This window comes from Mesorhizobium sp. M1050 (genome assembly GCF_040318715.1).
Classification (GTDB): Bacteria; Pseudomonadota; Alphaproteobacteria; order Rhizobiales; family Rhizobiaceae; genus Mesorhizobium.
In genome coordinates, this window is sequence record NZ_JAMYMV010000048.1 from 1 (window position 1) to 48,409 (window position 48,409).

Consider the following 48,409-nt stretch of genomic DNA (forward strand, 5'->3'; position numbering starts at 1 on the left):
GAGATTGGCAGCGTCGCCTACGGCGCTTTTTCCTGCAGCTTTGGTGATTGGCGAAGGCATTCGCGACGGCCGATCTCCCCCCTTGAGGGGGAGATGCCCGGCAGGGCAGAGGGGGGTGCTGTCCCACCGGCATAGGGACGAGTCTTGGGCTGCTCCGCCCGTGGATGAAGGCGCGGCATGAAAACCCCCATCGCCATCAAGCGCGGCACCGTGGCCGCGATCTTCATCGACCTGCAGGAAGAGCACCGGCAGGACAAGCGCTATCTCGTCGACGGTTACGCAACGGTCCTCGCCAACGTCCAGCGCCTGCAGGCGGCGGCGCGGCAAAACCATGTGCCGCTCTACCACTGGGCCTACATCGTCGACCTCGACAGCCAGGACCGGCCGTTCCATCCGGTCGGTGAGGACGGCAAGTCGGCCTTTTCCGACAAGAGCGATCCGCTGACCGAGATCTGCCATGAGGTGGCGCCGGCTGATGGCGAGGCGCTGCTGGTCAAGGCCGAGGCCAGCGCCTTCCGTTCGGGGCCGGCGGCGCGCGACATCAAGTCGGCCGGCATCGAATGGCTGGTCGTGTCGGGCGTCTGGACCGAGGCCTGCATCGACGCTTCGGTGAAGGACGCAGTGGCGAAAGGTTTTCACGTGCTGCTGGTCAAGGATGCCTGCGGCAGCGGCAGCGCGGCCATGCACCAGACCGGCATTCTCAACCTCGCCAACCGGCTCTATGGCGGCGCCGTCACCGACACCGATGGCGCCTGCCGGCTGCTGGCGGGCGAGACCGTCACCGCCTGGCAGGTCGAAGGCTCGGTGCCGCTGCGCTTCACCTTCGACAACGCGGCCGCGCTCTACGCAGACCTATGACTGCCGAAAGCATGACTCGGGGCAAATACGAAACCCGGCTCGACCCAGAGCTCTGGGCCTATATCGACGCGGTCAACGCCTGGTATCCACCCGAGATGCCCGGCCTGCCGATCGACAAGCAGCGCGCCGTCTATGACCGGATGAGCCGTGCCTTCCATCAGGGCCGCCCGCCCGGCGTCACGGCCAGCGACAGCCTGATCGCCGCGGCCGGCCGCGACATCCCGATCCGCCGCTACCGGCTCGCCGGCGCGGCCGCGAAGGCGATGGTGGTCTACTATCATGGCGGCGGCTTCATCCTCGGCGGGCTCGACAGCCATGACGACATCTGCGCCGAGCTCTGCGCCGGCACCGGTTTCGACGTGCTGTCGGTCGACTACCGGCTGGCGCCGGAGCATTTGCACCCCGCAGCCTTCGACGATGCCGTCACCGCCTTCGAATGGGCGGCCGCCGCCACCGACCTGCCGCTGGTGCTGTGCGGCGAAAGCGCCGGCGGCAATCTCGCGGCTGGCGTGGCTCAGGCGACCCGCCGGCACGCCAGTGCGGCCATCGGCCAGGTGCTGATCTATCCCGACCTCGGCGGCGACGAGACCGCCGGCTCCTATGTCGAGCACGCCGAAGCGCCGCTTCTGTCGCTGCACGACATCGCCTTCTATCGCGACGTCCGCTCCGCCAGGCGGCAATCACCCGGCGATCCGACCTTCCAGCCTTTGCGCGACACCGACTTCTCCGGCCTGCCGCCAACAGTGATCGTTACCGCCGAATGCGACCCGCTGTCGTCGGACGGCGAGACCTACCGCGACCGGATACTTGCCGCCGGCGGCAAGGCGTGGTGGCACGAGGCGCCGAAGCTGGTGCACAGCTTCCTGCGCGCCCGCACGACTGTGCCGGCCGCGGCGGAAGCGTTTGCGCGGATTGTTGCGGCGGTTGGTGCGCTGGGCCGGGGTGATCTCCCCCCTTGAGGGGGAGATGTCGCCGAAGGCGACAGAGGGGGTCGTCGCACGTAGAGCGCTAGCATCATCTTTTTGAAAGTACGAGGTCGCGTCCCGTCGTGCCGACCCCCTCTGGCCTGCCGGCCATCTCCCCCTCAAGGAGGGAGATTGGCGCCGCGCCGTTGGCGCATCTCTCCCAGCGCGGCTGCAAAGTATAAGCGCACTGCCGACTCCCCCTGCGGAGCACCGCACAATCACTGCGGAAAACCGAACACTCCCCAGCGTCACCCCGCTCTATCATTCCCTCAGGCAATGGCGTCCCGGCGATCGCATCCGTCCCCCGCGTCTGTCGATCGGCCGGGGCGCCCAACAACAGGGGAACGACGATGAAATTCATGCTGACCGACCGCAAATTGCACCCGCAGGCAAAACCCGTCGCCGACGACTTCAAGAGCGGCGGCATCAACCGCCGCGAATATCTGGCCTTGATGGCCGGCCTTGGTGTCAGCGCCGCCGGCGCACTGGCGCTGGGTGGGCTGGCCCCCACGCCTGCCCGCGCGGCGGAACCCAAGAAAGGCGGCGTCCTGCGCGTCGCCATGAACGTCAAGGGTTTCAAGGACCCGCGCACCTTCGACGGCGTCGAAATGTCCAACGTCGCCCGCCATTGCAACGAATATCTGGTGCGTTGGAACACCGACTTCTCCTTCGAGCCCTGGCTGCTCGAAAGCTGGGAGGTGAGCGACGACGCCAGGACGCTGACGCTGCATGTGCGCAAGGGCATCTCCTGGTCGAACGGCGACGCCTTCAACGCCGACGATGTCGTCCACAACCTCACCCGCTGGTGCGATGCCTCGGTGGCCGGCAATTCGGTCGCCGCGCGCATGGGCGCGCTGGTCAATGCCGACACCAAGAAGGTTGTCGACGGCGGCATCGCCAAGGTCGACGAGTTCACGATAAAACTCAATCTGCCCAAGCCCGACATCTCGCTGATCGCCGGCATGGCCGACTATCCCGCGCTGATCATGCACCGCTCCTATGAGGGCGACGGCGATCCGATGAAGGCGCTTGCCATCACCACCGGTCCCTGCGAGCTGGTCAGCTGGGATGACGAGACAGGCGCCGAGGTGAAGCGCAAGGATAAGCCCTGGTGGAAGGGCGAATTCCACCTCGACGGCATCAAATGGGTCGACTACGGCTCCGACCCCAACGCCATGATGTCGGCCTTCGAATCCGGCGAGATCGACACCGACCACGAGACCGCCTCCGATGCCGTCTCGCAGACCGAGCAGATGGGCCTCAAGAATTCCGAGATCGCCACCGGCTCGACCATCGTCGCCCGCTTCAATGTCGGCAACGCGCCCTATGACGACGTCAAGGTGCGCCGCGCCGCCCAGCTCGCCGTCGACAATTCCGCCGTGCTGGCGCTCGGTCTCGGCGGCCGTGGCAAGCCCGCCGACAACCATCATGTCGGCCCCATGCATCCCGAATATGCCGATATCGGCCCGGCCAAGCGCGACGTCGGCCAGTCGAAGAAGCTGCTCGCCGAGGCCGGCAAGGCCGACCACGAATTCGAGCTCATCTCCGTCGATGTCGAATGGCAAAAGAGCACCGGCGATGCCATCGGCGCGCAGATGCGCGAGGCGGGCCTCAAGATCAAGCGCACCGTTCTGCCGGCCGCGACCTTCTGGAACGACTGGAGCAAATACCCCTTCTCCTGCACCGAATGGCTCGGCCGCCCGCTCGGCGTCCAGGTGCTGGCGCTGGCGTATAAATCCGGCGCCGCCTGGAACGAAAGCGCATATGCCAACAAGGAGTTCGACGAACTGCTAGACAAGGCGCTGGCGACCCCGGACGCCAAGGCGCGCAAGGAGATCATGGCCAAGATCGAGCTGAATTTGCGCGACTCAGGCATCATCATCCAACCCTACTGGCGCTCGGTCTACCGGACGTACCGCAAGGGTGTGGAGGGTTGCGAACAGCACCAGGCGCTGGAACAACACTTTGAGAAGGTGTGGATTGAGAGTTGAGCCTTCGCCATTCTTGGGTTCCTCGCCCCCACGGAAGTGGGGGAGAGGTGGCCCGGCGAAGCCGGGACGGAGAGGGGGACGCCCTCCGCAATATCAAAGCCGCATGATGGGTAAGAGCCGAACGATAAATTCCATCGGGTGCTTTCAGGCGATAGACCTCCCAACGCCGCGCAGGCCCCTCTCCGTCCCGGCTTCGCCGGGCCACCTCTCCCCACATCGTGGGGCGAGGAACTAAGGCAGCGCCTACGGCCCGACCATCACAAGGCGGCGCAGCCCCTCCGGAAACGGCTTTCCGGCCGCAACGCCGGCGTTTCGGTTTGCAACGCTGGTGATTGGCGAAAGCAGCGATGACAGCGTCCTTCGCCCCGTTTACGGGGAGTTGAGGAGTGGTCCGCGTAGCGGACGAAAAGCCAACTGCTTGGCTTTTCGAACGACGAGTGGCGGCAGCCAAATGAGGGGCGGCGCCAGCGTTGGTCTTCCGTTCTCCCACCGCGGAGAAGGCAAGACGCGCCGACCCGTTCACCTCTCGGTCTTCACCAAAGTCCAGATCCAGCCGACGAAGGTCAGCACCAGGAACGGATAGCCGGCGGCGGGCAGCGGCGACGAGGTCGGCAGTAGGCGCGCGCCCCACAGGATCATGCAAGCCGAGACGACAAACAGCCCTGCGGCCACGAGCGCGGTGAGCCGCATCCACACGGCGAAAGTCTTCGGTGCGCTGACCATGACAAGTGCGGCCGCCCACAGCGAGATGCCGCCGACATAGGAGGGCACGCTGGCCTCAAGCCCTGCCGCATTGCCGGCCAGCAGCAGGCTCTCGCCGGCGAGAAAGGTCAGAAATCCGGCAGCTATGCAGTCATTGCCCAGCCGCTGGTATTTCATCGTCAGCAGCGCGGTCGCCACCACCAGTGCCACGCCGTCGACGGTCCACAGCGTCTCGCGCAGTTCGGCGCTGGCGACGAAGGTGCCGGCAAGCCCGAAAGCGCCACCGATCGCCAGGCCGGTCGCGGCAACGATGTCCAGCGGGTTGGAACGCATTTGAAATCTCCCCCAAGCCCTGCTGAGGATACTCCTGGGCGGAACGTTCTCAAAGGGGTAGCGCGAAGCGGAAAACGGCGGAGGTGTCGAGAAGCCCTCGGGCGATCCGGCCTTGTCACGCCCTCGCCTGCGGTCGAGAAGTGGCCGACGCGAATGCCGGTGAGACAGTTGCCTGAGCCCGCGTCGGCCACTGGCGAACCGAGGTCCGCCGCCCGATTTTTGTAGCGCCCCATCGCGGCACGAGCAACCAAGCCAAGGCCATCGGTACGTATTCGTACAAACGTGATCTCCGCGTGCCGATGCCAACAGCGCGGGGACCCTGGAACATTCAAAAAAGCGCTCGGTGCCCAGATAGCCTGGGCGCCGCCTCCTGGAGAGTAATCTACACCGCTCTGCGTCAACGCATCACCAGCGGGGCACATTGCCCCCGGCAACTCCACCGCTTTCGAAGCCTGCCATCGATCCACCGGATCGATGAATTGGCGCGCTTCGCGCGCCAATCGGCTTCTCAATCCCCCATCTTCAGCGCCTGAATAAACGCCTCCTGCGGGATATCGACCTTCCCAAACTGGCGCATCCGCTTCTTGCCTTCTTTCTGCTTGTCCAGCAGCTTGCGCTTGCGCGAGACGTCGCCGCCGTAGCACTTGGCGGTGACGTCCTTGCGCAGCGCCGAGATGGTTTCGCGGGCGATGACCTTGCCGCCGATCGCGGCCTGGATCGGGATCTTGAACAGATGGTTCGGGATCAGTTCCTTCAGCTTCTCGCACATCTGCCTTCCGCGCTTTTCCGCCGCCGTGCGGTGCACCAGCATCGACAGCGCATCGACGGGCTCCTCATTGACCAGGATCGACATCTTGACGAGGTCGCCCTCCTTGTAGTCGGTGAGGTGGTAGTCGAACGAAGCGTAGCCCTTGGAGATCGACTTCAACCGGTCGTAGAAATCGAAGACCACTTCGTTGAGCGGCAGATCGTAGATCAGCATGGCGCGCTTGCCGACATAGGACAGGTCGGCCTGGATGCCGCGCCGGTCCTGGCAGAGTTTCAATATGCCGCCGAGATAGTCGTCGGGCGTCAGGATGGTGGCGCGGATCCATGGCTCCTCGATGGCGGAGATCTTCACCACATCGGGCATGTCGGCCGGGTTGTGCAATTCCTTCATCGAACCGTCGTTGAGCAGCAGCCGGTAGACGACGCTGGGTGCCGTGGCGATCAGGTCGAGGTTGAACTCGCGTTCCAGCCGCTCCTGGATGATTTCCAGATGCAGCAGGCCAAGGAAGCCGCAGCGATAGCCGAAGCCGAGCGCGGCGCTGGTTTCCATTTCAAAGGAGAAGCTGGCGTCGTTGAGGCGCAGCTTGCCGACCGCGGCGCGCAGATCCTCGAAATCGGCGGCGTCGACCGGGAACAAGCCGCAGAACACCACCGGTTGCGCCGGCTTGAAGCCGGGCAGCGCCTTGGCGGTGGCGCGCTTGTCCTCGGTGATGGTGTCGCCGACGCGGGTGTCGGCCACTTCCTTGATCGAGCCGGTGAAGAAGCCGAACTCGCCGGGGCCAAGCTCGTCGACATTGATGCGGGCCGGGGTGAACACGCCGGTGCGCTCGACCAGGTATTTGGCGCCGGTCCCCATCATCCGGATGGTCTGGCCCTTCTTCAGCACGCCGTCGATGATGCGCACCAGCACGATGACGCCGAGATAGGCGTCGTACCAGCTATCGACCAGCATCGCCTTCAGCGGCGCTGAAGCATCGCCCTCGCGCGGCGGCGGCAGCTGGTGGACGATGGCCTCCAGCACATCGGGAATGCCAAGCCCGGTCTTGGCCGAGATCAGCACGGCGTTGGAAGCGTCGATGCCGATCACCTCCTCGACCTGCTCGCGGATGCGCTCGGGCTCGGCGGCCGGCAGGTCGACCTTGTTCAGCACCACGACGATCTCGTGGTTGTTGTCGATCGCCTGGTAGACATTGGCCAGAGTCTGAGCTTCGACGCCCTGCGAGGCGTCGACCACCAGCAGCGACCCCTCGCAGGCGGCGAGCGAGCGCGACACTTCATAGGCGAAGTCGACATGGCCGGGCGTGTCGATCAAATTGAGGATATAGTCCTCGCCATTGTTGGCGTGGTATTTCAGCCGCACCGTCTGCGCCTTGATGGTGATGCCGCGCTCGCGCTCGATGTCCATCGAGTCCAGCACCTGCTCCTTCATGTCGCGCAGCTCCAGCCCGCCGGTCAGCTGGATCAGCCGGTCGGCAAGCGTGGATTTGCCATGGTCGATATGGGCGACGATGGAGAAATTCCGGATGTGGTCGAGGGGCGTGCTCATGTCGCGCGCTTTAGCAGGGGCGGCTTGCTGCGGCAAGCGGCACAGCCAATGCCGGGCAAGTGCCGCCGGTGCTTGTCGCTCATTACGCGCTTTCGCGAAAATCAATAAACATTAACCAAGTCCGTTAGAGCATAATTGTGGACTGCCATGTTAGCCGGTGAGGATATTCCGATATAAGGATCAAGGCATGCGGGGGCTGGCAGGCAGGTTTATCAGGTCGCGGAGCGGCGCGTTCGCACCGATACTCGTTCTCGTCATGATTCCGCTGATCACCGCGATCGGTTTTTCGGTCGACTACACCTCGGCGGTCCAGACCAGGTCGACCGAACAGGCGGCACTCGATTCCGCGATCCTGTCGATCACCACGATGGATACCGCCTCGACGAAGGCGCAGCGCCAGGTGGCGATGCAGGCCTCCTACGTGGCCAATGGCGGACAGGGCACCGCGACGCTGAACACTTTCGACGTCAGCGCCAACGGCACCGCCACGGCGCAGGCCACGGCGAGTTACCCGATGCCGACCGTTTTCATGCAGATCGCCAGGATCCCGACGGTGGCGATCGGCGTCTCGTCGGCGGTGAACAAGACGCCCGCACTGGTCGCAGCTACATTCAACGTCGATCACGTTTCAGGCTACTGGAACAAGACCATGACCTTGTACGGACTGCCGTTCGGTTCGACCTCCAGCACCACACCGACGACCATGATGAAGGTCAACTATGTCTACAAAGGCTATAACTATTCCTATACGAGCGGGGGTAAGACTTATACCGCTGCCGACCCGAAAGGTTACGGCACGACAACTATTTCCACTGTGTCGGGAACAACCTCGACGCAGGTTCAGAGCCAAGTGTGCACGACAGTAGGGTCAAAAACCGATTTCACTCCCACTGCTGGAGTTTACAGAAGCACCGCGGTAGCAAAAAGCGGAAACACGAGCGGCTCCACCATCTATTTCAAGACAACGTGCGCGACCACGAATTCCGCCGGAAACACCAGTGGCGCAACAATCAATGTGAGCACCATGGACCAGCTCTATCTGCAGATGGATGTGCCGTCCGGACCGGTCAACCCGCTCAAGTCGAACAATGCAGACACGTCGAACCGGCTCTACCTCGGCGCCGGGTACAGTACTGCTGCACAAAGGGACCTGGACCCTTCCAAATACCTCCCTGTCGAGGTTAAAGGCAACACGGTCGTCGACATCTTCGGCGCTGTGCCCTGCAGCCAGACCAGCGATCAGGCATGGGAAGACGGCGGCAACAATCCTCCACTGCCTGATGTCACGAACGCCGACTTCTTCTACAGCGTGACCGGCAAGTGCGACTTCAACAAGCGGCCCTCCAACACGGTGCTGACGCAGTAAGCTGCGCTCTTGGCCTTCTCCCTGCGGTAGAAGGTGGATTGGCGCGCAGCGCCAAGACGGAAGAGGGGTGCTGGACGGAATACAACGGCCGGGTAATCTGGCGCCATGCCGCATCAACCTGTTCTGCCAGCCAAACGAAGCTTCGCCCATTCGCTCCGGCACAAAATGACGGAGGCAGAAGGCAGGCTGTGGCATGAACTGCGCGACCGCAGGCTCGACCGGATAAAATTTCGGCGCCAGGTTCCCGTCGGAAGGTACATTGCCGATTTCGTCTGCTTCGAAGCTGGCCTCATCATCGAGATCGATGGCAGCCAGCACGCGGGGTCGGATTCTGACCGTGTCCGCAAGGCAGACCTGGAGGCGAGGGGCTTTCGCATTCTGCGCTTTTGGAACGACGATGTTCTGAAAGACTTGAACGCCGTCTGCGACACCATCATCGCCTATGTACGAGATATGAGTCTCCAGCCGTGGCGATAGGGGCTCCGACTTCCCTTCTCCCCTTGTGGGAGAAGGTGTCGCCGAAGGCGACGGATGAGGGGTGTTCCAGGGAATGCCAACGCCTCATTCCCTGGAACACCCCTCATCCGTCTCGGCGCTGCGCGCCGATCCACCTTCTCCCACAAGGAGGGCTTTGCATGAAGGGTGTGCTTAACCTGATTGGCCTACTGAGCGTCTTTTGAAGGCGTCTAAGGCCTCGCCTTGTCGCCCTGGCGCGGCATCGACCGGCATCATTGGCCCGATCGGGTCGATTTTGGACGCACTCCTCCTCACGCCCGCCTCTCTTTGGGTGGATACAGGACACCGATCATAGTCCGCAGATTGTAGGCGCATGCCGCCAGCATGCACTGCGTGCGGTTGGTCGCAAGGTTGAAGAAGCGCATGCGCCGCATGCCGTAACGCTCCTTGAACACGGCGAAAGGCCGCTCAACCGCCGCCCGCACCTTGGAGATCAGCCGGTTGCGCAGCTTGTCGCGCGGCGGCAATTCAGGGTGATGCTTGTTGGGCCGCCGCATCAGGCGATCCTTGATCTTGGCCTCAGCGAGCCGGTCATGCCTGGCATGGGTGTAATAGGCCTGATCGCCATAGACCGCCTTCTCATCGCCGCAGATCAACCGGTCGGCCGGCTCGGTGTCGGTGACTGAAGCGTCGCTCACCTCGACGCGCCGGATCAAGGTGTGCCCCTGGTCGACGCCAATGTGCATCTTGTAGCCAAAAGTGCTCTTCTTGCCCTTCTTGCCCCAGCGCGCATCCTTGTCCGCCGACGGCTTGACCGGGCCGTGGTGGCCCTTCTTCGGCTGCTTGGGCGGCCGGCCGGGGGATTGCATGAACGAGGCATCGACCAGCGTGCCGCGCTTGACGATCAGGCCTTTCGTCTCCAGCTGCCGGTTGATCTCCTCAAACACCTTGTCGATCAGCCGCTCACGCGTCAGCTCGTCGCGAAAGCGCCATAGGGTCGAATGGTCGGGCGTACGGTCCGAGAGGCTGAAGCCAACGAAGCGGCGAAACGACAGCCGGTCACGGATCTGCGCCTCAAGCGCTGGATCGCTCAGCCCATGCCACACACCCAGCAGAAGGCAGCGCACCAGCAATATTGCCGGGTAGCTGGCGCTACCCGGGCCGCTGCTGCTGCGCGGGCCAAGCAGCTTGCTGATCGGCTCCCAGTCCAGCTCTTTCGCAATCAGGTCGAAGATCGTCTCATCCGACACCGCAAGACCGTCCGCCAGACTCAACTGACCCAGAACACGATCCACCATCGCGAATCTCCCTGCTCCAACCTCACAACAGAATCACTGATCGGCTTCTGTGCAAAGATCTCACAAGGGGAGAAGGGAAGAATTGAGCCTGATGATCACAAACCGGTGAGCGCTGTAACGAAGCGGCAGACAGCGGCGAAGTGGGGACATGAGCGGCGCATCCGGGCGCCGGCGCCACGGAGCAAGCCGAATGTCAGGGTCCAGCAAGTTCGTCACAGTGTCCAGCCTTTGCGCGCTTGCACTCGCAGTGTCGCTCGGTGCGGCCGCTGCCCTGCCGCTCACGGTGGTCGAGCTGTTCACCAGCCAGGGCTGTTCGTCCTGCCCGCCGGCCAACGCCAATCTGATCAGGGTCAAGGACCAGCCCGGCGTGCTGGCGCTGTCCTTCAACGTCACCTACTGGGACTATCTCGGCTGGAAGGACACGTTCGGCCGCCAGGAATTCACGCAGCGCCAGGTCAGCTACGAGCCGCCGCTCGGCCATGACGGCCCGTTCACGCCGCAAGTGGTGGTCAACGGCCATGCCGATGCCGTCGGCGCTGCACCCGGTGAGATCGAAAAGCTGATCGCAAGCACTGGCCGCATCGGCGGCCCGTCGCTGTCGATCGACCGCGGCAAGGTCAGCATCGGTGCCGGCACGGTGCCTGGCGGCAGGGCCGATGTCTGGCTGGTGCGCTATCTCAGGGGAGTCGTCCAGGTGCCGGTGGCGCGCGGCGAAAACACCGGCCGCACTTTGCCGCATGCCAATGTCGTGCATTCGCTCAAGAAAATCGGCGGCTGGACCGGCGCCGCCGCGGTGCTCGATCTGCCGCCGGCTTCGGACGGCCTGAGCACCGCCGTGCTCGTCCAGTCGCCAGGCGGCGGGCCGATTCTGGCCGCAGCAACCAACTAGATCACGCTTCAAAAGAGATTGCGCAAACGCCGCACGCGCGGCGCCGCATAGAACGGCCGCCAGGACAGCGCGCCCCACTATCAACCCCAAGGAGACCATCATGACCACTCTGTTCCGCCTGACGCTGCCTGCCCTCGCTTTCGCTCTGTGCTCGACGGCGCTGTTTGCCGGCGGCATCGCCCGTGCCGACGACGCGATCAATGCCATGAAGCCGGCCGCGGACGCCATGCAGCCTGCAACCGATGCGATGAAGCCCGCCGACCCGATGGCCACCAATTCGATGAAGCCGGCCGCCGATGCCATGAAGCCGACGGCTGACGCGATGAAACCGGCAACCGATGCCATGAAGCCGGCCAACTAGGCCGATTGCCGGCGGCGCACGCGAATGTGAGCCCCCGCCGCAACTCGTGCGTCGCGCCGCCGTCCCTGATCCAATAGACTGATCCCAATGGAAGGCATGAGGAGTGCAACCATGACCGACATCAAGACACCAAACCGTTCGCTTGGCTTTGTCAAAGGCGCGCTCGCCGCACTTGCGCTGGCCGCCGCGGGCGCCGCTTTCTGGCTGACGCCGGCGGTTTCTGCCGAGGACGCGGTGAAGATCCCGCCGCCGGCTTTGGACGAAAAGGCGGCGCCCGGCAGTGAAAAGGCAATCTTCGCCGGCGGCTGCTTCTGGGGCGTGCAGGGTGTCTTCCAGCACGTCAAGGGTGTGACCAAGGCCGTATCCGGCTACACCGGCGGCGACAAGGACAGCGCCGTCTACGAGACCGTCGGCACAGGCCGCACCAGCCACGCCGAATCCGTCGAAATCACCTACGATCCGTCCAAAGTGACCTATGGCCAGCTGCTGCAGGTCTATTTCTCGGTCGCCCACAACCCGACCCAGCTGAACTTCCAGGGACCGGACTCCGGCACGCAGTACCGTTCGACGATCTTTGCCGAAAACGATGCGCAAAAGAAGATCGCGCAGAGCTACATCGCCCAGCTCGACCAGGCCAAGGTCTTCCCGGAGCCGATCGTCACCACGCTGGAAACCGGCAAGACCTTCTATCCGGCCGAGAATTATCATCAGGATTTCCTGACGCTGAACCCGAACTATCCCTACATCGTCTACAACGACCTGCCAAAGGTGGCGAACCTGAAGGCGCTGTTCCCGGCGCTGTACAGCGAAAAGCCGGTGCTGGTGCTGTCGGCGAGCAATTGAGTTCTCTCGAAACGTCGGCGCTAAGCACCCCCCTCTGCCCTGCCGGCCATCTCCCCCTCAAGGGGGGAGATCGGCAGCTCCGCTGTCCCACTCGCCCTACTGCGTTGATAGTTGGCGAAAGCAACTAAGCGCGTAATCTCCCCCCTTGAGGGGGAGATGGCCGGCAGGCCAGAGAGGGGCGCCTCGCGCTGGCGTGCGCCGCTGGGCGATCAATCATACGTCAGATCCGTCGCCTTGCCCCCGAACACGCGGTAGGCATAGAACGAATAGAAGATGATGATCGGCAGCACGACCACGGTGCCGGCCAGGATGATGGCCAGGCTTTCCGGCGCCGAGGCCGCTTGCCAGATGGTCAGGCGATCCGGCACCACGAACGGATAGAACGACCAGGCCAGCCCGGCAAAGCCGAGCGCGAAGATCGCGGCCAGCGTCAGGAACGGCGTCAGCGAATGGCGGTCGTCGGGCTTCGGCAGGTGGAATGTCTGCCGCCACAGCCACAGAAACAGCAGCGCCGACAGGATCGGCAGCGGCGACAGATAGAGCATCGAGGGCCAGACGAACCATTTGTCGAAGATGCGCGGGCTGGCGAGGGGCGTTGCCAGCGAGATGGCGACCATGCCGAGCGCGGTCAGCACCAGCGTCGTGCGCAGCCAGCGCACCGCCTTCTTCTGCAGCTCGCCCTCGGTCTTGTAGATCACCCAGGCCGCGCCCATCGCCCCGTAGGCCGCGGCCAGGCAGAAAGCCACCAGCACGCCGAACGCCATGCCGCCGAAGCCGACATCGAGGCCGAGCACGTAGACGCCCAGCATATAGCCCTGCGCCAGCGAAGCGATAATGGAACCCAGGAAGAAAATACGGTTCCAGCGGTGCTTGTGCTCGGTCGGCACCTTGGCGCGGAAATCGAAGGCGACGCCGCGCAGGATCAGCCCGACCAGAAGCACGAACACAGGAATGTAGAGCGCGGTCAGGATGACGCCATGCGCCTGCGGGAAGGCGACCAGCAGCAGGCCGACGGCCAGCACCAGCCAGGTTTCGTTGGCGTCCCAGAACGGGCCGATGGCGGCGATCATCGTGTCCTGCTCGGCATCCTGCGCCGCGGCGAACAGGATGCCGATGCCGAGATCGAAACCGTCGAGAATGACGTAGATCAGGATGGCGAGGCCCATCAGGCCGGCGAAGATGAGGGGGAGCGCGGTTGGCCAGTCGAAGGTCATTGATCTCTCGTCCTTCTCATTACGGCTTCTGCCCTTCGCTATGGCTGCGGGCGTTCGTCATTCGAAAAGCCAAATCGTTGGCTTTTCGTCCGCTGCGCGGACCATTCCTCACTCCCCCGCGGCCGGCTGCGACATCGGCGCGTTGAGCACGCCCGGCAGCGGCGAGTTATCGCCATCCTTCGCCGCCTTCAGCGCCAGGTGCACCAGCACGCCGAGAAAAGCGATCAGCAACAGCACATAGAGGACAAGGTAGATGGCGAGCGTCAGCGCGACATGGCTGCCGGCCACCGGGCCGACCGCGTCGGCGGTTTTCAGCACGCCGGTCACCAGCCAGGGCTGGCGGCCGATCTCGGTGGTGTACCAGCCGGCCAGCGTCGCCAGCCAGCCCGACAGCGCCATCGGCACCATCAGCAAAGCGAGCGGCTTCGGCAGGCTGTGCCGACGCTTGAGGAAGAAGGCCGCCGACCACGAGACGAGGAGCATCAGGATGCCGGTTCCGACCATGATGCGAAAGCCCCAGAACACCGGAAACACAGGCGGATGGTTGCCGGGATAGTCGTTAAGGCCCGGCACCACGCCGCTAGTCGAGTGCCGCAGCACCAGGCTGGCGCCGTCGGGAATGGCGATCTCGAATTTGTTTTCGCGGGCCGCCTCGTCGGGGAGCGCAAAAAGGACCAGCGGCACGTTGGGACCGGTGTTCCAGTTGGCCTCCATGGCAGCGATCTTCTGCGGCTGGTGCTCCAGCGTGTTCAGCCCATGCTGGTCGCCGGCGAAGATCTGGATCGGGATCAGGATCGCTGCGGTGAAGACACCGGTTCGCAGCGCCTTCCACATCGATTCCGAGCGGTCGCCGTTGAGATAGCGCAGCGCCGACAGGCCCGATATCAGGAATGATACCGTCAGCCCGGAGGCGAGCAGCATATGGGTCAGCCGGTAGGGCATCGATGGATTGAAGAGGATCGCCCACCAGTCGACGGCATGCGCCACGCCGTCACGGATCTCGAAGCCGGCCGGTGTTTGCATCCAGGAATTGAGCGCGATGATCCAGAAGGCCGAGACGGTGGTGCCGCCCGCCACCAGCACCGTCGCCAGCGTGTGGATGCGGTTGGAGACGCGGCGGAAGCCGAACAGCATGATGCCGAGGAAGGCCGCTTCGAGAAAGAAAGCGGTGAGAATTTCGTACGCCAGCAGCGGTCCGGCGATGTTGCCGACCGTTTTCATATAGCCCGGCCAGTTGGTGCCGAACTGGAAGCTCATGGTGACGCCCGACACGACGCCCATGGCGAACGACAGCGCGAACACCTTCACCCACGTGAAATAGGCGCGCATCCAAGCGGAATCATTCGTCGCATTGTAGCGCAGCTTGAAGAACAGCAGCACCCAGCCAAGCGCAATGGTGATCGTCGGAAACAGGATGTGGAACGAGATATTCGCGCCGAATTGCATGCGCGACAGGACGAGCGGGTCCATGGTGGGCTCCGGCTGCTACGAATGCTTGGAAGAATAGGGCGCGAGCCGTGCCTGGTCAAAGCGGCGTCGCGTCGCGCAGGGCGGAAGGCCGCAGCGCCCCGATATGGCGTCGGCGTGCCCGGCCTCGACGCCCGCAATCGTTGTCGAGAACTGTCAGCAACGGCATTGACTTGCAGTTGCATGGGACGACATTCGGCCTATATCAGGGAACCTCTTTCAAGCAGCCGTTTTCAGCCATGTCTTCCATCCTGTCTATTTCCGGGGTCTCCAAGACCTACGCTACTGGTTTCACCGCGCTCAAGGAGGTCAATCTCGACATCCAGCGTGGCGAGATATTTGCGCTGCTTGGGCCCAACGGCGCCGGCAAGACAACCCTGATCTCGATCGTTTGCGGCATCGTCAACCGCTCGTCGGGCACCGTCACCGTCGACGGTCACGACATCAACAGGGATTATCGCGCCGCGCGCAGCCTGATAGGGCTGGTGCCGCAGGAGCTGACCATCGACGCCTTCGAGAGCGTCTGGGCGACGGTCAACTACAGCCGTGGCCTGTTCGGCAGGCCGGCCAACGCGGCCTTCGTAGAGAAGGTGCTGCGCGACCTGTCGCTGTGGGACAAGAAGGACGCCAAGGCGATCACCCTGTCGGGCGGCATGAAACGCCGGCTGATGATCGCCAAGGCGCTGTCGCATGAGCCGCGTGTCCTGTTCCTCGACGAGCCGACCGCCGGGGTCGATGTCGAGTTGCGCCAGGACATGTGGGCGATGGTGCGCCGGCTGCGCGAGGACGGCGTCACCATCATCCTAACCACGCATTACATCGAGGAAGCCGAGGCGATGGCCGACCGCGTCGGCGTCATCAACCGCGGCGAGATCATCCTCGTCGAGAACAAGGCCGAACTGATGCGCAAGCTCGGCCGCAAGCGGCTGGTGCTTGAACTGCGCAATCCGCTGCCCGCAATTCCGGAAGCGTTCTCGCACTACGCGCTGGAGCTGTCGGGCGATGGCGGGCAGCTGACCTACACCTACGACAACCAGGCCGAGCGGCCGGGCGTCGCCTCGCTCATCCGCGACCTCGAGGCGGGCGGCATCCAGTTCCGTGACATCGACACGCAAAACAGTTCGCTCGAGGAGATCTTCGTCAACCTGGTGAGAAGAGAGCCATGAACCTGCCCACGGCCATGAATCTACGTGCAGTATGGGCGATCTACCGTGTCGAAATGGCGCGTGCCTTCCGCACCGTGCTGCAAAGCATCGTCTCGCCGGTCATCTCGACATCGCTGTATTTCGTCGTCTTCGGCTCGGCCATCGGCTCCCGCATCACCGAGATCGACGGCATCAGCTACGGCGCCTTCATCGTGCCGGGCCTGATCATGCTGTCGCTGTTGACGCAGTCGATCTCCAACGCCTCCTTTGCCATCTACTTCCCGAAATTCGTCGGCTCGATCTACGAATTGCTGTCGGCGCCGGTCTCCTATCTGGAGATCGTCATCGCCTATGTCGGCGGTGCCGCGACCAAGTCGATCATCCTCGGCCTTATCATCCTGGCGACGGCGTCGCTGTTCGTGCCGCTCACCATCCTGCACCCGTTCTGGATGGTCGCCTTCCTGGTGCTGACGGCGGTGACCTTCAGCCTGTTCGGCTTCATCATCGGCATCTGGGCCAAGAGTTTCGAGCAGTTGCAGCTGGTTCCGCTCTTGATCATCACGCCGCTGACCTTCCTCGGCGGCAGCTTCTATTCGATCAACATGCTACCCGGCGTCTGGCGCACGGTGACGCTGTTCAATCCGGTCGTCTATTTGATCAGCGGCTTCCGCTGGAGCTTTTACGGCAAGTCCGACGTCTCGGTCGGCATCAGCCTCGGCATGACGGTCGTCTTCCTGGCCATCTGCATAACGATCGTCGCCTGGATCTTCAGGACCGGTTACCGGCTGAGGAACTGAGCGGCGAAAGTGCCCTGAGCCGCAGCCAGGTCTAAATCGCCTTGACCAGCCGCAGCAACCCCAGCATCTCGACATGCGTCCCCTTGCGGAAGGCGATGTAGACAGGCTCCTCGACACCATGGAAGCGGCGCTTGAACGCCGCCTGGCCTTGCAGGTTGAACCTGCGGCGGTTGACCCAGGCAGAGTCGTAGGCGCGCTGAAAAGTGTTGCGCCAGAAGTCGCTCTCGGCAAATCCGCTCGGCCCGATGTCGACGAGCGGCGACAAGCCAAGCGTGACCACCGATATGCCCTCTTCGCGAAACCGGTCGACGGCGAACTTGGTCAGGCCGATCTCGGCGTGCGGCGAGGCATCGATATGCTTGCGCTTGAAGGCGGTGGTGTAGCCGATGACCTTGCCGTCGCGATACAACGGGTCGAAGTCGAGCAAGGCGACCAGCTCGCCATTGGGACCATGCAGGACGAAACGGCGCATATCGGTGCCCAGATGGTCGGCGAACGGGCGGTTGAGAAAGCCCATTTCCCTACGCTTGACGATGCGGTCGCCGCGCCAGTTGTCGGAAAGCCGGGCGATCTCGTCGAGGTGGATCGTGCGCTTGTCCTCCTCGAACGAGAAGCCCTTCTTCAACAGCCAGCGCTCGGAGTAGCGCACGGTCTCGTTGCGCTTTCCGGAAAAATCATGATCAGGCAGGGTGAGGCGGGTATCGATGCCGAGCCGATTGACCTTGTAGCCGAGCCCGGCTAGCACGCGCGCGGTCTCCTCGCCGATCTGCACGAACCACGGGCTGCCGCCGGTCTCGACGAAGCGTCTGATGTAGTCGGGCCGCAGCATTGGAGCCGCCACCGGATCGCCGAGTGCGAAATGATGCTTCATCTTGGTGCCGAAGGCGATGTAGCCGTCGGAGTCGCCGAAATAGGAAAGCTTGTTTTGAACGGCGCTTGAATAGGCGAGCGAGAAGTCGCCATGGCGGCGAACCAGCGCCAGGCGCTCGACATGCGTCAGCTCCTGCCGCGCCACCTTGGGCGCGGCGCCCTCGAGGATTTTGTCGAAATAGATCCGCAAGGAGGGCATGGCCGAGATTCCGCGTGCCGCCACAGCGCCGTGCGTTCAAGACGCGCAAAGGTGCTGTAACACTTTGATTCTGCGCATGACCTCGAAAACCGAACCCTGACTCCGGGCATGCGCGTGAGGATGACAAAGACCAGCCAGCCCCCCAAGGCCTCGAATCAATCACATTGCCGCGACCTGATTACCGCTGATATCGCGCATATGCCATATAGAGCGCAACCGCGGCCCATTGGATGGCTCGAAAATCGGATGGCTCGAAAATCGGCAGCAGGTTGTTGTAGGGATACTGCGCGGTGTCAAACGGTTACAGTGTTCTGCGAGCCATGCGGAAGGACGGGTCGAATGGGGATTCGAGGGTGAATGACTGATACGACAATCCGGTCGGTTGCCGACCTGCCGATAACGGTCGAGCCGGCAATCGTCGTCGGCGCCGGTGTTGCCGGATTGGTCGCGGCGCATGCATTGATGAATGCTGGCGTGCCGACAGCGATCCTGGAAAAAGAAAGCCGGCTGGCCGAGCCCTGGCATCGGCGGCATCAGCAGTTGCATCTCAACACCCATCGCGATCTTTCTTCGCTGCCCGGCCTTGCCTATCCCCCCGGCACGCCTGCTTTTCCGCAAAGGACGGCCGTCATCCGCCATATGAATGATTTCAGTGGGGAAAACCGGCTGCCGGTGCAGTTTGGCGTCGCTGTCGAAGAGATCACCTTCAAGGGCGATCATTGGGCGCTGCGGACCAGCGCCGGACTGCGCCTTGCGCGCAATGTCGTCATTGCCACTGGCCGCGACAGGTTGCCATTCATTCCCGAATGGAAAGGCATGAAGGATTTCGCCGGCCGCATCATCCATTCGGCGGATTTCGGCGACGCGCAGGGCTATGCGAGCCAAAAAGTGCTGGTCGTAGGCGCCGGCAATTCGGGTTTCGACGCGCTCAATCATCTGGCCGGCATAGCCACGGCAGCCATCTGGCTGTCGGCCCGCAACGGCCCCGCTTTGCTGCCCAAGCGGATCAGCAAGATCGCCGTGCATAGGCTTTCGCCGCTCATGGCGCGCTTGCCGTTGCGGATCGCCGATGCGGTGATGGCAGCAACGCAGCGCCTGGTCTTCGGCGACCTGACCAAATTCGGCCTTCCGCCAGCGCCCTCGGGCGGCGCCAGCCGGTTGACCTCGGACTACACAGCGATCGCCGCCGACGACGGCGCCGTCAGCGCCATCAAATCGGGCAAGATCACCGTGGTGCCGGCCATACGGGAATTCACCCGCGACGGCGTGATATTGGCCAATGGCAGCCTGGTCTATCCCGACATCGTCATTGCCGCGACGGGCTATCGCACCGGGCTGGAGCCCATGGTCGGCAAGCTCGGCGTGCTCGACGGCAAGGGCGTTCCGCTCTTCAATGGCGGCCAATCCGATCCGAAATTCCCCGGCCTGTGGTTCACCGGCATGCGGCCAAGCATTCGCGGCTGTTTCGCCAATGCCGGCATCCTGGCCAAGGCGATCGCCAAACGGATTGCAGGTGCCGCTGGCGCCTCATCCGGTGCCTCACGCTGATTTCGGTTCGAGCCGCCGGGACTCGACGACCTCAATCATCAAGTCCTCCTCGACCATTCGGCATTGTGCATGGAAACAAAGACCTAAAGCGCGTCGCATGGATCCATTTCGACGCGACGCGCTTTAATATCAGACCGCGATCTTGCCGCCGCCCTGTCTGGTGATCGCGACCACCGCCGGCCGCACTGGCATGTCGGGCTTGAAGTCGGGCCAGCGCGTCGACAGGTCCTCGTAATAGGACGGGCGGCCGAACGGCTCCCAGTCCTCGCCGCCGTCGCCCGGATGCTGGACGGCGACAAAGGCGGTCTGGTCGTCGGGCGCGAACAGCGGGCCGCACATTTCGGCGCCGATCGGCACGCGGAAGAACAGTTTCGAGGTCGCCCGCGCCGCGCCTTCGGTGTCGACCGCCCACAGGCCATCGGTACGGCCGGTGGTTTTCGGGCTCTGGCCGTCGGTGGCGACCCACAGGCGCCCAGCCGAATCGACCGCGCAATTATCGGGCATGCCGAACCAGCCATTGGCCGTCGTCGCCGTCGAGAAGGTGGCGCCGACATCGGCGACGGAGGGATCGCCGCATTTCAGCAGCACTTCCCACTTGCCTTTGATGGCGGTGAAATCGCCGCCATCTTCCGATATTTCGATGATGTGGCCGAAGGCGTTGTCGGCGCGCGGATTGGCGGCATTGACCTGGTCGGCCTTGCGCTTCGAATTGTTGGTCAGCATGACATAGACCTTGCCGTTGACGGCATTGGGCTGGATGTCCTCGGGGCGGTCCATCTTGGTGGCGCCGAGCAGGTCGGCGGCGCGGCGTGTTTCGATCAGCACGTCGGCCTGGCTGGCGAAGCCGTTCTCAGTCGTCAGCGGCGCCTTCCCGAAGACGATCGGCAGCCATTCGACCGAACCGTCTTCGGCGAACTTGGCGACATGCAGCGTACCGTCGTCGAGCAGATCCTTGTTGGCGGCATGGTCGTTGGGATTGAACGCCGCCTTGGTGACGAATTTGTACACATAGTCGAAGCGCTCGTCGTCGCCGAGATAGAAGACAACGCGACCGTCCTTGGCGACAATCGATTCGGCGCCTTCGTGCTTGAAGCGGCCCATGGCGGTGCGCTTCCTCGGCGTCGAGGTCGGATCGTTGACATCGACTTCGACGATCCAGCCGAAGCGGTTGGCCTCGTTGGGCTCCTTGGCGAGGTCGAAACGATCGTAATGGGCGGCCCATTCATAGGCGCCTTCGGGAATGCCAAGGCGTTTGTAATTGGCGGCCTCCTTGTGGCCCTCAGGCAGGTCGCCGGAGAAATAGCCGTGGATGTTCTCCTCGGCCATCACATAGGTGCCCCAGGGGGTGACGCCGCCGGCGCAGTTGTTGAATGTGCCGAAAACCTTGGTGCCGGACGGGTCTGCATTGGTCTTGACGCGATCGTGGCCGGCGACCGGACCAGACAGCGCCATTTCGGTGCTGGAGGTGATGCGACGGTTGAGCTTGCCGTCGCGCACTACCTGCCATTTGCCCGAGACCTTGCGTATCTCGACGATGGTGCCGCCGTGGGCAGCCATCTCGACATCGACCTGCTCCTTCGAGAGCGGTGCGACTTCGGCTGATTTCTTACCGTCCTTGTCGACGATCTTGACGATGCCCGGGAACATCAGATGCGGGTTGGTGTATTCGTGGTTGACCACCAGCAGGCCGTGTTCGGCCGAACCGTCGATCGGGAGATAGCCGACATAGTCGTTGTTGTAGCCGAACTGTTTCGCCTGAGCCTGCGCCGACTGTTTCGTCGGGTCGAACTCCGGCGAATCGGCAAACAGCGGATCGCCCCAGCGCAACAACACATCGGCATCGTAGCCCGGCGCGACATGGTGTTTGTCGTCGATGCCGGCCTCCAACTCGTCGAACGCGAAGGCGGAGCCTTCTGCGGCCCGGGCCTCGTCCGCACTGACCAGCGCCAGCGGACTAACGGTTGCGGCGATGGCCGAGACGGCCAGTGAACCTTTGAGGAAGCCACGGCGCGAGAACCGCGCGGCGATGATCTCGCCCATGGTGCGGTTGTCCGTAGGGTTGGTTGCGGGGCCGTCGTTTTCCTCGAGCAGGCTGGTGCGGAATCGGGCGTCGGGGGAGCGTTTTTCGGTCATTTGGGACTTGCCTCTGGCTTTGGGCGATGGCTGGAGCGTGTTGCCTGTTTAACCCCTTATAGCCGGTCGATCACATTTTCGTGACATCTCCAGTCGCTTTCAACCGGATTTCACGACCCGCCAGCCGACCCTTTTCGCAACCGAGCGACGCGAGGGACCAAAGTCCTGGTCAGGCCGAGCAAAGGTCCCTGTCGGTGCGGCATTGGTCGTGGGCCCCCTATGCCAAGGCCACTATGCCGGCAATAGTCGGCCGCTTGCCAAAGCCGGCATCGGCCTGATGTATAGGAGGGTCCGTGATGCGCGGATCGACCCCCACCCGCTTTCGTTGGCTGGCTCTGAGAGCAACATCGGCATTGGCGCTGGCTGTCGCCCCCTATCAACTCGCTTTCCACGGCTCCGCGCCCGGCCTCATTGCCGCAGCCGCACACGCCAAGGATAGCGGACATGATGGTGGCGCTGGTGGAAGCGGCGGAAGCGGCAGCGGAAACAGCGGAAATTCCGGGTCTGGTGGCGGCGACGACGGCGCCAGCAACGATCATGGCACCACCGACAATTCCGGAACCGGAAAAAGCCAAAACGATGGCGGAGCCGGCCATCACGTCAACGCGGCCACTGGCGACAAGGTTGACGTGGATCGCAACAAGATCGAGGTACAGCATCCCGATGGCACCACCGAAGAGATCGCGAACGGCCGTTTCGAGATGAAGGATGCGCTCGGCCGAACGATCGTCGAACGTGCAGCGACGGCGCGCGATTACAGTCGTCTTCAGGCTTTGTGAGGCAGGCCACCCAGGCAAGGGCCTGCTTCGCAGTCACCTCCGCCGCCCCCGGCGGAGGTGACTTGATGTTCGGCGTCTGCCGTCGTCAGGCATCACGGAAACCCAGTATCCCGCTCGACGATGGCGATCGCGGCGCCGTTCATACAAAGCTAATATAGCATGCGATTAGGACTTTAGTCCAATCTTGCGCTTGCAAAGGTCCTGGGTGACAACGGCAACGGTCGGAGGTCGCTTCCGGGCACCGCGTCTTTCGGCGATGTTGGTTGCAACTGCAACGTTGAAGGTGGGCGCGCCGGGCTCAATCGACGGAGATCAGGATGCACAGATCGCTCACAACGCCTCGTTGCCGGCTTGCACTTAGATCCGCGGCTGCGCTGGCGTTGACCATCGCTCCCTATCAAATTGCCTTCCACGGCTCCGTTCCCGCGATTTACGCCGCCAGCGCACAGGCCGGCAAGGGCGGTGGCGGCAACGGCGGCGGTGGTGGAAACGGCGGTGGCGGAAATGGCGGCGGCGGCAATAGCGGTAGCAGTGGCGGCAACAGCAGCAGCAGCAGCGGGAATGGCAACAGTGGCAATGCCGGCAAGTCGGGTACCAACAAGGGTAAGAACGGCAACAGCGCGAGCCATGTCAATGCAACGACCGGCGACGAGGTCGACGTGACAGGCAACAAGATCACAATCCGGCATCCCGACGGCATAACGGAAAAGCTCGAGAACGGTCGTTTCAGGATGGAGGATGCGCTCGGTCGCACGATCATCGACCGCCGGGCCACACCGGCCGACGTCGGCCGTCTCAAGGCCTTGTGACGCCGACCAACAGGCAACGGCCGGCTTCACACGTCACCTCCGTCGCCCCCCGGCGGAGGTGACCTCGTTTGGGGGTTTAAGACTGGTTGCGGTCGCGCAGCTCACGCATCATCAAAGCCGCTTCGGTGCGGTTGCGCACATTGAGTTTCGACAGCACCCCGGTCATGTGATGCTTGACGGTCTTCTCCTGCAGCTCCAGCCGCAACGCGACTTCCTTGTTGCTTAGCCCCTCCGCCACCAGCCGCAGAATTTCCGTCTGCCGTTCCGTGAGTTGCCGCAGCCGGTCCGCATTGCCGTTGGTCGGATGCTGGGACTGGAGATCCGAAAGCAGGCGAGCCGAAAGCGTCGGCGAAAGATAGCTTTCGCCGGCCGCCACGCTGCGCAGGATATCGGCAAGCGCGCGCGATCCGATGCCTTTGAGCACATAGCCGCACACCCCTGCATTCAGGGCCATGGTCACATCGGCATTGGCCTCCGAAACGGTCAGCATGACTATCTTCTGGGCGGGATGGCCGGCGAGGATCCCCGCAACCGCGGCCAGGCCGCCGCCCGGCATCGAAATATCGAGCAGCAATATGTCCGGCCGAACGGTCGAGACGATGCGTTCGGCATCCTGCGCCGTGGCACCCTCGCCAACCATATCGAAGCCTCCGATCTCCGATAGGCTGCGCGTCACACCTTCGCGGAAGAGGGGATGATCGTCGACAATGGCGATGCGAATGACACCAGTCATGCTTGCTCCTCGACCGATAGACGGATTACCAGACGCGTGCCTTGCGGCCCGGTCAAGGTTTCGAACTGGCCGCCAATGCTTTCGACCCGCTCTCTGAGGCCGGCGAGCCCGAGGCCCTCGTCCCGTGCCGGATCGAAGCCTGGCCCGGCATCCGATACTTCAACGTAAAGCCTGCCACCCTTCATTCCGGCACTCACCGCCTGATCCTTGCCTCGCGCGTGGCGATAGGCGTTGTTCAGCCCTTCCTGCACGAACCGATAGATACTGATCTTCTCCGACGCGCCGGGCTCTGGCAACTGTCCGGCCAGCGTGAGGGTCACGGACGTTCCCGTCCTCAGCTGGTGTTCGTTGACCGCCAGCCGCAGAATGTCGTTTGCGGCAGCCGTCTCGATCTGCGGCAGGACGAGGCCGGTGCAGATACCGCGTATCTCGCGCAACGCATCCTCCAGTGTCTTGCGGATCATCGCGACCTCGGTGGAGCGGCTTTCGCCCGAATGGCCATCGCCGGAAAACACCGGACTATCCATGCGCAGCGCCGCCAGGGCCACGAGTTGTGCCGGACCGTCATGCAGATCGGCGCCGATTCGGCGCAAATACCTTTCGTTGAGCGCGGTGGCGCGACGGGACGCCCGCTGCACGCGCACTCGCAAGGCGCTGTTCTGCGTCACCAGGCCCTGCAGCTCCGACACCTGGCGGCGCAGCGCCCCGCGCTGATCGTCGATGGTGCGGCTGCCGCGCAGGACGATGCCCGACAGGAGCAGGAAGGCCGCCAGCGTCGCGCCGGCGACGATCAGCCAGCTTGACCACAAAGCGGAAGCCAGCGTGGCTTTGAAGTCGTCGGCGATCTCATAGAATTCGGTGACCGCCACCACCTCGCCGGACCACGGCTCGCGCACGGGATTGTAGATCTCCAGCAATGGCAGGCCGGAAGCCTTCTCCTCACCTTCACTATCATCGAACGTATTGAATTCTGCGACGACACTGCCTTTGAAGGCGGAACGCAGATTGTCGCTCGGATCGAAGCGGCGGCCGATCAGCGCCGTCTCCTTGGCGTAGAGAACTGTGCCGTCACGGCTCCAGAGCTTGAAAGAAACGAGGCGCTTGCCGAGCGCGCCCTGGCCAAGCGTCTCGTCGAGCGCCTGCTTGACGGAGTCGCTGAGCTTCTGCTGCTTGCGCAGGTCCGGGAGTAGGGGCGCAATCACGCTGTCGACATACAGCGCCGTCGTGGCGGCCGAATTGCGGATGACGCCATCCCGGATCTGACCCGTCACCCAGGCTCCCACCACCAGCATGACGGCCAGCAGGCCAAAGCCGCCGGCAACGACGAATTGCAGGGCAAGGGAAAGCTCGCTCCAGCGCCGCGCCAAGTTTTGAACAATACGAATCATGAGCCCCTGACCGCCCTTCAATCGATAGGCTGGGCGATTTCAATACATTGGGCTTCCGCCTTGCTGTTGCCAAGGCCTACGTTCGGTCGAGGTCGCTTGACGTCCCGGCACGCTTCGGAAACAACGTCCGCGAACTCACGCGGCGGGAGCTGCTTCGAGAGGGGGATGAAACATTGAGTCTTTCGGGATTGCTTCAGCTCGGCTTTTCGACGGTCATCTTCCTGCTGGCGGCCACCGCCGCCAAACAGTGGGGCCTTGCGCCGAGCCTTGGCAAGATCCTGCTGACGCTGGCGCTCTATTCCTTGGGCAATCTGATCATGCTGCGGCTGATCCGCGAATTCGGCATGTCGGTGTCATTCAGCCTGTCGGCAGTCATCCAGCTGGTTTCAGTGAATGCCGTCGCGCTGGTCTTCTTCGGCGAGCGCGTCAACGCGTTGCAGGCCACCGGCATCATTCTGGCAATCGCAGCCGTGGCACTGATCACGCTCGGACCCTATCTACAAGGCCGATTGTAACGGGCGAATTGCCGATGAAGAACGCCGCGAACGCTCTGCTCAACCGTGTCGAATTCCCGGTGCTTCTGGCCGGTCTGGTCATCGCCGCCGGCCTGTGGGGGCTCGAGGAATTGATCGAGGTGGCGCGGGCCGCCACGCCGCACGCTTTCGACACCGAAATCCTGCTCGCGTTCCGCAAGGCAGGCCAGCCCGACAGTCCGATCGGTCCGCCCTGGCTGGAGGGGGCGATGCGCGACATCACCAGCCTGGGCAGCGGCAGCGTCGTGGTGCTGATCGTAGCAGCGGCAATTTTTTATCTCTTGCTTATCCGCAGGCCGGCGACCGCCCTTTTCGTCTTTGTGGCGGTGGCCGGTGGTCAGGTGCTGTCCAGCCTGCTGAAAGCTGGCATCGACCGGCCCCGCCCTGAACTCGTCTCGCATCTCGCCAACGAGACAACGCTGTCTTTTCCGAGCGGCCACGCCATGCTGTCGGCGGTGACGTATCTGACGCTCGGCGCGCTGGCAGCGCGCTTTCTGCCTGGGCGAACGACGAAGATCTATGTGTTGTCATTGGCGGTGTTGACGACGCTGCTGGTTGGCGTCAGCCGCGTCTACCTCGGTGTGCACTGGCCGTCGGATGTGCTGGCCGGCTGGTGCGCCGGCTTCGCCTGGGCGATGCTGTGCTGGCTCGCTGCCCGTGCATGGCAGCGGTGGCGCGCGCAGCGCCTGAACGGCGGCAAGGAGACTGGAGACTAGAGCCGGGAGACTAGATCAGCCGGTTGATCAGCCCATGCCCGCAACCCGTTAGCAGGAAAACCACCGACAGCAAGCATGCCGATGTCGTGAAGGTCTTGAAAATAGCCAACCGCGTTATCCCCCTGCCCGTTTGGAACACCCTAACGCGCAATCCTCGGGAAGTATCCTGAAAAATGGCTGCTGGTGATTGGGCGCTAAGAACTCGATGACCAGCAGCGCGCCAGCGAGGCTGCAACGGTCGCCAATGGTTTGGTATCTATCTTTGCACTTCGAGCGACACCGTCGTCGCTTGCAAAACCCGGGCGCTGTGCACTGACGGTCTCATCGGTATCGGCGGCGCCGCGAATCTGTGCTAAGCCGCCGCCGCCTAACCAACCAAAGGACGACCCCTGTGAGCGAACTGACCGTGGCCGAAGCGATCGAACGCATCTATGCCTCGCTCCGGGCGGATAATGCCGACCTCGACGTACATATCGCGAGCCTTAAGGCAGCGCTGGCACGAGAGGGAACAAAACAGGCGGTGTTCGTTCCGACCAAGCTGGCGCAGAACAACCGCTCGGGCCGCAAGTTGATGCAGGCCTATTTTCGGCAGCACGGGGTAAGCGTCAGGTTCTCGGATCAGTAGAACCGCGCGGGTTGAAGGTTGGCCACTTTTTCGAGCACCCCGCGAACACGCATGTCACGGGCCTGCCTCTTGCCGCGGTCGGCGACCGTTCAAAGGCTGTGATGATGGCGGATTATCGAAGCCTCAGGGTGATGCATGACGCCGTCGAGAGTGGGTGCGTGATCATTCTCATGGTCAGGTACTTACCTCGTTTTCTCTGGCCATGGGGTTTCGCGGGCCGAAGCTGACGGTCGCGGCCGCATCGCCGGACCTCCTCTCGCTTGCTCTCGCAACCGTGACGAGACGCCCCGCCCGTAACCTGATTTTGCCCGCAAAATGCCGCGATGGCGTCCTTGGTTCACAATCGGATCGGGAATTCAGGCGGTTCACCGCAACGGAAAGGCATCGCATGCGGCTGCTTCTGGTTGAGGACGATTTGATCCTCGGCTCTTCGCTGAAGAAGGCTCTCGAAAAGCATGCCTATGGGGTGGACTGGATGAAGGATGGCGAGGCTGCGATCGCGGGGCTCGAGGACCTCGCCTTCGACGTGGTCGTGCTCGACGTCAACCTGCCTGGGGTGAACGGGATTGAGGTCCTGCGCTCGGCGCGGAAGAATCGCAACGCCGTGCCGATTCTTCTGCTTACCGCCCGTGATACGTCCCTGCAGAAGGTCGAAGGGCTCGACAACGGAGCCGACGACTATCTGGTGAAGCCGTTCGATCTCGACGAATTGCTGGCACGGTTGCGCGCCCTCATGCGCCGGCGGGAGGGCCGCACCGAGATCATCCTGAAAAGCGGCCCTATCGAAATGGATCCGGCGGCAATGGTAGTGCGCGGCGCCGAGGGCCAGATCGCGATGACCGCCAAGGAATTCCGGCTGCTCAAGCTCCTGATGGAGCGGGCGGGCAAATACGTCACCAAGAGCGACATCGAATACGCGCTCTACAGCGCCGACAGCGCGGTGGAAAGCAACACGACCGAGGTCATCATCTACAACCTGCGCAGAAAGCTCGGCGCCGACTTCATCCGCTCCATCCGGGGCGTCGGCTACATGATCGAGCCATGAGGCGCCTGACCCTTACCTGGAAGCTCTTTCTGCGGATAACGCCGACGATCCTCGTCGCCATCGCAGTCATCGGGGTCCTCGCCTTCCGCTCAGCCAGGCGCGAGATCGACAACATCTACGACGCCAAGCTGATCAATGACGCCAACGTTCTCTGGACGCTGCTGGAACATCAGATCGAAGAGCCGGGCAACCACCCGCCCAGGCAGGTCAAGGACATGGACTTTGCGATGGGCAACCAGCTCGCCATGAACGATCAGGCGGACGACTACGCCGACGCGCACATATTTCGCCTGTGGAAGGACGGCAGGATCCGCATCTTCACCAACGGCGCCTTTCCCGAGAGCGTTCCAGCCCAAAGGGCCGGCTTCACCGAGCTGAATTATGCCAACGAGCGATGGGTCGTCTATTCGCTGCCGATCCCGAACACCGGCATCGTCGTGGAAGTCGGCGAAAAGCGAGCCCTTCGCGACACGCTGGTGTCGAACATCATGCTCAATCTGTTCTTTCCGCTGCTGGTGCTGGTGCCGGTCATCGGGCTGCTGGTTTGGTATGGCATCAGCAACGGCCTGGGACCCATTCACGGTCTGGTCCGCCAGATCCGCAGCCGTTCGCCCGACGACCTCTCCGTCATCGCGATCGATGCGTTGCCGCGCGACCTGCTTCCGTTGGGCATGTCGGTGAACCAGTTGCTCAGCAAGCTCGACCGGTCGCTGACGGCGGAAAGGCGCTTCGCCGACCAGGCGGCGCACCAGCTGCGAACGCCTCATGCCGGGATAAAGCTTTTGCTGCAGATGCTGGCGCATGCCGACAGCGAAACGGAGCGGGAGACGATCCTCGCCGACCTGACGGCCAGCAACGACAAGGCGACCCGCCTCGTCAAGCAGATGCTGGAGGCGGCGCGCATCAGCCATCAGCCGGTCGAGCTGAGAGTGGTCCGGCTCTATGATGTCACCGCGTCGGTGATCGCCGAGTTCGGCACGATCATCACGCTCAAGCGACATGATGTCTCGCTCGACGGAGACGAGGCGGCCGAGGTCAAAACGGACGAACCCATGCTTCGCCTGTTGATAGGCAATCTGATCGACAATGCGATCAAGTACACACCGGCTGGCGGGAAAATCAAGGTCTCGATCTCGCCTGAACCCGGCGCCTGGACGCTTTCAATCACCGACAGCGGCCCAGGCATCGCCCCTCAGCATCGCGAGGCGGTATTCCGCCGGTTTTATCGCGTGAATGTGCCCGAAGTGGAAGGAAGCGGACTGGGCCTCGCCATCGTCTCGGGCATCGTCGAGCGCCTTTCCGCGAACATCGCCCTCAGCACGCCTTCGCCCGGCGGTGGCCTTCACGTCGCGGTCACGTTGCCGCAAGCCTGAAGTTACAACCCTGCTGATCGGCACAGCGTGAGGCTTCGGCTTCAATTTCAGTTTCGCTTCATCGCGGCCTAATCCTGATCTCAGCGACGGCTGATAGGGAGGTGCGGCTTTCTCAAGAACCCGGGAATTGGCGGGATCCACCGGGTTCGTTTCCCCGGAGGTTTCCGATGAACGCTAATTTTCGTATCCCTGCCCAGAAACCGCCCTTTGCACGCCCTACTGTTTCGGTCTTGATCGCCGCCTACAACGCGGTTCCGTTTCTCGAACGCGCCGTCAATTCCGCAAGGGCGCAGGGGGATGCAGTTATCGAGATCATAGTCGTCGATGATTGCTCGACCGACGCAACCCTGGAGGTTGCCGGAGCAATGTCGCGGCAGGACAGCCGCGTCAAAGTCGTTCACCTGCAAAGGAACGGCGGACCTTCAGCCGCCCGCAATGCCGGCCTGGAGGCTGCCAGCGGCGACTGGATCGCAATCCTGGATGCCGATGATGCGTACGCGCCGGGGCGGATGGAGCGGCTTGTCGAGATTGCCGCTGCACAAGACGCCGATATCGTCACCGACAAGTTCTCATACTACGATCCGGCAAGCGACGCCTCCAGTCCCGCGACCATCGCGTTCACCAAAGATACGACGCTGATCGACATCGAGACGTTCCTGGCGCATGCGAGGCCCTTCGGCGTCGACACGGACTGGGGTTTGCTCAAACCGGTCTTCAGGCGAAAATTCCTGGCGGATCGATCGCTGCGCTATCCCTCCAATTCTCGTCATGGCGAGGACTTTCTTTTTGTGACGGATGCGCTGCTCGAAGGCGCAAAGTACGTGGCCAGCAACTTTCGCGGCTACTTGTACACCCATCGAGGCGCCGGCTGGAGCAGGACGAAGGTGAACTACGACGGCCAGGTGGATCAGTCGCAATCGCTTTTGCTCGATCGACGGCTGTCAGGCAATTCGAGACTTGTTTCCCTCCTCAAGGAGCGCATTCGCGCCATGAAGCGCCTGTCGGCCGAGTACAAGACCCAGGCACTGATCGCCGAGAGGAGGTTGTTGCCGCTTGCGACCGCCGGGATGATGGATTGGCGGATCGCCGCGTCGATCCTGCGGAAGGCCAAAAACAAAATCACGACTGTTCACGCTGGTTGAAATGGCCCAGGTCAAGCGATTTGCATTTTCTGAAAGCCGGATGTCACGGGCCGAACTCAAGGTCGCCTCGGTGAATGGGGCGGCCATCAACTTCGGGTCGCAGGCGCTGAAGTTTCTGATGCAATTCTGCTACCAGATCCTGATTGCCCGGCTTCTTCTGCCCGAGGATTTCGGCATCGTGGCGATGGCGGCGCCATTGTTCGCATTCGCGGCGCTGTTTTCGGATTTCGGCCTGACCCAAGCCACGGTCCAAAGGGATGAAATCAACCAGGAGCAGCTCAGCTTCGTCTTCTGGGTCAATGTCGGGCTGAGCGCGGCAATCTGCCTGGCGGTGATAGCGCTTGCCCCGGCAGCAGGTGCTTTTTTCAGAGAGCCCCGGGTCGTGCCCATCGTGACGGGCCTTAGCGCCACCTTTGTGATTGGCGGTCTCTGCGCCCAGCACATGGCCTTGCTCAATCGGCAGCTTCTCTTCTCGAAAATAGCCCTGGTCGAGTTGTTCAGCTTTCTGGTCGGGTCCGTGACAGGCCTGCTTTTTGCCTGGAACGGCTCCGGCTACTGGGCCCTCGTCTACAGCCAGATAGCGGTGTCGCTGATCACACTTTTGCTGGCCTGGTGCTTTGCCGGATGGGTTCCGAGCAGGCCTGCTCTGCAAACGCAGAACTTCCATCTGTTGAATTTTGGCGCCAACATAACGTCCTTCAATTTTCTGAACTTTTTCGCCAGGAATTTTGACAACATATTGATCGGCCGCTACCTCGGCGAGATGCCTCTCGGCATCTATGACCGGGCATACAAGCTGCTCTTGCTGCCGCTCAGCCAGATCACCACGCCAATAGCGAAAGTCGCGCTTCCTTCGCTTGCGAGAACCCTGAACGAGCCGGAAACGTACCGCCGTTTCTATTTCCGAATGCTGGAACTGATAATTCTCGCCACCTACCCGGCAGTGATATTCGCCATCGTCAACAGTCAGCTGCTTATCGTCACGTTGCTGGGGCCGCGATGGTCGGAGGTTTCGCAGGTATTTTCCATTCTTGCCTTTGGCGCCATCTTCGCGCCGATCAGCAGCAGCACCGGCTGGCTTTTCATCAGCCAGGACCGGACCAGGGAAATGCGAAACTGGGGCGCCCTGAGCTCCACCCTGTTTGTCGCCTCTTTCGTGTGCGGATTGCCGTGGGGAATAACCGGGGTCGCCGCCTTCTACATCGGCGTGGGCACCATCCAGGGCCCGATCCTGTGGTGGGGGGCGACAAGGCGTGGCCCACTCGACTTCAGGCAGTTGCTGGACACCCTGTGGCCGTACTGTGTCTCGGCGATCACAACCGGCGGCCTGGAATACAGCCTGAAGGCATCGCTGCCAGGCACTTTCGTGACGCTGTTGATCTCTCTCGTCGCGTCCTACGCCATTTTCCTCGGCGTCGTCATGGTGTTCAGCTCAAGCCGCAAAGGGATCATCGAGCTGGCCTTTGAGGCAAGCGTGATGGGGGGCCGCTTTTACCGGAAATTCGCCCATGGTGGCTCGGTTCCGTGACGGAGGCTTTTGCCGATGTTCGCCGGGATGACTGTATGCCTAGGTGCGGCGAGGCCTTGGCGCGGCCGAGCACGTTGCGCGGCGTCTGTTCGCCCTGGCGGAGCCAGCGCCCTGGTGCCCCGAACGACCAGCTCCGGAACCCAAAAAGGGGGCCGTCATTTACAATACAAATGGGACCTTTGCGCCGCAAAGCGGTGCCGCAGTAGAATCTCTGCTTTCGGATACCCGCGGGCAACGTCGTTGCGGCTAAGATGGGGTCGTTGAACGAACCCAAAGGCGACATCAAACATCTGCTTGGCAATGTCGACCATCTCACGGCTGTTGGCGAAGGTCTCGGAGATCGGCCCTGAGGCGCCGATCTGGCTCTCAGTCGAGCTTTAGCGCCGCCACCTCGCCCTCGTTCATCAACGGCACATAGAGGATCGACTCGCCGTCGGTGCCGATGTCGGCGCTGCCGGGCTTGAAATGCGCCACCGCTTCCGGTGTGCCGCTGGGACGATAGCGGTAGAGCGTGCCGGTCATGTAGGCGGTGGCGTAGATGGTGTCACGAATAGCGACGACGCCATCGAGGTCGGCGAATTCTTGAGCGCCCGGCAAGGGCGAAACCATCTTGCTGGCGATGTCGACCGAAAGCAGCCCGCCCGGCTCAGCCGTGCTGAAATCTGGCTTGATACCCTTGCCCCAGGAGGCGACGATCAACCTGATACCATCGGCGAAGATGCCGTTGGGCGAAGCCAGCATCGCGTCCTTGACGAACAGTTCCGGGCGGTCGCCGTCGATGCGGTAGATTGTGTCGGCCAGCATGTCGGTGACATAGACCTTGCCTGATCGGTCCGATGTCATGTCGTTCAGGAAGACCGCGTTCGGCACGGCGATGCTGGCGACGAGTTTGCCGCTGGCGAGATCGACGACGCGGACCTTGGTGATGTCGGCGACATAGAGCTTGCCGCCCGATATTGTCATGCCCTTGGGTGCGTCCATGCCGTCGGTCCAGTGTTGGGTGACGGTTTTGCCGTCCAAGGACAGCACGCTGAGATAACCGTTGCCGTCGGCCTCACCGGGATTGCCAACGATGTTGGAGACGATGATGCGGTTGTTGGCGGCATCGAACAGGGCCGATTCCGGCTGTTCGAGACCGGTGGCGCGCCAGAGTTCGCCGGCCTCGGCGGCGGGCGCCGCCGCGATACCGACGATTGCGAGAAACGCTGTGGGGATGAGGCTGTTCATGGCTGTCTCCTGTGATGACAACGGAAACCTATGATTTTCGATACTTTCCGGAAAGGCCGATTACCACTAGTATCGAAAGTCGATACGAAACTGCAGGCAAGAGGTGCATTCCATGAACGGCCTGATCTTCGACGCGTTGAAGCGGACACTGAAGGCGAAGGGTGTCACCTATCGCGAGCTCGCCGAACGCATGGGTGTTTCCGAGCCGACGGTGAAGCGCATCTTCCACGAGCGCAACTGCAAGCTCGACCGGCTGATGGAGATCTGCGCTGCTGCAGGCGTCGAACTCGAGAACGTGCTCGGCTCGATGAACAGGGGGCCAGGGCCCGTCAACCACATCGCGCCGGAGATCGAGCGTAGGCTCGCCGGCCGGCCGGCACTGCTGTTCATCTTCGTCATGCTGTCGGAAAAGTTCACGCCCGAGGGCATCATGCGCTCGCAAGGTCTGAGCGAAGCCTCGATGTTTCTCTACTTGCGCGACCTGGAGGAACTCGGCCTGATCTCGCTCGGACGGGGTCTGTCGGCGAGATTGCTGGTCGAGACGCCGATCCAGTGGAATTTCGAAGGGCCGCTGCGGCCGCTGTTCGAAATGACCAACAAGAACTTCATCGGCTGGGCCATCACCCATATCGATAACGAAGCGAGCTTCGTGAGCTTTAGCAGGCGAATGCGTCCGGAGACGGCGGAGATGGTGCGGCGCGAGGCCGAGGGTTTGGCCGATCGCGCCAGATTGCTGGCCCATCACGATCAGCATACGACGCCGGAGGACGGGCTGGTCGGCTACAAATGGACGTTTGCCTTTGGTGCAACGCCATTTCCCGCGATCATGCCAATCGGACCGCATCCGCGCGACGCCGGCGCGTTCGATCGGCCCGCCGATCCCGCAAAGGGACGCCGCCCGTTACCGGCCTGACACGGCCAATCATCCCGAGCAGGATAGGGCGCGTTGGGATAGAACAGGTCCGGCACCAACACGGTATAGTCCTCTGCAGCCAGGCGTTCCGCCATGCCGCCCAGCGCCGGCCGCGGGCCGAACGCACCCATGTAGAGAATGACGCCGGGCGCTGCGGTTTTTTGGTGACCTGAATAGGGAAGCCTCCGCCTGTCCTGCTTCGGTTTTCACGATGATCTTTTGTCCGGACATTTTTGCTCTTTGCAGCCGCGGTTCAAAAATGAAATCACATTCATGATAGAGTTCGCGCACTGATTTGCCAGACTGTAGAGGGCGGGTTTGCCGAATGCGTGACACGTCCCCGTGAAATCGAAGTGATCCTATGCCGACCGCGCCAACACTTGAACTTCGCCGTTATTCGCGCCTGAAAAATTTGCGAGCGCGCGCAGAACGCCAGGGTGCTGCATTGCAGTTCTGGGCCCGTACGGCATCGCTCGCTGTGATCTCCTGCTTCTTTTCATTGATCAGCCGCTGGGATGCTTCGCTGCTCTTCGTGCTGGCGGGCCTCGTGCTGTTCCAGCTCGTCGGCCTGATCCAGTTTCTCTTTGCGCGCCGTCGCACGGCGCGATGGTGGATCGGTTACCTCGTCGGTACGCTGGACATCATTCTGTTGACCGTTCTGCTGGTAACGCCTAACCCGTTTTCCCTGGAGGTCGCGCCGCCCGCGATGCAACTGCGCGAGGGCAGCTTCAAATTCCTGCTGATTTTCGTATGCCTTGGCGCGCTGACCCTTTCGACACGATTGGCGCTCTATCTCGGCGCGCTCGCGGCCTTGACATGGGCGATCGGGGTGGGATGGGTGATTTCTCATCCGGGAACCGTCATTCCGGCGACGAACCTCTATTCGCTGCCGATGACAGAGCGACTGAACCTCTATCTCAACCCCAATTTCGTCGATACATTTGCGCAGGCGACCAACGTGTTGGTTGTGCTGATTATCGGCGCGATCATGGCGCTGGTCGTCTATCGTTCCCGACATCTGTCGGAAGACTATGTCAAGGCAGAGCGCGCCCGCGCCAATCTCGCCCGGCATTTTTCGCCCAATGTCGTCGATCAGCTCGCCACCGATGACGAGCCCTTCGGCCCGGTCCGCCGGCAGGATATCGCGGTGCTGTTCGCCGACATCGTCGGCTTCACACACTATTCCGAGGATCATCCGGCCGAAGCAGTGTTCGAACTTCTGCGTCAGTTCCACCGTCGCATGGAACAGGTCGTTTTCGACCACCATGGCACCGTCGATAACTATATCGGCGATTGCATCATGGCGACATTCGGGGTTCCGCAAGCCAGCCATGACGACGCGACTCGCGCCATCCAGTGTGCTGAAGCGATGGTCGCCGCTCTCGAAGACTGGAATGTACAGCGGGTGTCCAGGGGATACCCGCCGCTGGACGTTCGGATCGGTGCACAATATGGCGCAGTGGTCATCGGCGCGGTCGGCAGCGAGCGCAATCTGTCCTTCGCGGTGGTGGGCGACACCGTCAACGTCGCCAGCCGTTTGCAGTCGCTCTGCCGTGAGCTTCAGGCGAATATTTGCTTCGGGTCACGACTGATTGAGGCCGCGAAGGCGGAATCGCCCACGACACAGTTGAATGCGCGCGATCATGGACCGGTGAGCATCCGCGGCCGGGACGAACCGGTCCATGTCTGGGTCGAACACGGAGCCGAAAACCGGGGTGCTATTGCGGTTTCGGCGTGATATAGGCCGCCATGTGAAACGCCTGCACCTCGGCTGGATAGCGGTAGGCCGCGCCATAGGGGGCATCACGTGTCTGAGGCGATTTCGCCAGCCTTTGCGGCTGCGGCGTCTGTGCTTGCCTTGTCGTCCCAGACCATCTGCCGGTAGTCGAAACCATATTCCAGCGTCGGTTTGACGATGCGGAAATAGGGCGACAGGTCGAAATCGCGCGGTGTGTAGAGCGAGTGGTGGCGGATGTGCAGGATTTCCTTGCGCGAATAATTCGACTGCGCCGAGGCGCGGCCGGGCGCACGGGTGATCTCGGGCAGGATCGGATAGCGGATCTGGCCATAGGCCTCGGCGATCAGCGTCGAGCAGATCGCCCGCGTCGGGTCGCCGGAGCCAAAGGCCAGCATGCGGCGGCGCCAGCGCACCGGCACCGGCGGCGTCGGGAAGAAGAACCGCAGCATGTCGAAAATGTTCTTGAGGTCGTATTTCAGGCCGAGCTTGCTGACCATGAAGGCGACGACCCTGTCGCGATCCTCCGGCGCCAGTCCGCTCGCCCGGCAGATGCGGGTGTTGTAGGTGCGGTAGCGCGACAACGGCACGGCGACGCAGCCTTCGCCGAGCGTGACCTCGATCAGCCGCCGCCGCTCCGTTCCGTCTTCCGGTTCGGCCAGCGCGTCGCCGACATAGAAGGCCGCATGCGACCAGGTCGACTGGGTCAGGTACTTTATCGCCGCCGAGATCTTCTGGTTGCCCTCGATCAGCAGGATGTCGCCGGGCTCAAGCGTGCGGCGCAGCGTGTCGGCATCGGACGGCGTATAGGGTTCGTAGCCGGAAGATTCTTCCTGCAGCCGGCCGGCAAGCCAGCGGCCAAGTCGATCCAGAAGCGTGTCGACGGGCTCGGTCATGTCCTATGGCGATTAGCATAGGCAGACAGCCGGGCGCCAGCCGCATGTCGGTCAGCCAGCCGCAGCACTCGCGTCTTCCGGCGGCGGAGCCAGATCGTCGCGCGCCTTGCGCGCCAGTTTGCGCGTCGAACGTTTGGGGCTGTCGCCGAACAGGCCGGCCGCCTCGGCCAGACAGCTCTTCTTCAGCTGCTTCTCCGACCGCTTCAAAAGCTTGCCCAGAAGCTTCGTGTCTTCGGGCGGTCCGAGCGGACGCTCATCGGCTTCGAGCAGGGCGCGCATCACCAGCACGTCATGCAGGTCGCCCAGCCGCTCGCCCAGTTCGTCGACCGCCTTGCGCCGGGCCTTGATCGGGGCCGGCCACAGCCTGCCGAGCAGCGACAGATGCATGCCGTGAGTCTTGGCCGCCTTGCGCAGATCGTGGAAGTCATTGGCTTCGCCGCGCGATCCGGCCTTGTCCAGCGCCTTCCTGGCACGGCGCAAGGTGATGCGGGCGCCTTCGGCAATCACGTCCGCGGCCTGTTCCGGCTGGTCGGGCAAGACGAGGCTTTCGATCCGCTTGAGGCCTTCCTCGCAAGCGGCGGTCGCCGCGCCGATCGCCGCTTCGAGCCCGCTGCCTTCGTGCAATTCATGCTGACGCGCGATCAGGCTGTCGCGCACCGCACCCAGCCCAACGTCGGCGCTCTCCTTGGGAAAGCTTGCCGCCAGCCGGTCGATGGTCTCGATCAGCGCAGTCGCCTCGCGTGGACCGGCAAGCAGGCCGGCGACGTTGCGATAGCATTGGTTTTCAGTCTCGCAGAATGTTTCGTCACCGGAACGGACGAGACGCAACAAGGCACGCGCGCTCTTCAGCCGCTTGCGGCATTTGTGCAGCGCCTGCTCCGGCCTGCTACGCGCGGCGTCAAGATGATGCAGAGCCTTGCCGATTTCCTCGGCAAGGATACGCCTGACCTCGCCGGTCAGCGGCAGGCGTGGATCGATGCGAAAGCTCATGCGGCGATCTCCGGTATCCCCCCGAGGGCGAGCGACGCGTTGTAGAATTTCTGCTCACCGGTGACTTCACGGCCGAGCCAGTCAGGCAGCATTTCGTCCGGCACGTCCTCCGGTGTCTCGAGTTCGGCGATCACAAGTCCCGCAAGCGGACCGCCAAAGACATCGACTTCGTAGAGATGGCCGCGATGCCTAACATGGTGACGTGTCTTCTCGATGACACGTCCGATGGCGAAATCCAGCATCTCCATCGCCTCCGACAACGGGATCGAATATTCGAATTCGTCGCGCTCGCGCGCCTCGCTGCCGAATTTGAGCGTCAGCTTGGCGGAAGTGCCATCGCTGATGCGCACGCGCACCGTACGCCCGGGGCCGGCAGCGAGATAGAACTGCAGGATGCGGATATCCGCCTCGGCCAGTTCTAACCATGCGGTGCTGGAGACCAGGAATTTTCGTTCGACTTCCTTGCTCATGGCCGCGCACTAAAGCGGTTGCCGCCGCCCATGGCAAGACAATGACGTCCACAACTGGCGTTCGCAGTTTGACTTTAATCAATCGATTGATTAAAGTGCGTCGCCATGATCAAGCAACCCGATGCCAAAATCCTGCGCCGCGAAGCATCTCCTGCCGAGACGACACGAGCGGCCCTCGTCAAGGCGGCGCTTAAACTGTTCGGGCGGCGGGGTTTTGACGGCACTTCGACGCGCGAGATCGCGGCCGAGGCGCAAGCCAATATCGGTTCGATCGCCTACCATTTCGGCAGCAAGGAGGGCCTTCGTACTGCTGCCGCCGACTTCATTGTCGAGACCATCCAGACGGTCGCCGGCCAGGCACTCGGCAATGCGCAGGCTCCCATGCCGGGCGGAGCGGGGGCGGCGCAGGCCCAACTATTCGCGGCGCTGGAACGGATGGTCGGCTTTGTCGTGGCCAGTCCGCAGGCCGGCGAGATCGTGCAGTTCGTTCTGCGCGAGCTTTCGCATCCGACGGCAGCCCTTGACCGCATCTATGATGGCGTCTTCGAGCCGACGCATCGCCGGATGTGCCAGCTCTGGGAACAGGCGACCGGCGAGCCGGCCGAAAGCGAGGCCACAAGGCTCATCGTGTTCACGCTGATCGGACAGGTCATCTATTTCCGCATCGGCCGCGAGGCGGTGATGCGCCGCATGGGCTGGAACGACATCGGCGCCGCCGAGGCCGCCAAGGTGGTGGCGGTCACATCGGGCAATCTCAAAGCCATACTGGCTGCCCGGAAGAGGCAAGGATGAAGGGGCAAAGACCATGAGCTTCCTGTGTGCGCTGCCGCTCGCCGCGCAGCTTTTCGGTGCCTGTGCCCCGGCTCCTCCGCTGGCCGTCGGCTATGTCGAGGGCGACTATGTGCTGCTGGCGCCGATCGAGGTGGCGCAGGTCGAGACGGTCACTGTGAAACGCGGCGACCGAGTGGTGCCCGGCACGACCGTGGTGACGCTGGAAAGTGCCGATATGAAGATCGCGGTGGCGCAGGCCAAGGCCGGGTTTGCCCAGGCGCAGGCGCAACTGGCCGACCTGCAGATCGGCAAGCGGCCGGAAGAGATCGCGGTGCTCAAGGCTCAGCTCGACATGGCCAGCGCCCAGGCCGCTGATGCCAAGCGCAAATACGACCGCGCCGCTGATCTGTTCAAGCGCGGCGCCGGCACGCAGGCCGATTTCGACACCGCGTCGGCGACGCTGGAGACGGCCAATGCACAGGTCGGCCAGGCCAGTGCCAATCTCGCTGTCGGCGGCCTGCCGGCGCGGCCGGAGACGATCAAGGCCGCCGACAATCAGGTCAAGCAGGCTCAGGCGACCTTGGAGCAGGCTGAGTGGCGGCTGTCGAAGCGGGTGCTGGCAGCCCCTTCGCCAGGCCGTGTCAACGATGTCATCCGCAATCCGGGCGACACGGCCGGTCCGACCGCTCCAGTCATTTCCATCCTGCCCGACGGCGCGGTGAAGCTCAGCGTCTATATCCCGGAGAGCGCCTTCGCCTCGATCAAGGTCGGTACCTTGCTCAGCGTCCGTTGCGACGGCTGCGGCCCGGATGTAAAGGCACGCGTCAGCTATGTCTCGCCCGATCCGGAATTCACCCCGCCGGTGATCTACTCCTTGGAGAACCGGCAGAAGCTGGTCTACCTCGTCGAGGCGCGGCCGGAGGGCGATGCCGGCCCGCTGCAGCCGGGCCAGATCGTCGATGTCGACCTGGCGGATGGCGCAAAATGAACGCAATCGACGTCCGTGGGCTGGTCAAACGTTTTGGCGGCAGGGCCGTCGTCGACCATGTCACGATGACGGTCGCCGAAGGCGAGATCGTGGGCTTTCTCGGACCCAACGGTTCGGGCAAGACCACCACTATTCGCATCATGTGCGGCCTGCTGACGCCTGACGAAGGCGAAGGCATGGTGCTGGGCTTCAACATCCGCACCGACAGCCTGCGCATCAAGCGCGAAGTCGGCTACATGACGCAGAAATTCTCGTTCTACGAGGACCTGACGATCGGCGAGAATCTCGAATTCGTGGCGCGGCTCTACAGGCTGAAGCCAGTCGAGGAACATGTCGCCAGGACGCTTGAAGACCTCGGCCTGGCGACGCGCCGCAACCAACTGGCAGGCACGTTGTCCGGCGGCTGGAAGCAGCGTCTGGCGCTCGCCGCCTGCATCATGCACCAGCCGAAGTTGCTGCTGCTCGACGAGCCGACGGCTGGCGTCGATCCGAAAGCCCGGCGCGAGTTCTGGGACGAGATCCACCGGCTCGCCGCCGGCGGGCTGACCGTGCTGGTCTCCACCCACTATATGGACGAGGCCGAGCGCTGCCACCGCATCAGCTACATCTCCTACGGCAAGATGCTGGCCACCGGCACCGTCGCCGACGTGGTCAGGAATGCCGGACTGACCACATTCGTCCTGCAGGGTCCGCGGCTCGACCAGGTGGCCGAAGCGCTACAAGGCCGCCCGGGTGTCGACCAGGTGGCGCCGTTCGGCGCGACACTGCATGTCGTCGGCTCCGACAAGAAGAAGCTTGAGGCGGCACTTGCCGATGTCGAAAGAGAGCACAAGGACGTGAAAGTTTCGGCTGGTGAAACCAGCCTCGAGGATGTCTTCATCCAGTTCATGTCCGGCTCGAAGGACAACATGGCATGAACAACGTCTTTTCCGTCGCCCGGCTTGGCGCCCTGCTGATCAAGGAATTCATCCAGATGCGGCGCGACCGCATCACCTTTGCCATGATGCTCGGAGTGCCGCTGATGCAACTGGTGCTGTTCGGCTACGCCATCAACAATGATCCGAAAAGCCTGCCGGCGGCACTCGTGGCGACGAGCAGTGACCCCTACACGCGGGCCATGGTCTCGGCGCTGCAGACCACCGGCTACTACCGTTTCGACCACGTCTCGCAAAGTGCTGCCGATGCGGAGTTCCTGATGTCGCGCGGCGATGTCGCCTTCGTCGTCACCATACCCGCCGACCTCGCCCGGCGGGTCGAGCGCGGCGACAGCCCGCAGATCCTGATAGAGGCCGACGCCACCGATCCGGCCGTAGCCAGCGGCGCCATCTCGACGCTCGGCACCGTCGCCAGCCAGGCGCTGCTTCGGGCGCGCGGCATGCAGGAGGCGGCCGCCGAGGCGGCGCTTGGCCAGCTCCAAGTGGTGGTGCACCGGCGCTACAATCCCGAAGGCATCTCGCAATACAACATCGTGCCCGGCCTGCTTGGCGTTATCCTGCAGATGACGATGGTGATGATGACCTCGATCGCGCTGACGCGCGAGACCGAGCGTGGCACGATGGAGAACCTTCTGGCGATGCCGTCGAGCCCGCTCGAGATCATGCTCGGCAAGGTATTGCCCTATCTGGCGGTCGGCGCCGTTCAGATGGTGGTGGTGCTGGCGGCGGCGAGGCTTCTGTTCGCCATCCCGTTCACCGGCTCGATATCGCTGCTGCTCAGTGCCGTGCTGATCTTCGTGCTGGCGCTGGTGCTGCTCGGCTATACGATCTCGACCATCGCCCGTACGCAGATGCAGGCGCTTCAGCTCACCTTCTTCTTCTTCCTGCCGTCGATCATGCTGTCCGGCTTCATGTTTCCCTATCGCGGCATGCCGGGCTGGGCGCAGGTATTCGGCGAGATACTGCCGCTGACGCATTTCCTGCGCATCATCCGCGCGGTGATGCTGAAGGAAGCCGAACTGCCGGCGGTCGCAACGGAGATCGGCTGGCTGGTGATGTTCGTAGCATTGTTTGCCGGCGTAGCACTGGTGCGGTTCAGGCGAACGCTGGATTAGACGCCGCCGGGAGCGCCAGGCGCTTTTGCAGTGCAGAAGATTTTGGAAGCCGGCGGGTGTGAAGGATCGCTGCAGCTATGATTCTGCGCCGCTGCAATGCTTCGGAACCAGCTACGCCGCCGCCATGATCCCGGCATACGTTCCGAAATCGACATTGCCGCCCGACAGCACCACAGCCACGCATGTGCCCGACAGGTCGATCTCGCCCGATGACAGTGCCGCCAGCGCTACGCAGCCGCCGGGCTCGACCACCAGCTTGAGATAGGCCATGGCGTCACGCATCGCTTGTGCCGTCGCCTCGTCGGATACGGCGATGCCGCCGGCGAGATTCCTGCGGTTGATCTCGAAGGTGATCAGGCCGGGCTCGGCCGTCAGGATGGCGTCGCAGATCGAGGCGTGGCCGGGCTCGTTCGAAACCCTCGCGCCGGCGGCCAGAGAACGGCGCGTGTCGTCGAAATGCTCGGGTTCCACCACCCACACCGCGGTGCCGGGCGAGGCGTCCTTGACGGCAACGGAAATGCCGCTCGACAGGCCGCCGCCGCCGCAGGGTACGACAACCGCGTCGAGGCTGACGCCAAGCGCTTTTGCCTGGCGCATCAATTCAAGGCCGATCGTGCCCTGGCCGGCAATGATGGCCGGATCATCGAAGGGCGGCACCAGCGCCATGCCCTTTTCGAGATAAGGGCGGATCACGGTCATGCGGTCGTCGCGAAAGCGGTCGAATGGTACCACCTCCGCCCCCATCTTGCGGACATTGGCGATCTTCATCGCCGGTGCATCGGCCGGCATGGCGATGACGGCCTTGACGCCGAACATCGCCGCCGCCGCCGCGACGCCCTGCGCATGGTTGCCCGACGAGAAGGCGACGACACCCCGGCTGCGTCCCTCTTCGCCGAGCGACGACAGCTTGTTGTAGGCGCCACGGAACTTGAACGAGCCGGTGCGCTGCAGCGTCTCCGGCTTGAACAGGATGCGCGCGCCGAAGCGATTGTTCAGCTCCTGCGATTCGATCAAGGGGGTTTCGACGATCAGACCGGAGAGAAGCGCGGCGGCGGCATGGATGTCGGCGATGCCGGGAGGGCTTGTGGTGGTCATGCGAGGTCCAGTGGAAGAGACGGTGTCCTCGCATGATGCGCGCAAACAGATGTGGCGCACCAATGAAAAAATGTGACCGTTACAAAGTTTGGCGGGGCGACCGCCAACGTCACGGCGCTGTCCCGCCGACATCTGGCGGTCGAGCGCTCAGCCGGGGGCCCGCTGCCTACGGCAGCTCCCCGGTTCGAGCCCTTTGAGAGGTCCACCGGACCTTTCAATTCGCCTGCGGCGAACCGGGCTCTCACCCCAACAGCGTCCGCTGCCGCTTGCTCCCGCCCAGCTTGCGCCAGTTGTTGAACCGGTGCGTGGCAGCGGCGAATGAAATCTTCATCTGCTGGGCGACTGAATAACGCGACTTGCCTTCGTCGAACATGCGGTAGCAGCACTCGACGCCTTCCTCGGTCAGTTTGCCGTCCGGCGCCTTGTTGTGTGGGTTGGCGGGATCGAATTTCTCGACCTGCTGCTCGACCAGGCCTTTCAGGCGCTGCAGGTCGGCCTCGATGCTGGCGATGAGATCGAGAACGGGCTTGGGATCATAGGGGTGCGGAGGCTGTTTTGCCATCATCTGCTGGCTCCTTGTTCTTGGCTTGATCCAGCCATATAGGTGAACATTCACTGATAATGAAGGTCATGCCTTGCGCGCGAGCTTCAACAATTCTTGACCGCGCGCAATTGACCGAAGGCATCACAAACCATAGTTTAGAACCATTCTAAACTAGGGTGAATTCCTCATGCTTTCCCGTGTTTTCGGCTTCGGCCGCCGTCCCTTCGAATCGCTCTCCGAACGGGAGATCCTGGCGCTGGCCATTTCGTCCGAGGAGGATGATGGACGCATCTACCGCGCCTACGCCGACGGACTGGCTGAAACCTTCCCGCAATCGGCCAAAGTGTTCGAGGAGATGGCCGAGGAGGAGGATGGCCATCGCGACGCGCTGATCGAGCTTTTCCGCGAGCGGTTCGGCGAGCGCATTCCGCTGATCCGGCGCGAGCATGTGAAAGGCTATTACGAGCGCAAGCCCGACTGGCTCGTGAGGCCCCTTGGCATCGAGCACGTGCGCAGCCAGGCCGAGGCGATGGAGCGGCAGGCCTATCTGTTCTATGTCGAGGCGGCCAAGCGCACCACCGACGCCTCGACCAGAAAGCTGCTCGGCGATCTGGCGATTGCCGAGCAGGGGCACGAAACGCTGGCGCAGCGCCTGGAGCAAAAGCACGTACCGGGCGAAGTGAAGGACGAAGAAGCCGCCGCCGAGCAGCGCCAGTTCATCCTCACCTATGTGCAGCCGGGGCTTGCGGGGCTGATGGACGGGTCGGTGTCGACGTTGGCGCCGATCTTCGCCGCCGCTTTCGCCACGCATGACACCTGGCAGACCTTTCTGGTCGGGCTTGCTGCTTCGATCGGCGCCGGCATCTCGATGGGCTTTACCGAAGTGGCTTCCGACGACGGCAAGCTATCAGGCCGTGGTTCGCCGATAAAACGCGGCATCACCACCGGCGTCATGACATCGGCGGGTGGCCTTGGCCACGCATTGCCCTATCTCATCCCGCATTTCTGGACGGCGACAGGTGTCGCGGCGGTCGTGGTTTTCTTCGAACTGTGGGCGATTGCCTTCGTCCAGAACCGCTACATGCAGACCCCTTTCCTGCGTGCCGCCTTTCAAGTGGTGCTGGGCGGCGCCCTGGTGTTTGCGGCGGGTGTGCTGATCGGGAATGCTTGAGTGCGGTTCTCCCTTCTCCCTCAGGGGCGAAGATAGAACCCTCACCCATTCACCGCCCGACTGTCTGCCGGCGCCTCGTCCCGTTCCGTCAGCCCATAGTCGCGCACCACATGCGCGATGCGCAGACGGTAGCCGGCAAAGATGCCGCCGCGGCCGGCCTTCTGCGCCTGCCGGTGTTCGTCGGTGTTGCGCCAGGCCTTGACCGCCTCCTCGTCGCGCCAAAAGGACAGCGACAGGATACGGTTCGGGTCGACCAGACTCTGGAAGCGCTCGATGGAAAGAAAGCCGTCGATGCCGTCGAGCAGCGGCCGCAAGTCGGCGGCGATGCTCAGATAGGCGTCGCGCCTGCCCGCCGCCGGCTCGACCTCGAAAATGACGGCAATCACGGCAGCACCAGTTTCGCGTGCGGGCCTGACGCCAGTTTCAGGAACATGCGATCCTCCTTCACGATGAATCTTTCGCGCTTGGCGAACTCGTAGTTTGCCTTGCCGGCGGGATCGGCGGCAAGTCGGGCGCGATAGGCTTCGTAGGCTGCCAGGCTGTCGATGTTGTAGGCGGCGTAGGCGGTCGTGGCCGAGCCCTCATGCGGCGCGAAGTAGCCGATCAAATCGGCGCCGCAGCGCGGAATGGCCTGGCCCCAGTTGCGCGCATACTCCTCGAAGGCCGCCTTGCCGAACGGGTCGATCTCGTAGCGGATGAAGCAGGTGATGGTCATCGCGGTCTCCTTGGGTTGCGCGTCGATAGTTCGAGCGGCGTCGAAACATTGTGTTGCCTGGCCTGCTAGGTCTGCCAGAACGATTTCGCGCATTCGCGGCGCACCTCTTCCGGTGTCAGGCCAAGGTCGCGCAGCAGATGATCATCGATCTCGGCAAGGTCGAGACGCTGCAAATGGCGGTCATACCAGCGGGGCCAGCAGCCGCGTGCGCAGCCAGGTGACGAACGGAAACGATTGACGGCCGGGAAGCGGTGCTGAGGGGGAAGCGGTTCGTGCGGCCATCGTCGTCTCCTTGATCTGGTCGGAGAATAGTGGTTATCTGACAAGAATGCTTCGATGTGGAACGAACTATGCGTGAGGGACCCGACATCGCCCGCATCGCCAGCCTGGTCGGCGACCCGGCGCGGGCAAATATGCTGAATGCCCTGATGGGCGGCACCGCGCTGACGGCGAGCGAACTGGCGCTCGAGGCCGGCGTCTCGCTGCCGACCGCCAGCTCGCATCTGGGCAAACTGATGGAAGGCGGCCTGCTGACCGTGGCGAGCCAGGGCCGGCATCGCTATTACGGCCTCGCCGGTCCACAGGTGGCGGGCATGATCGAAGCCATCACCGGTGTCGCGGAGGCGGTCGGGCCGAAGCGTGTGCGGCCGGGTCCCCGCGACGGCGCCATGCGCGTGGCACGCGTCTGCTACGATCACCTCGCCGGCGAGCGGGCGGTGGCGATGCTCGACCGTCTTGTCGCCAGAAAAATTCTTCTGCGCGACGACAAGGAGATCAGGCTTGGGCCGGCGGCCGCGTCGCATTTCGCCGCCATCGGCATCGATGTCTACACCAAGCCGCGCAGGCCGGTGTGCCGCGCCTGCCTCGACTGGAGCGTGCGGCGCTCGCACCTCGCCGGCACGCTGGGTGCCGCCATTCTCGACAAGATACTTTTGGAGAAATGGGCACGCCGCGAAAAGGACAGCCGCGCGGTCATTTTCTCACCGCCAGGCAAGCAGGCTTTCGAGAGGGTGTTTTTGACGTGACTGTGGCGGTGCCGGTTTCGCGATGTTGGCGGGACAGTACCCCCCTCTAGCCTGCCGGCCATCTCCCCCGCAAGGAGGGAGATTATTCGCTCCACCGCCTTCGCCAATCTCCAAAATTGTATGGTTGGGCGACACCTTGAAGCCGCTGATCTCCCCCCTTGCGGGGGAGATGTCCGGCAGGACAGAGGGGGGTGTGAAGGATCGCTACATCCGCAATTCGGCTGGCGTTGCATCCGAAGATGTCTCCCGCCTCCAATCACCGCCGCTTGAGCACCGTCCCCCGCCCGAAAAAGTCCGCCCACGGATCGGCCTGCGCCAGCTGCTTCAGCGTCGTCTTGTCTCCGATCGGGAAGGCGTTCGGCGCCAGTCCGGCCTCGATCTCGGCCCAGGTCACCGGCATCGACACAGTGGCGTTCTTCTTGGCGCGCGACGAATAGGGCGCGACTGTCGTCGATCCCCTGCCGTTACGAAGATAGTCGACGAAGATCTTTCCTGTGCGCGCCTTTTTCGACAGCGTCGCCGTGTAACGGTCGGGGGCAGCCTGTTCGAGCGCATGGGCAAAATCATGGGCGAAGGGCTTAACCGCCTCCCAATCCGCCGAGGGTTTCAGCGGTACCAGCACATGAAAGCCCTTGCCGCCGGAGGTCTTGACGAAATTCGGCAGCGACAGCTCGTCGAGCTTGCCCCTGATATCGAGCGCCGCGGCGCGCACCGCCTTCACGTCGACGCCTTCATCGGGATCGAGATCGAAGATGATCTGGTCCGGCTGTTCAAGCTTGTCGATTGTGCAGCCCCAGATGTGGATCTCGACCACGCCGTACTGGACCAGTGCCGCAACGCCGTCGAAATCCCGGATGAACAGGATCTCCTCGCCGTCGGTCGGGTCCTTCATGCGGGCGATCTTGTCGCTCATGCCGGCCGAAGCATGTTTCTGGAAGAAGCGTTGCCCGCCGACGCCGTCCGGTGCGCGCACCAGGCTGAGCGGCCGGTTGACGACGAACTGCTGCATGCGCGGCCACACCTGCGCATAGTGGTCGAGCAGCGCTTGCTTGGATATTTTTTCGTCGGGCCACAGCAGCTTGTCGGGATGCGAGAGTTTGATCGTGGTCGTCATCGACCCGGAGGGTTTGGCCGCGCTGCCGGCCGCAGACCTAGCCTTGGCCGCGCCCTTGCCTGTCGATGCCTCGCCTGTCGACGCCTTCGGCTTTTCTTGCACGACTTCCTCCGCCGGCTTGTCCTCGCGCAGTCCCTGGAACGAGGCATGGCGTATTATACGGTCGGACGTCCAGCTGCGAAACTCCACTTCGCCGACAATGTCGGTAGCACACGATATGTCCGGTTTAGGTAGCACACGATCTGTCCGGTAAGTCTTGACCTTTTAAACGGGGTCAGGATGCGC

The 48,409-nt window shown here is 63.0% G+C and carries 46 protein-coding genes and 2 pseudogenes; 28 read left to right on the forward strand and 20 right to left on the reverse strand.

The window, feature by feature from the left end; translation table 11 throughout:
• Positions 1-177: 177 nt before the first annotated feature.
• The 3 genes from NKH57_RS23150 to NKH57_RS23160 all read left to right on the forward strand — a co-directional run bounded on the left by NKH57_RS23150 (position 178) and on the right by NKH57_RS23160 (position 3,814).
• Positions 178-858 (forward strand): isochorismatase family protein, encoded by a 681-nt coding sequence (locus NKH57_RS23150; RefSeq protein ID WP_352947572.1) that lies wholly within the window; start codon positions 178-180, stop codon positions 856-858.
• 11 nt (positions 859-869) lie between these two features.
• Positions 870-1,817 (forward strand): alpha/beta hydrolase, encoded by a 948-nt coding sequence (locus NKH57_RS23155; RefSeq protein WP_352605914.1) that lies wholly within the window; start codon positions 870-872, stop codon positions 1,815-1,817.
• Between the two features lie 356 nt (positions 1,818-2,173).
• A complete protein-coding gene (locus tag NKH57_RS23160; protein WP_352947575.1) occupies positions 2,174-3,814 on the forward strand; it encodes an ABC transporter substrate-binding protein in 1,641 nt (546 codons plus the stop codon).
• A 519-nt stretch (positions 3,815-4,333) separates the two neighbouring features.
• Here the strand turns inward: NKH57_RS23160 and NKH57_RS23165 are convergent.
• Entirely contained in the window at positions 4,334-4,849 is a 516-nt protein-coding gene (locus NKH57_RS23165) for a hypothetical protein (protein ID WP_352730355.1), read from the reverse strand.
• Between the two features lie 508 nt (positions 4,850-5,357).
• On the reverse strand, positions 5,358-7,163 hold the full coding sequence (gene lepA, locus NKH57_RS23170) for a translation elongation factor 4 (protein WP_352730353.1): 1,806 nt from the start codon (positions 7,161-7,163) through the stop codon (positions 5,358-5,360).
• Between the two features lie 187 nt (positions 7,164-7,350).
• On the opposite strand from lepA, the gene NKH57_RS23175 reads away from it, so the two are divergent.
• Together NKH57_RS23175 and NKH57_RS23180 are read left to right on the forward strand one after the other, a co-directional pair.
• Positions 7,351-8,529 (forward strand): TadE/TadG family type IV pilus assembly protein, encoded by a 1,179-nt coding sequence (locus tag NKH57_RS23175; RefSeq protein WP_352947578.1) that lies wholly within the window; start codon positions 7,351-7,353, stop codon positions 8,527-8,529.
• 105 nt (positions 8,530-8,634) lie between these two features.
• The gene (locus NKH57_RS23180; RefSeq protein WP_352947580.1) at positions 8,635-9,006 is read left to right on the forward strand and encodes an endonuclease domain-containing protein; all 372 of its coding nucleotides are present in this window, start codon (positions 8,635-8,637) and stop codon (positions 9,004-9,006) included.
• Between the two features lie 290 nt (positions 9,007-9,296).
• On the opposite strand, the gene NKH57_RS23185 is transcribed toward NKH57_RS23180, so the two are convergent.
• Positions 9,297-10,283, reverse strand: coding sequence for an IS5 family transposase (locus tag NKH57_RS23185; RefSeq protein WP_352947582.1), 987 nt, complete (start codon positions 10,281-10,283; stop codon positions 9,297-9,299).
• 190 nt (positions 10,284-10,473) lie between these two features.
• Between NKH57_RS23185 and NKH57_RS23190 the strand changes: the two genes are divergently transcribed.
• The 3 genes from NKH57_RS23190 (at position 10,474) to msrA (ending at position 12,376) form a co-directional block, all read left to right on the forward strand.
• Positions 10,474-11,172: a DUF1223 domain-containing protein gene (locus tag NKH57_RS23190; protein ID WP_352730349.1), complete on the forward strand. Its 699-nt coding sequence runs from the start codon at positions 10,474-10,476 to the stop codon at positions 11,170-11,172.
• A 100-nt stretch (positions 11,173-11,272) separates the two neighbouring features.
• Positions 11,273-11,533 (forward strand): hypothetical protein, encoded by a 261-nt coding sequence (locus NKH57_RS23195; protein WP_352730347.1) that lies wholly within the window; start codon positions 11,273-11,275, stop codon positions 11,531-11,533.
• A gap of 111 nt (positions 11,534-11,644) precedes the next feature.
• On the forward strand, positions 11,645-12,376 hold the full coding sequence (gene msrA / locus NKH57_RS23200) for a peptide-methionine (S)-S-oxide reductase MsrA (protein ID WP_352947586.1): 732 nt from the start codon (positions 11,645-11,647) through the stop codon (positions 12,374-12,376).
• A gap of 209 nt (positions 12,377-12,585) precedes the next feature.
• Here msrA and NKH57_RS23205 read toward each other — a convergent pair whose 3' ends face one another.
• Both NKH57_RS23205 and NKH57_RS23210 read right to left on the reverse strand, forming a co-directional pair.
• Positions 12,586-13,590, reverse strand: a complete 1,005-nt coding sequence (locus NKH57_RS23205) for a cytochrome d ubiquinol oxidase subunit II (protein WP_352947589.1) — start codon at positions 13,588-13,590, stop codon at positions 12,586-12,588.
• Positions 13,591-13,698: 108 nt separating this feature from the next.
• Positions 13,699-15,060 carry a cytochrome ubiquinol oxidase subunit I gene (locus NKH57_RS23210; RefSeq protein WP_023762216.1) on the reverse strand — a complete coding sequence of 454 codons (1,362 nt, stop codon included), beginning with the start codon at positions 15,058-15,060 and terminating at the stop codon, positions 13,699-13,701.
• A gap of 236 nt (positions 15,061-15,296) precedes the next feature.
• On the opposite strand from NKH57_RS23210, the gene NKH57_RS23215 reads away from it, so the two are divergent.
• Positions 15,297-16,223: an ABC transporter ATP-binding protein gene (locus NKH57_RS23215; protein WP_352730341.1), complete on the forward strand. Its 927-nt coding sequence runs from the start codon at positions 15,297-15,299 to the stop codon at positions 16,221-16,223.
• A 14-nt stretch (positions 16,224-16,237) separates the two neighbouring features.
• On the forward strand, positions 16,238-16,999 hold the full coding sequence (locus NKH57_RS23220) for an ABC transporter permease (RefSeq protein ID WP_352605982.1): 762 nt from the start codon (positions 16,238-16,240) through the stop codon (positions 16,997-16,999).
• Positions 17,000-17,030: 31 nt separating this feature from the next.
• Here the strand turns inward: NKH57_RS23220 and NKH57_RS23225 are convergent, their stop codons facing one another.
• On the reverse strand, positions 17,031-18,068 hold the full coding sequence (locus NKH57_RS23225; RefSeq protein ID WP_352605934.1) for a phosphatidylglycerol lysyltransferase domain-containing protein: 1,038 nt from the start codon (positions 18,066-18,068) through the stop codon (positions 17,031-17,033).
• A 357-nt stretch (positions 18,069-18,425) separates the two neighbouring features.
• Between NKH57_RS23225 and NKH57_RS23230 the strand changes: the two genes are divergently transcribed.
• Complete coding sequence (locus NKH57_RS23230) at positions 18,426-19,616, forward strand: flavin-containing monooxygenase (protein WP_352947592.1); 1,191 nt, start codon at positions 18,426-18,428, stop codon at positions 19,614-19,616.
• A 129-nt stretch (positions 19,617-19,745) separates the two neighbouring features.
• Here the strand turns inward: NKH57_RS23230 and NKH57_RS23235 are convergent, their stop codons facing one another.
• Positions 19,746-21,749 (reverse strand): PhoX family protein, encoded by a 2,004-nt coding sequence (locus NKH57_RS23235; protein WP_352947595.1) that lies wholly within the window; start codon positions 21,747-21,749, stop codon positions 19,746-19,748.
• Positions 21,750-22,045: 296 nt separating this feature from the next.
• Here NKH57_RS23235 and NKH57_RS23240 point away from each other — a divergent pair, with 296 nt between their 5' ends.
• The gene (locus tag NKH57_RS23240; protein WP_352947597.1) at positions 22,046-22,528 is read left to right on the forward strand and encodes a hypothetical protein; all 483 of its coding nucleotides are present in this window, start codon (positions 22,046-22,048) and stop codon (positions 22,526-22,528) included.
• A gap of 317 nt (positions 22,529-22,845) precedes the next feature.
• Entirely contained in the window at positions 22,846-23,337 is a 492-nt protein-coding gene (locus NKH57_RS23245; RefSeq protein ID WP_352947600.1) for a hypothetical protein, read from the forward strand.
• Positions 23,338-23,413: 76 nt separating this feature from the next.
• Here the strand turns inward: NKH57_RS23245 and NKH57_RS23250 are convergent, their stop codons facing one another.
• Both NKH57_RS23250 and NKH57_RS23255 read right to left on the reverse strand, forming a co-directional pair.
• Positions 23,414-24,070 (reverse strand): LuxR C-terminal-related transcriptional regulator, encoded by a 657-nt coding sequence (locus NKH57_RS23250; protein WP_023762224.1) that lies wholly within the window; start codon positions 24,068-24,070, stop codon positions 23,414-23,416.
• Positions 24,067-25,458, reverse strand: a complete 1,392-nt coding sequence (locus NKH57_RS23255) for a sensor histidine kinase (protein ID WP_023762225.1) — start codon at positions 25,456-25,458, stop codon at positions 24,067-24,069. The genes NKH57_RS23250 and NKH57_RS23255 overlap by 4 nt, the downstream gene beginning before the upstream one ends.
• Positions 25,459-25,631: 173 nt before the next feature.
• Here NKH57_RS23255 and NKH57_RS23260 point away from each other — a divergent pair, with 173 nt between their 5' ends.
• From NKH57_RS23260 to NKH57_RS23290, 7 genes are all read left to right on the forward strand, one after another.
• Entirely contained in the window at positions 25,632-25,973 is a 342-nt protein-coding gene (locus NKH57_RS23260; RefSeq protein ID WP_031261091.1) for a hypothetical protein, read from the forward strand.
• Between the two features lie 14 nt (positions 25,974-25,987).
• A complete protein-coding gene (locus tag NKH57_RS23265; RefSeq protein ID WP_352947603.1) occupies positions 25,988-26,707 on the forward strand; it encodes a phosphatase PAP2 family protein in 720 nt (239 codons plus the stop codon).
• Positions 26,708-27,098: 391 nt separating this feature from the next.
• A complete protein-coding gene (locus NKH57_RS23270; RefSeq protein ID WP_352605946.1) occupies positions 27,099-27,332 on the forward strand; it encodes a hypothetical protein in 234 nt (77 codons plus the stop codon).
• Positions 27,333-27,720: 388 nt separating this feature from the next.
• Positions 27,721-28,377 (forward strand): response regulator, encoded by a 657-nt coding sequence (locus NKH57_RS23275; RefSeq protein WP_352605948.1) that lies wholly within the window; start codon positions 27,721-27,723, stop codon positions 28,375-28,377.
• Entirely contained in the window at positions 28,374-29,750 is a 1,377-nt protein-coding gene (locus NKH57_RS23280; protein ID WP_352947607.1) for a sensor histidine kinase, read from the forward strand. Before NKH57_RS23275 ends, NKH57_RS23280 begins: the two co-directional genes overlap by 4 nt.
• 167 nt (positions 29,751-29,917) lie before the next feature.
• The gene (locus NKH57_RS23285) at positions 29,918-30,892 is read left to right on the forward strand and encodes a glycosyltransferase family 2 protein (protein WP_352947648.1); all 975 of its coding nucleotides are present in this window, start codon (positions 29,918-29,920) and stop codon (positions 30,890-30,892) included.
• A gap of 40 nt (positions 30,893-30,932) precedes the next feature.
• Positions 30,933-32,420 carry a lipopolysaccharide biosynthesis protein gene (locus tag NKH57_RS23290; RefSeq protein ID WP_352947610.1) on the forward strand — a complete coding sequence of 496 codons (1,488 nt, stop codon included), beginning with the start codon at positions 30,933-30,935 and terminating at the stop codon, positions 32,418-32,420.
• Between the two features lie 366 nt (positions 32,421-32,786).
• On the opposite strand, the gene NKH57_RS23295 is transcribed toward NKH57_RS23290, so the two are convergent.
• On the reverse strand, positions 32,787-33,647 hold the full coding sequence (locus NKH57_RS23295) for an SMP-30/gluconolactonase/LRE family protein (protein WP_352947613.1): 861 nt from the start codon (positions 33,645-33,647) through the stop codon (positions 32,787-32,789).
• A gap of 112 nt (positions 33,648-33,759) precedes the next feature.
• Here NKH57_RS23295 and NKH57_RS23300 point away from each other — a divergent pair, with 112 nt between their 5' ends.
• Positions 33,760-34,560 carry a helix-turn-helix domain-containing protein gene (locus tag NKH57_RS23300; RefSeq protein WP_352947616.1) on the forward strand — a complete coding sequence of 267 codons (801 nt, stop codon included), beginning with the start codon at positions 33,760-33,762 and terminating at the stop codon, positions 34,558-34,560.
• Positions 34,561-34,583: 23 nt separating this feature from the next.
• On the opposite strand, the pseudogene NKH57_RS23305 reads toward NKH57_RS23300, so the two are convergent.
• A pseudogene (locus NKH57_RS23305) lies at positions 34,584-34,791 on the reverse strand (dienelactone hydrolase family protein); the annotation flags it as partial.
• Positions 34,792-34,921: 130 nt separating this feature from the next.
• On the opposite strand from NKH57_RS23305, the gene NKH57_RS23310 reads away from it, so the two are divergent.
• Entirely contained in the window at positions 34,922-36,298 is a 1,377-nt protein-coding gene (locus NKH57_RS23310; RefSeq protein WP_352947619.1) for an adenylate/guanylate cyclase domain-containing protein, read from the forward strand.
• Between the two features lie 65 nt (positions 36,299-36,363).
• Here the strand turns inward: NKH57_RS23310 and NKH57_RS23315 are convergent, their stop codons facing one another.
• The 3 genes from NKH57_RS23315 to NKH57_RS23325 are packed head-to-tail and all read right to left on the reverse strand — an operon-like array spanning position 36,364 to position 38,651.
• Complete coding sequence (locus tag NKH57_RS23315) at positions 36,364-37,191, reverse strand: C40 family peptidase (RefSeq protein ID WP_352605959.1); 828 nt, start codon at positions 37,189-37,191, stop codon at positions 36,364-36,366.
• Positions 37,192-37,242: 51 nt separating this feature from the next.
• Positions 37,243-38,181, reverse strand: coding sequence for a CHAD domain-containing protein (locus NKH57_RS23320; protein WP_352947623.1), 939 nt, complete (start codon positions 38,179-38,181; stop codon positions 37,243-37,245).
• Positions 38,178-38,651, reverse strand: coding sequence for a CYTH domain-containing protein (locus NKH57_RS23325; RefSeq protein WP_352947626.1), 474 nt, complete (start codon positions 38,649-38,651; stop codon positions 38,178-38,180). Before NKH57_RS23325 ends, NKH57_RS23320 begins: the two co-directional genes overlap by 4 nt.
• 105 nt (positions 38,652-38,756) lie before the next feature.
• On the opposite strand from NKH57_RS23325, the gene NKH57_RS23330 reads away from it, so the two are divergent.
• The 4 genes from NKH57_RS23330 to NKH57_RS23345 are packed head-to-tail and all read left to right on the forward strand — an operon-like array spanning position 38,757 to position 42,460.
• Positions 38,757-39,443: a CerR family C-terminal domain-containing protein gene (locus tag NKH57_RS23330; RefSeq protein ID WP_023762241.1), complete on the forward strand. Its 687-nt coding sequence runs from the start codon at positions 38,757-38,759 to the stop codon at positions 39,441-39,443.
• Between the two features lie 13 nt (positions 39,444-39,456).
• A complete protein-coding gene (locus tag NKH57_RS23335; RefSeq protein ID WP_352605964.1) occupies positions 39,457-40,410 on the forward strand; it encodes an HlyD family secretion protein in 954 nt (317 codons plus the stop codon).
• Complete coding sequence (locus NKH57_RS23340) at positions 40,407-41,327, forward strand: ABC transporter ATP-binding protein (RefSeq protein WP_352947629.1); 921 nt, start codon at positions 40,407-40,409, stop codon at positions 41,325-41,327. Before NKH57_RS23335 ends, NKH57_RS23340 begins: the two co-directional genes overlap by 4 nt.
• Positions 41,324-42,460 carry an ABC transporter permease gene (locus NKH57_RS23345; RefSeq protein ID WP_352947632.1) on the forward strand — a complete coding sequence of 379 codons (1,137 nt, stop codon included), beginning with the start codon at positions 41,324-41,326 and terminating at the stop codon, positions 42,458-42,460. Before NKH57_RS23340 ends, NKH57_RS23345 begins: the two co-directional genes overlap by 4 nt.
• A gap of 111 nt (positions 42,461-42,571) precedes the next feature.
• Here NKH57_RS23345 and NKH57_RS23350 read toward each other — a convergent pair whose 3' ends face one another.
• Both NKH57_RS23350 and NKH57_RS23355 read right to left on the reverse strand, forming a co-directional pair.
• Positions 42,572-43,555, reverse strand: a complete 984-nt coding sequence (locus tag NKH57_RS23350; RefSeq protein WP_352947634.1) for a threonine/serine dehydratase family protein — start codon at positions 43,553-43,555, stop codon at positions 42,572-42,574.
• A gap of 241 nt (positions 43,556-43,796) precedes the next feature.
• Positions 43,797-44,120 (reverse strand): hypothetical protein, encoded by a 324-nt coding sequence (locus tag NKH57_RS23355; RefSeq protein WP_352947637.1) that lies wholly within the window; start codon positions 44,118-44,120, stop codon positions 43,797-43,799.
• 166 nt (positions 44,121-44,286) lie between these two features.
• Here NKH57_RS23355 and mbfA point away from each other — a divergent pair, with 166 nt between their 5' ends.
• On the forward strand, positions 44,287-45,270 hold the full coding sequence (gene mbfA, locus NKH57_RS23360; protein WP_352947640.1) for an iron exporter MbfA: 984 nt from the start codon (positions 44,287-44,289) through the stop codon (positions 45,268-45,270).
• A 41-nt stretch (positions 45,271-45,311) separates the two neighbouring features.
• On the opposite strand, the gene NKH57_RS23365 is transcribed toward mbfA, so the two are convergent.
• From NKH57_RS23365 to NKH57_RS23375, 3 genes are all read right to left on the reverse strand, one after another.
• On the reverse strand, positions 45,312-45,656 hold the full coding sequence (locus NKH57_RS23365) for an antibiotic biosynthesis monooxygenase family protein (RefSeq protein WP_352605969.1): 345 nt from the start codon (positions 45,654-45,656) through the stop codon (positions 45,312-45,314).
• Positions 45,653-45,985 carry an NIPSNAP family protein gene (locus tag NKH57_RS23370; protein WP_352730299.1) on the reverse strand — a complete coding sequence of 111 codons (333 nt, stop codon included), beginning with the start codon at positions 45,983-45,985 and terminating at the stop codon, positions 45,653-45,655. The genes NKH57_RS23365 and NKH57_RS23370 overlap by 4 nt, the downstream gene beginning before the upstream one ends.
• 65 nt (positions 45,986-46,050) lie before the next feature.
• Positions 46,051-46,158, reverse strand: coding sequence for a DUF1127 domain-containing protein (locus NKH57_RS23375; RefSeq protein WP_352605972.1), 108 nt, complete (start codon positions 46,156-46,158; stop codon positions 46,051-46,053).
• A 177-nt stretch (positions 46,159-46,335) separates the two neighbouring features.
• On the opposite strand from NKH57_RS23375, the gene NKH57_RS23380 reads away from it, so the two are divergent.
• On the forward strand, positions 46,336-47,010 hold the full coding sequence (locus tag NKH57_RS23380) for an ArsR/SmtB family transcription factor (protein WP_352947645.1): 675 nt from the start codon (positions 46,336-46,338) through the stop codon (positions 47,008-47,010).
• A 256-nt stretch (positions 47,011-47,266) separates the two neighbouring features.
• On the opposite strand, the pseudogene ligD reads toward NKH57_RS23380, so the two are convergent.
• A pseudogene (gene ligD, locus NKH57_RS23385) lies at positions 47,267-48,325 on the reverse strand (DNA ligase D); the annotation flags it as partial.
• Between the last annotated feature and the right edge of the window lie 84 nt (positions 48,326-48,409).

Bases quoted from the DNA above. Each gene is read 5' to 3' on its own strand.
- NKH57_RS23315 (WP_352605959.1), bottom strand. From the start codon at position 37,191: ATGACCGAGCCCGTCGACACGCTTCTGGATCGACTTGGCCGCTGGCTT.
- NKH57_RS23310 (WP_352947619.1), top strand. From the start codon at position 34,922: ATGCCGACCGCGCCAACACTTGAACTTCGCCGTTATTCGCGCCTGAAA.
- msrA (WP_352947586.1), top strand. From the start codon at position 11,645: ATGACCGACATCAAGACACCAAACCGTTCGCTTGGCTTTGTCAAAGGC.
- NKH57_RS23205 (WP_352947589.1), bottom strand. From the start codon at position 13,590: ATGACCTTCGACTGGCCAACCGCGCTCCCCCTCATCTTCGCCGGCCTG.
- NKH57_RS23155 (WP_352605914.1), top strand. From the start codon at position 870: ATGACTCGGGGCAAATACGAAACCCGGCTCGACCCAGAGCTCTGGGCC.
- mbfA (WP_352947640.1), top strand. From the start codon at position 44,287: ATGCTTTCCCGTGTTTTCGGCTTCGGCCGCCGTCCCTTCGAATCGCTC.
- NKH57_RS23150 (WP_352947572.1), top strand. From the start codon at position 178: ATGAAAACCCCCATCGCCATCAAGCGCGGCACCGTGGCCGCGATCTTC.
- NKH57_RS23215 (WP_352730341.1), top strand. From the start codon at position 15,297: ATGTCTTCCATCCTGTCTATTTCCGGGGTCTCCAAGACCTACGCTACT.
- NKH57_RS23240 (WP_352947597.1), top strand. From the start codon at position 22,046: ATGCGCGGATCGACCCCCACCCGCTTTCGTTGGCTGGCTCTGAGAGCA.
- NKH57_RS23290 (WP_352947610.1), top strand. From the start codon at position 30,933: ATGTCACGGGCCGAACTCAAGGTCGCCTCGGTGAATGGGGCGGCCATC.
- NKH57_RS23355 (WP_352947637.1), bottom strand. From the start codon at position 44,120: ATGATGGCAAAACAGCCTCCGCACCCCTATGATCCCAAGCCCGTTCTC.
- NKH57_RS23380 (WP_352947645.1), top strand. From the start codon at position 46,336: ATGCGTGAGGGACCCGACATCGCCCGCATCGCCAGCCTGGTCGGCGAC.
- NKH57_RS23350 (WP_352947634.1), bottom strand. From the start codon at position 43,555: ATGACCACCACAAGCCCTCCCGGCATCGCCGACATCCATGCCGCCGCC.
- NKH57_RS23370 (WP_352730299.1), bottom strand. From the start codon at position 45,985: ATGACCATCACCTGCTTCATCCGCTACGAGATCGACCCGTTCGGCAAG.
- NKH57_RS23220 (WP_352605982.1), top strand. From the start codon at position 16,238: ATGAATCTACGTGCAGTATGGGCGATCTACCGTGTCGAAATGGCGCGT.
- NKH57_RS23250 (WP_023762224.1), bottom strand. From the start codon at position 24,070: ATGACTGGTGTCATTCGCATCGCCATTGTCGACGATCATCCCCTCTTC.
- NKH57_RS23345 (WP_352947632.1), top strand. From the start codon at position 41,324: ATGAACAACGTCTTTTCCGTCGCCCGGCTTGGCGCCCTGCTGATCAAG.
- NKH57_RS23245 (WP_352947600.1), top strand. From the start codon at position 22,846: ATGCACAGATCGCTCACAACGCCTCGTTGCCGGCTTGCACTTAGATCC.
- NKH57_RS23160 (WP_352947575.1), top strand. From the start codon at position 2,174: ATGAAATTCATGCTGACCGACCGCAAATTGCACCCGCAGGCAAAACCC.
- NKH57_RS23295 (WP_352947613.1), bottom strand. From the start codon at position 33,647: ATGAACAGCCTCATCCCCACAGCGTTTCTCGCAATCGTCGGTATCGCG.
- NKH57_RS23175 (WP_352947578.1), top strand. From the start codon at position 7,351: ATGCGGGGGCTGGCAGGCAGGTTTATCAGGTCGCGGAGCGGCGCGTTC.
- NKH57_RS23255 (WP_023762225.1), bottom strand. From the start codon at position 25,458: ATGATTCGTATTGTTCAAAACTTGGCGCGGCGCTGGAGCGAGCTTTCC.
- NKH57_RS23210 (WP_023762216.1), bottom strand. From the start codon at position 15,060: ATGGACCCGCTCGTCCTGTCGCGCATGCAATTCGGCGCGAATATCTCG.
- NKH57_RS23285 (WP_352947648.1), top strand. From the start codon at position 29,918: ATGAACGCTAATTTTCGTATCCCTGCCCAGAAACCGCCCTTTGCACGC.
- NKH57_RS23190 (WP_352730349.1), top strand. From the start codon at position 10,474: ATGTCAGGGTCCAGCAAGTTCGTCACAGTGTCCAGCCTTTGCGCGCTT.
- NKH57_RS23225 (WP_352605934.1), bottom strand. From the start codon at position 18,068: ATGCCCTCCTTGCGGATCTATTTCGACAAAATCCTCGAGGGCGCCGCG.
- NKH57_RS23320 (WP_352947623.1), bottom strand. From the start codon at position 38,181: ATGAGCTTTCGCATCGATCCACGCCTGCCGCTGACCGGCGAGGTCAGG.
- NKH57_RS23165 (WP_352730355.1), bottom strand. From the start codon at position 4,849: ATGCGTTCCAACCCGCTGGACATCGTTGCCGCGACCGGCCTGGCGATC.
- NKH57_RS23340 (WP_352947629.1), top strand. From the start codon at position 40,407: ATGAACGCAATCGACGTCCGTGGGCTGGTCAAACGTTTTGGCGGCAGG.
- NKH57_RS23275 (WP_352605948.1), top strand. From the start codon at position 27,721: ATGCGGCTGCTTCTGGTTGAGGACGATTTGATCCTCGGCTCTTCGCTG.
- NKH57_RS23300 (WP_352947616.1), top strand. From the start codon at position 33,760: ATGAACGGCCTGATCTTCGACGCGTTGAAGCGGACACTGAAGGCGAAG.
- NKH57_RS23185 (WP_352947582.1), bottom strand. From the start codon at position 10,283: ATGGTGGATCGTGTTCTGGGTCAGTTGAGTCTGGCGGACGGTCTTGCG.
- NKH57_RS23235 (WP_352947595.1), bottom strand. From the start codon at position 21,749: ATGACCGAAAAACGCTCCCCCGACGCCCGATTCCGCACCAGCCTGCTC.
- NKH57_RS23280 (WP_352947607.1), top strand. From the start codon at position 28,374: ATGAGGCGCCTGACCCTTACCTGGAAGCTCTTTCTGCGGATAACGCCG.
- NKH57_RS23265 (WP_352947603.1), top strand. From the start codon at position 25,988: ATGAAGAACGCCGCGAACGCTCTGCTCAACCGTGTCGAATTCCCGGTG.
- NKH57_RS23230 (WP_352947592.1), top strand. From the start codon at position 18,426: ATGACTGATACGACAATCCGGTCGGTTGCCGACCTGCCGATAACGGTC.
- NKH57_RS23325 (WP_352947626.1), bottom strand. From the start codon at position 38,651: ATGAGCAAGGAAGTCGAACGAAAATTCCTGGTCTCCAGCACCGCATGG.
- NKH57_RS23180 (WP_352947580.1), top strand. From the start codon at position 8,635: ATGCCGCATCAACCTGTTCTGCCAGCCAAACGAAGCTTCGCCCATTCG.
- lepA (WP_352730353.1), bottom strand. From the start codon at position 7,163: ATGAGCACGCCCCTCGACCACATCCGGAATTTCTCCATCGTCGCCCAT.
- NKH57_RS23195 (WP_352730347.1), top strand. From the start codon at position 11,273: ATGACCACTCTGTTCCGCCTGACGCTGCCTGCCCTCGCTTTCGCTCTG.
- NKH57_RS23330 (WP_023762241.1), top strand. From the start codon at position 38,757: ATGATCAAGCAACCCGATGCCAAAATCCTGCGCCGCGAAGCATCTCCT.
- NKH57_RS23335 (WP_352605964.1), top strand. From the start codon at position 39,457: ATGAGCTTCCTGTGTGCGCTGCCGCTCGCCGCGCAGCTTTTCGGTGCC.